Genomic DNA, 44,141 nt, shown 5'->3' with positions numbered 1-44,141 from the left:
TATAAAAACACATAGAGAAGAGCTTGTCTAACGCTTAACCGATGACGCATGAAACCCTTATTACCTCTCCCTAAACCAAAAAAGAAGCCTGGAAGACCTCGAAAAGATGATAAGAGAATACTGAGTGGTATTTTTTATCTCCTTCGTACTGGTTGCTAATGGAAATCTCTGCCACGATTTTATGGAGCTCCAAGCACCGTTCATGATCGATTTCAGGAATGGCAAAGATCAGGCCTATTTGAAAAAATGTGGCAAGCTGGTCTACTGGATTATGATACTATAAAAGGGTTAGAGTGGGAGTGGCAAGCAATTGATGGCGCAATGACAAAAGCACCATTAGGTGGAGCTGGGACTGGAGCTAATCCAACTGATCGTGGCAAAAAAGGTACAAAAAGGAGCATTTTAACAGATGGTAAAGGTATACCACTTTCAGTAACAGTTGATGGAGCAAATCGTCACGACAAAAAGCTTGTAAAAAAGACTTTTGATGCCATTATTTTTGAAAGACCGTCTACAGATGCTGTTATTCAGAACATATGTATGGATACAGGATACGATTTTCCTGATATCAGACAATTGGTTAAACCGGAGTTTATAATATATCAAAAAAGAATGGCTGACGCTTGCGATAATCTGAAGTCCAACAAAAAACTAATTAAGTTCTAAACCTGTTTAGTTCAATTTTGACGCCGCCACATCTTGAGTTCGCCCACCGATTGATACTTATATGATTCTCACCATCTCTATACTAAAGAAACCGTAATAGGGCGTCTTAGTATAGAGGTTTTGTGTTAGACCCTATAAAGTGGGAAATTAACTATTTTTGGCCACGCCAATTTGTTTAATTGGTTCTATATTTATCTGTTTTATATTAAAACGTTTGGAATCATTGCCAACAGAATTAATTTTTGGTTAGACCCTACAAAAGTCATGTCGCTTGACGTGGCTTTATACTATAAAGTATAAACTCCGGTTAAAGAATATGGTATACTTCCCATATCAAAGGTCGCGGAGAGGAAAACATAAGAATACAGATACCAGGTTTTAGGGCAAGAAGATGGATTGTAGAAAGGACAAATTCATGGCTAAACAGATTCAGAAGACTGCTTATAAGATGGGAAAATAAAATTGAGAATTACCTTGCTATGCTTCACTTAGCATGTTCATGGATAACATTCAGAGCATCAGGACTTTTCGGATAGGTTCTTAGTGGGCGCTGTCAAACATAAGCTAAAATGTAAAAAAAGTAATCATTATATATTTCATTTTAAAAGAAAAAGTTGCCTGAGAAACCGGCAACTTTATACATATTATTTCCATTTCTCATCAGATTGTTGCTTAGTTATAAGTAGTAAAACAGTCTAAGGAAAGTTGACTCGTAGGCTAGTTTGACATTCTTATAGATCAGCTCGAAGATCATATCAGTTTCCTCCGCTATTTCCTGTATTTTGTTCTTTTCCCATTATACACCTGCTTTTACAGCTTAATTATAAGCAGTAAAACAGTCTAAGGAAAGTTGACTCGTAGGCTAGTTTGACATTCTTATAGATTAGCTCGAAGATCATATCAGTTTTCTCCATTATTTCCCTGTATTTTGTTCGTTTCCCGTTATACACCTGCTTTTACAGCTTAATTATAAGCAGTAAAGCAGTCTAAGGAAAGTTGATTCGTAGGCGATCTTGACATTCTTATAGATCAGCTCGAAGATCATACCAATCCCCTCCACTCTTTATAAGTTTGAAATTCTCTCTAATAGTGGCTATAATTAGCTATACATATCAGATTATATAAATTGAAGATAATTACATATCCTTACGAATAATAGTTCTCAAAGATTTAACTGAAGTCCCTTTTATAACTTCGCACATGTTTTATATAGCATTATATGTTTGAATGTTCCATTATAGCTTTAGATTCCGTCTAAATTTTTCAATCGCCCCCAGTTTGAAGAATAACTTTTTGAAACTGAATAGTCCAAAGACTGTGTTTTTCTGTCGTGTCTATACAACCTATCTGTAAGAGGCTGTCTTAAAATAACAAAGATAGGTTTCAGGCCTGGAGCATAAATTTTATGAAAATGCCATGCGCTTTCAGAAATAAATTCTGACGGCTTATATTTACTGCTCACGATTATTCCTTTTTTATTCCTGGCAATTTTAAGCAAAAGTAGTATTTGAAGCTCAGCACTCTGTCCAAAAGTCCAAAACAGTGTACGTAGTGCCAGTTTTCAAAGTTCGATTTTAAGTGTCGAGAATGATCTCCATTAATCGATAATCCTTAAGTTTAAAATCTCCTCTTATTCTATAAATTTATAGAGCATAGATTAAAATGGATTTTCTTACATAGAGTAAAAGCACTTAAGATCATTCAATGTAATTTCTTTCTGATCATATCTCAGTAAAATTGGGGAGGGGGATGTGAACATTAATGGGAATAGTTTACCTGATGATAGGTTACCTATTGTCGAGGTTTCCAATGTCAGGAAAAGTTATATGCTTGGGGATATGGAAGTTCCTGTACTTTCAAATATTTCCCTTAAAATCGAAAAAGGAGAATTCCTTGCGATTGTAGGTCCTTCAGGCTCCGGAAAAAGTACTCTTATGAACCTGATAGGTTGCCTGGATAGGCCCACTGAAGGGCAGGTCTTTATAAATGGACGCGACTTGCATGGAATGTCAGATGAAGAGCTTGCTCGTCTCCGGGGACTTGAAATAGGTTTTGTTTTTCAGACTTTCAATTTAGTCCCTCGTCTGACAGCTCTTGAGAATGTTTTGCTTCCAACTTTTGCCAATTCAAGAGGCATAGATCCACAAAAGCGTGCAAAGGAACTACTTAGTCTTATGGGTTTACAGGATCGTATGCATCACAGGCCTGGAGAGCTTTCGGGAGGTCAATCCCAGAGGGTCTCAATTGCAAGGGCACTCATCAATGATCCTTCAATTCTTCTTGCTGATGAACCGACTGGAAACCTGGACTCGAAAACTGGTTTTGAAATCCTTCGCATATTTATGGATTTGAATAAGGAGGGAAGGACGGTCGTAATAGTTACACACGACCCTGAGATCGCAAAATTTGCTGATAGGGTTGTCCTGGTAAAAGATGGAGTAATTCGGTATAATTAATAAGTGAGTATATAAGGTGAGTATATAAGGTGAGTATATAAGGTGGGAATATAAGGTGGGAATATATGGGGTTAATTAAAGAGCGTATTATTGCAACTTTCTTTTCTTTACTTCTAATCGCCTCCGTTTTTGCATTTCCGGCTTCTGCAGCTGTAGGGAGTGCAAACCTTAAAGTAACGATAGTCGAAACAGATCCTTATCCTGCAAAAATAGGAGAATATCTGACCCTAAACATACAGGTGGAAAATGTAGGAGGAGCTCAAGCAGATGACGTTGATATTGAAATAGTTCCTAAATATCCTTTTTCTCTTGACTCAAAGGAAAACGCTATTCAGAACATAGGAGCTCTTAATCCTGGCAGAACCGCTACAAAAGAGTTCTCTCTATATGTTGATAAAAATGCCCAGAAAGGAACTCGTTCCATAGATATTCGCACGAGAACCAGTAAAAGCGGTCCGTGGAGTACGCAATCTTTTGATATCAGGGTGGGCACTGAGACTTTCAACAGCAAAGGAACTGTCGAGCTTGCAGAGATCGTTACTTCTCCTGAAGTCTTTATGCCAGGAGATGAAGGTACCGTCACAGTAACTCTTAAGAACACCGCAACGTCGCCTACAGTTACTATCGGTGGAGAAGACTTTGATACCAATGCGAGAATTCAGGCTGCAGTTTTGAGACCGCTGTCTGATGGAATTACTGTCCAGTATGCTCCTTATTATGAAATGGGGCTTTTGGGTCCTGGAGAAAGTATTAAATTAACTTTTAATGTTGAAGTCGAAGAAGACGCCAAAGAAGGAGTTCACAACCTTGAACTTGAAATCGAAGGAAATTCTTATGACTACAACAGCCGGAAGAACATTCCTCTTAAAGTTGATTCTTCGAATATAAAGGTAATTACCTCAAAACCGCTCGAGCTGGTAGATGGGAAAGCTACTGTAGAGTTTGATGTAGCAAATACCCACCCTAACGAGCTAAACTCTGTCAGCATAAGACCCGAAGCTGAAGGTGTGAAATTTTATCCTGCAGAGTACTTCATAGGACCTATGGATCCTGATGAACTTTTCACAATAAAGTTTGATGCAATAAGGGATAACTCTCAGGATTTCGACAAAGGAGACTCAGAAAGCATGAACATGTCTGTTACTGCGAGCTATAATAACGGGATTAACAGGCACGAAAATGTTGTAAGTAATCTAAAACTTGCAACTGACTTATTGCCTTCTGAAACAAACTCTTCAGTTGCAATTGCGGGTCTCATTGCAGTTGTTTTTATCCCTGCAGCCGTTCTCCTGTACAGAAGAAAAAAGCAATGAACTACCAGAAGTCTTTAAAATGTCATATTTGTGGGGGTAAAATATGATACAATTTGTACAGGCGGCCCATATTGCTTCTGGAAGCATATGCAGCTCCAAGCTTCGGTCTGCACTCACAACACTCGGGATTGTTATAGGTGTCGCAGCAGTAATTATAAATGCATCCCTCGGTGCCAGCTTTAATCAGTTCTTCACTGACGAAGTTAGCTCTGTGGGCTCAAACTTTATAATTGCATATAGCGATCAGCCCAACCTCTTCTATGATAGTGAGCTTGAAATCATTGAAAATACTCCCGGGATTTTAGGAGTTTCTCCCAGAAAAATAGTGTCCGGAGAGATTAGTTACCTTTCGGATACTAAAAGTGTGAGCGTTGTTGGCGTAAACGGAGACTTTCAGGAAATCCAGGGGATCAAAATGGCGGAGGGAAGTTTCCTTACTGATAAGGACATTTACTCTGCCGTACTCGGGTATGACCTTGCAAAAGAGGAATTTGGCAGGAGTATCTCACATAGGAGCAGTGTAGATATTTCATTCAGACAGGAGAACGGTACGCTTGTGACAAAAAAATTCAAAGTAAAAGGAGTTCTGGAGGATTCAAAAGAAACTATTGTGGGTGGAGACAGCAGTACAGACATGATTGTCTATATTCCTATTTCAACCATGAATGAGATGACCGGAGAACAGGACTATGGAGCCTTTTTTGCGATGGCAGAATCTTCTGAAAACATCGGCAATATTTCGGAGGATGTAGATAAAAAACTTGCCAGGAACTTCGGAATTGCTGAAAGGGACATCGATGACGAAGATTCGAAGCCTTATACGGTATTTGATCAGGCAGATATTCTCAAGGAGACTGGCGCACTGGGAGATGCTTTAAGCTCTTTCCTGCTCGTCCTTGCTTTGATTTCACTGTTCGTGGGCTCAATAGGAATAATGAACATCATGCTCGTGACAGTCACGGAACGCACAAGGGAGATCGGTATCATGAAGTCCGTAGGTTACAGCAGTTCCAATATTTTATCCCTTTTTTTACTTGAATCGATAATGGTCAGCTCTCTTGGGGGATTATTGGGTACTGCCATAGGGGGCTTTGGAGCATATATCCTTGAAAGTGCTCTCAAACTTCCTCCGGTGTTTCCTTTCATGTTAATTGAAATCGGAATTCTTATTTCGGTTCTTGTAGGTGTAGGCGCAGGCCTGTATCCTGCAAGAAAGGCTGCGAATATGAATCCTGTGGATGCCCTAAGGTATGAGTGAGGGTTTTTTAGTTTGAAGAAATGACCCTTATTTTTAACATTTTTTACCATTCTTCTTTTTTTCTTTGCTTTTGGCAGTGTTGCAAATTTGCTGTAAATTCAAAGTCAATTTTTTGATCACCGGATGTAAAACCAATCTATTGATTTCGAATTTTTGACTCAACACTCTCTTAAAATTCGTAGTTTTACAGAAAAATTGGCACGCTGCCCAGCTTTTTAGTAATTTCGATTAAAAAGGTAAACTTAGAAAACTGAGCTGATAACGCTTATTTTTTGTAGATCTAATCTTGAAAGTAGACGGATAACAACACTTAAGAGCAAAAAACGTTGATATCGTAAAGCAATTCCATAAATAATTTCTTCAAAGTTTAAACAGCACCGGAGCAGATATGAAGTCTAAAATACTTGATTATGAAGTTTCTTCTCACGGAGTTTCGAAGCTGGAAGCGGGCACAATAAATGAAAATAAAGAAAATATGCTTCCTGCAGAAAGTCTTTTTTTCTCTGATGAAACTTCATATACAGACTCCCTTAAGTGTGAGTTGCCACATTCTGACCTGTCTGGAGGCCGGAAAGTAAAAAATCTATCTGGATCTCCGGTAATAGAAGTTATTAATGTTAAAAAGAGTTATGTCCTGGGGGATATGGAAGTTCCTATTCTCCGCGATATCAATCTGACAGTACATGAAGGGGAATTTCTTGCTATAATGGGCCCTTCAGGTTCAGGAAAAAGCACACTCATGAACCTTATAGGTTTTCTTGACCGACCCACAGAAGGAAAAATCATTATTAAAGGCCTTGATGTCAGCGAATTGTCTGATAAGGAGATTGCCAGGCTCAGGGGACTTGAGATCGGCTTTGTTTTTCAGACCTTTAATCTTATTCCAAGGCTTACAGCTCTTGAGAATGTTGAGTTGCCCACTTATGCTAATTCAAGAGAGGGTGTGGATGCGCATAAAAGGGCAAAAGAACTTCTTAATATGGTAGGGCTTGCGGACCGCATGCATCATAAGCCCGGAGAACTCTCCGGGGGGCAGTCGCAAAGAGTAGCCATTGCCAGAGCTCTTATCAATGATCCGGCAATCATTCTTGCCGACGAGCCCACAGGAAATCTGGACTCCAGAACAGGCTGTGAAATTCTTGGCATGTTTACTAAACTTAACGAAGATGGAAGAACTATTGTAATGATAACCCACGATCCTGAAATTGCGAAGTATGCCGACAGGGTAGTACTTGTAAGAGACGGAATAATACAGCAGTAAGATAAATTAGAATATCTTGAATCTCCGGTTACTCAGAACATCTCTCCTCAACACTAATAATTCTGAGATTCTAAATACCAGAATACACCTGAATAATCCAGATACCCCCGATAATTAATCTCTAAACTCCTCAGTAAATCAGGATGATTTAAAATGAAAGGAATGAAGCCCCCAGTTACCTCTATTATTGTATTTCTTCTTTTAGTTTCATCTATTTTTTCAGCACCTGTATCTGCGTCGACTGCCAGTGCTAACCTGAAAGTTACAATAGTTGAAACAAATCCCTATCCTGCTAAAATAGGAGAATACCTGGACCTGACGGTGCAGGTAGAAAACATAGGAAGAGACAGGGCAGAAAATGTTGATATCGAAATAGTTCCTGAATATCCCTTTTCCCTTGACTCAGAGGAAAATGCCGTGCAGAACATTGGATCACTTGCTCCTGGCAAATTTGCGTCAAGAGAGTTCCACCTTTTTGTGGACAAAAATGCTCAGAAGGGGGTCAGGTCAATTGACGTTCGCGTGAGAACTGACGAGGGCGACCCATGGAGTGAAGAATCTTTTGATATAAGGATAGGTACCGAGACTTTTGACAGCAAAGGCACTGTTGAGCTTGCAGAAATTGTTTCATCCCCTGAAGTTTTTATGCCCGGTGATAGAGGGACTATCACAGTAACCCTGAACAATACCGCAACAGCTCCTACTGTTACTATCGGTGAAGAAGATTATGATACCAATGCGAGGATTCAGTCTGCAGTTTTAAGATCGCTTTCTGATGGAATAATTGTTCTTGATGCCCCCTACGGAGAAATGGGGCTCATTGGTCCAGGGGATAGTATCAAACTGACATTTAATGTTATGGCTTCTGAGGGCGCAAATGAGGGGACACACAATCTTGAACTTGCAATCGAAGGCAATTCTTTTGATTACAATAGCCGGAAAAATATTCCCCTTGAAGTTGACTCCTCGAATGTAAAGGTAATTCCCTCGAAACCTCTCACACTGGTAAATGGTGAAGCTACTTTAGAATTTGATGTAGCTAATACTCATCCAAACAGTTTCAGCTCTGTCAGTATAAGACCCGAAGCTGAAGGTGTAAATTTTTATCCTGTCGAATATTTCATTGGACCCATGGATCCTGATGAACTTTTCACAATAAAGTTTGATGCTATAGCAGATTCGTCTCTGGAAAACAAAAGAAAAACCTCTGAACCAGTAAATCTTAGTCTTTCTGCAAGTTACAGCAACGGCATTAACGAACACGAAAGTTTAGTAAGCAATCTTCATATCAAGCAGATTGAGGAAAATCAAAGAAGTAACTCAGGCCTGATTACAGCCAGCATCCTGCTTGTCGCCCTTGCTGCCGCAGGTGTATTTCTCTACAGAAAAAAACAGCGGAAAAACAAATGATCAAAGCCTGTAGCTATCTCCTGAAATGACTTTTAATAGGATGTAAAGATACAGAAGTTTGCAAACAGGCTTTCCCTGGATTTATTGAATTATAGTAGTATCAACGGCTTGCCGCCTTTACAAATACTGGCTTGATATAGGAATCGCTCCAGTATCCGCAGCTTATTCCTGTAACCAGTTTTGATTATTTTTCACTTTTTTCCTTTCGAAGATGATCTCGTTTTTTTAACTTCGCCCTCCCTGAGGGAGGTATTTTCTAATTTTTCCGGAATGGTAAAGGTAAATGTACTTCCTTTTCCTACTTCGGAGTCCACCCAGATATTCCCTCCGTGAAGGTCTACAAAGTTCTTTACAATAAATAACCCAAGACCTGCTCCTCCATATCCCCTTGCTGCAGTTGAATCCGCCTGTGTAAAAGGCATGAATATCTTTTCGTAGCTCTCTTTAGAAATCCCTATTCCATTATCTGAGACTTTAACCTCGAGAACTCCTTCCTTTTTGCAGGCGCTGATAACGACCTTCCCTTTCGCAGAAGTAAACTTTATGGCATTGCTTACCAGGTTATACAGGATCTGCCTGAGTTTTGTAGTATCAGCCTGAACATTTCCTGCAGAGGGATCGATCTTCAGTTCAATAGTAATCTTCTTGACAGAAGCAGGAGAAAGAAGGCTCATTCTTACCTCTCCGATGAGGCTTGCAACATCTACATCTTCATATTTAAGAGTCTTTTCCCCGGCTTCAAGCCTGGATATATCAAGCAGGTTGTTAATGATTTCGAGCAGACTTTTCCCGCTTATCAGTATATTATTTACGTACTTTGATTGTTTTGTGTTCAGGGGACCAAAAGCCCCTTCCAGCAGCAGATCCGAAAAACCTATAACTGAGTTGAGTGGAGTCCGAAGCTCATGGCTCATATTCATTATGAAACTGTTCTTTGCCCTGTTTGTGGCCTCAGCGTCTTTTTTTGCTTTGAGAAGGGTTGTTTCAAGCTCTCTTTGCCCGTTTACATTGCATGTGTGTACTAGATATTCCCATTTCTCTCCTCTTTTAACGAGAACGCCCTTTTCTTCTACCAGCTCAAGAAGTTCACTGCCTGATAATTCTTTCAGAGGATAATTGCAGAGATATGTAAGTTTTCTTCTGTTATCCGGGTTAATTTCTTTAAGGCTTTCTTCTAAAACTTCAGGGTCGGGCTTGAAGAAGCCTTCTGTTCTGGTAATATCCACATTCATTCTGAAACCAGGAAATCCTTCAGAAAAGGCTTTTTCACTCTTTCCTTCCACAAGTTCTTTTACTGCTGATTCAGGCAGCGGGAGTTCTTTAGAAAGCGATTCGGCTGTAATAATTTCTAATTGGGATGAAGTTAAACACTTCTCTACATCCATTCCTGCTTTCTCAAGTTCTTTTTTTGCCTTTTCTACTTCCAGTTCATCATTGACGGTCCAGAGACAGTACTCTCCCCTCTCAATTCCCTGTTTAAAATAGGCAATAAGTAGTTCAGTAAGTTCTTCAATATCGCTATATACAGCAGAGAGCTGTGAGCTCTGTGGGATGCTTGAAAAAAGTTCGGGGCATTTGTCAGTATTTTTTATCAGAATCTTTCCCCCTCCATGTGTTTACAATAAGTGCATCTTCATTGCACAATCAGGGTTTGAGCGGGGCATGAAACAGAGGCGGTGGAGATATTATATCAACTTTCCGCGCTCTAAATCTGGTTTAAGTTTTTAAGGGAATAGCTCTAAAATTTACAGGATAATATCTGATTTCAAACATTTATTTCTTCTTAACTTTGAATATTTAATACATATGCTTATATTTTTCTATCATATAACATCAGCATATATAAGAAATGTGCGGATTCTCAATGTTGTAAAGTTCTCTCAGTTTTCAATGCCCTCATTACAGCAGAATTTCTAAAGGGACCTTCTCATTTTTTTCATATCCCCCTATATTATATATTTGTAGATTAATATCTACTGGAGGTTTCTGAATAGTTAACCCGGACTAAGAGTCTATCCGAAAAGTAGAATAACTACATTTTCAGGTAATATTGGAAAGTAATTTTTTTCTCAAATTCTTTTTGTTCTCATCCTGTGAGCGTTTATAAGGATCAACTGCTTGCCCGGTCATATCCTGTTCTGTTGAATCTTATTCTGCTCCGTACGAAAACCGGAATGCTAATTACATATCTGGAGAATACATATACAAAAATACATTTTTAGGTATTACTCTTCAGGTTCGTGGAAAGTATATTCGAGAACCTGGATTTTTGTTTGTGCAGCTTTGTGGAGGATGAAAGGGTGGAAATCGGAGAGAAGAAAGCTATTGGAGCCAGAAATTTCCTTTATCCTATGCCCACTATCCTTGTGGGTGCTGATGTTAACGGAAAGCCAAACTACCTTACTGTTGTTTTTTGCGGAATAGTTCAGGCAGGTCCCCCGATGATTGCGGTTACTCTGGGAAAAATGCACTATACAAATGAAGGGATCAGGGAAAACAGGTGCTTCAGCGTGAATATTCCTTCCAGGTACATGCTTGAAGCTACGGATTACTGCGGCATCGTTTCCGGGAAAAAGATCGATAAATCCGGTATTTTCGAAACTTTTTACGGAAAGCTCGAAAAAGCTCCGATGATCCGCGAATGCCCTGTAAACCTTGAATGCAGGCTGGTGGATACACTGGATTTCGGCGGGTCCAATGAGGTTTTTATTGGTGAAATTGTGGAAAGCTATGCAGAAGAAAAATACCTCTGCAATGGGATTCCAGATATCGAAAAGATAGAACCCATCGTTTTTTCCATGTATGATAACAATTACTGGGGAATCGGCGAGCGTCTCGGTAAAGCCTGGAATGCTGGAAAAAAGTTCAGTCAGAATATTAATGAGGACAGAAATGAAAGTAATATGTAGAGAGAAAGTTCTCTTTGAAGATGGCTCTTTTTGCAGGTGCAAATAAAGAGTTTTGAGAACGATTTTGGGAATTACGTGCCGAGAAAACGGCTCGCACCAGTTTCGGTTTTTATGGGAAAGCAGGGGGTTATTATATGAAAATAACTGTATTCAGCGGGAGCCATAAGGGCAGAGAAGGAAATACTCTTATTATGGTTGAAGAGTTCCTGAAAGGGGCAGAAGAAGCCGGGGCAGAAACTGAGAATATTATTCTTGCAGAAAAAAAGATCAGGTACTGCAGGGGAAAATTTGAGTGCTGGCTTAAGACGCCGGGCAGCTGTACAATTCGCGATGACATGGATGATTTGCTTCCACGGTTCATGGATTCGGATATTGTGGTCTTTGCATGCCCTGTATACTTCGATAACGTTCCTTCCATAATGAAAAATTTCATAGATAGGCTTTCTCCTGTGCTTTTACCTCATTTTGAGGAGGATGAGAAGGGTGAGTACAGGCATGCCAAGCGTTACGAAAAGTATCCGAAATTCGTCGTAATCTCGAACGCAGGGCTGCCAGAACAAACCAATTTTGAAGTCGAGAGCCTTTTCTTCAGGAGGCTGGCAAGAACTTTTCATACCGAACTGATTGCAGAAATCTATAGGGGAGAAGGAGAAATTTTCAGAGGACAGAAAAATCTCATGCTGAAACCTCTAATAGGAAAATACAAAAAACTTCTCAGGTCTGCCGGAAAAGAAATTGTTGCAACTCAGTCTCTTTCGGAAAAAACAATTAAAGACCTTGAGAAACCAATCGTACCCCAGAACCTGTACATAACATTCGGAAACGAGGAATGGGATCGGCTTATAAAAGAATCTCTGAATGATGAAAAATAATCTCTAATTATTTTCGTTTTCTATCCGCTGCTGTTTTTCAAAATAATCTGCAAAAACTTTATTTAACTGGTAATATTGAAATAAAAACGGAAAAAAGAGTCTGGAGCAGACTCTCAGATTGTTAATTTTCAGGTTAATTACTGTTTTTCCATCTAGCCTTCAATAAGATCTTCCAGGCTGTGCTCCATGTAAGGAGCATTACTCCTGTTGATCAGCTCCTGGCAGACTTCAATCGGCGTTCCGTCCATTACAAGAGCTCCGTTTTCTATTAATACAGCCCTGTGGGCAACTTCCCTGACAAAGTCCATATGGTGGCTTACGAGTACGATGGTCGTGCCGAAGCGCTTGTTAATCCTTTTTAATGAATTTGTTACATCTCTCAGGGTTACCGGGTCAAGGTCTCCGAAAGGCTCGTCAAGCATAAGGTACTCGGGAGAGGTTGCAAGGCTCAGGGCAATAAAAGCTCTGACGTGTTCTCCTCCGCTTATCTGGTAAGGAGTTTTGTCAAGGACTTCCATTGACAGGTCAAGGGCTTCAAAGACTGGCTTTGAATATGTATCAACATCTGTTACTGGAATGGTTGGGAAGAGTTCGGAGTAAATCGTGTCATTGAGGTTCAGTTCCCTTAGCACGTCGGTCTTTTCCTCTTCAGGCATATCAGGCAGGCGGTAAATAGTATCCAGGGTCTCATCCGAAAGTCCCATTTCTCTGGCTTTATTTCTTGCGTATTCGATTGCACCCTGTTTTTTCATGCTCAGTCTGAAGCGGATCTGGTCTCTTACAGTTGAGTTTACGGACATTGAGAACTCCTGGTTCATAATGCTCATTATCCGCCTGAGTTCCATGCGCTTCTTGCTGTATTCAGTGACATCCACCCATTCACCCTTGCAGAGATACTCAACTGACCCGCTTTTCGGTTTGATCAGTCCTTCCATCAGCTTCATTATGGTTGTTTTTCCGGCTCCAGAAGGTCCTATAAATGCCAGAATTTCTCCTCTATGAACATCCAGAGAGAAGTTTATGATATTGAGGACTTCTCCCATCCGGATAAGAGAATAACGTTTTGAGATATCTCTTACTTTAATGCAGACCTCATTATTCCTGGGTTCTGAGAGTTCTTCCCTTGGTTTCATATCTCTCAGGAAATTTTTAAGTACCCAGGCAGGTTCTCCGTCGGCTGCTATTTTACCGTTTTCCAGGAAAATAAGCCTGTCTGCGAGATACGCGTGAATCTCAGGAAGATGAGAGACTACTATTATAGGGATATTCAGTTTCTCTTTCAGGCTCTTTATCACATCAAGAATTTCCTGCTTTGTATCCGGGCCTGTCATTGTTACGGGTTCGTCCAGGAGAAGCACTCTAGGGTTTGCGGCAAGCTGTCTTGCCATTACAACTCTTTGCTTTTCCCCACCGCTCAGGAGATTGGTGGAATGAAGGGCTTTACTTTCCAGACCCACGAGTTTCATGTACGGCATAGCTTTTTCTAAGAGCTCCTCATACTCTTCACTTCCAGTGCTCGGAATGGCTTCATGCCCTATTTTGAGATAATTCAGTTTTCTCATTATATTTTCTATTGCAGGCCCGTTCCAGAGCCCAAAATTCCGCTGGAGGTGTATTGCGGTGACACTTTTCAGGAATTTTTCTCCTTCAAATCCTGAACTCGGGGTTACAGTTTCTCCATCAACTTCCACAGTCCCTTCATCAAAGGGTTCAACTCCACGGATTATCCGCAGAAGGGTAGATTTTCCGCTTCCGCTTCGACCTGTAATTCCGAGGATCTCTCCATCCTCCACCGTGAGGTCGATATGGTCCAATACTCTTATTTTTTCGGAGCGTACCTCATAATCTTTTACCAGGTTGGAAATTCTGATCATAATCATACCTCTTAGTGTTGATTGCAAGTTAGGGTCCCATAGGGGGATTGCATACTTTACTGCAAGAGCTTATTTGCTCTTGCCTGTTTTTTTGGATCATATAATGATAGCAAAGATCTTATTTTAATAAAACATATTAATAAAATAAATATATGTGTTACTTCTATGTCTATTTATTGTAATAGGTTACTTGTAGCTATCTATACATGGTGACATTACATGTTTCGGAACGTTAAGCATCAGGATAGTTTCCAAGTATAAAAAAGGTTTAAGAAATAAAATGTTTCGGTATAAGTAAGGTTATAATAAATCAAACTCTGCAATTCAGCATTTTTTCCTGATTTAGAGCTCTGCTCTTTCAACCAGGAGATCTGCCACTTTTTTTGCATCTTTAAGGATTTCGATGATTTGTTCGTAAACGTCCTCTCTGACGTTCATCTTTCCTACCTATTCTACATTTTTTACTGGTTCTGAGCTTTTTTGAGGGTCCATGTCCTTAATATTTATTGACAGGCGGCTGTTTTATATTTAATCTACAAAAATATTTAATCTACAAAACGACAGAAACCATATGTCACTTCTTTATCAGACCTGAAGGCAGGAAATCGAAATAACTAAAGCTCTATAAAAACCGAAACTCAAAAAAATAGTATTTAAAATTGGTTAAGTGTAGCAAATCTTTTTTGACTGTCAAAAAGCAGGTAGCACACCTTGAATTTATCCTTAAAAAGAAACTCATCTTTTTATGGCTGACACAATCTCAGCCACCTTTGCAGCGACGTCTTTTACTTCTTCGACAATTGTGCCGGTAACGATCATGTCCGCACCTGCAGAGGTACAGAGCTTTGCCGTATTTGCATCTCTGATTCCACCGCCAACAATAAGTTTGTTTTCTCCAAGTACCTGTTTGACAGCCCCTATCATTTCGGGGGCGACTGGTGCATCAGCTCCAGATCCAGCTTCAAGGTAGGTATAATGCATCCCAAGGTATTTGCCTGCAAGGGCATAGACTGCAGCAATTTCAGGCTTTTTCCGGGGAATCAGTTTCGCGTCCCCTACCCAGCCAACAGTGCCTCCGGGTTCAATTATAAGATATGCCATGGAGATTGGCTCAATCTGACTCCTGTATACAAGCGGAGCTCCAAGCACCTGGTTTGTAATTACATACCCCAGATCCCTTGAGTTCAAAAGGCTCATGAAAAATACCGCATCTGCGTACTTGCTGAGCCCGGCTGAACTTCCCGGGAAAAGGATGGTAGGGACATTTACGTTCTCTTTGATTTTTATTACCGTTTCATCTAACAGGGTTCCCGACGCTCCGGTTGAACCCCCTATCATGATGGCATCAGTGCCTCCTTCAACTGCTGCGCGAGCAATTTCGGCGGCTCGCTCAGGCGTCTGGGACGCCGGATCGATAAGGGTAAGATGAACTTTTCCGTCCTTTTCAATAATCTTCTGGAGGTGTGCTTCCACCTGCAAAAAAGATCATGCTCCCTTGGATTCCTTGGATTTAACACGAAGAGCACTGGAACCGCATTTTCTGCAGCGGGTTGCCCTTGTGGCGTTTCTTGCATTACACTTCATGCAAATTTTTTTGTTTAATATTCTTTCTTCTGCTTCTGGAAAACGACCCATTTTTTGTCACCTGCTATTATTTTTTATTCTCAATACGGTATATAGCCCGCTTAATGGATGTTAATACATATAATGTTTTTCATCAAAAATTTCCACCGCTAACTGGGATTTTAACTCTTTTTTTCTGTTTTTTCCAATTTCAGTTTTTCTTTCTAACATTCGGACTCGAAGCTTATTTATCTGTCCTGTTGTTTATCCCGTAGCCTGCAGGCTGAAGTTTTAAGGCTGAGTAAAAAACCTTATTTGGCACAATAATATTACGACTAATACGGTTAATTCTGGCAGTAAGCGGGCTATTAAATATAATTTCACTGATTATTTCACTGCCAGTTGCAAGCAATATCTAAAATTAAAAAGTTACTCTCAAACCCCCAGGGTCATTCAGGCTAAGGGTAATTTAGTCTAAGGACTATCTTAGGCTAGGAATAATTTACGTAAATTTAATTCAGACTATTATAACCAGGATTGATTTAAGGTTTAATCTAGACCCGGGATGATATTTAATTCCCGATTCCAGTAAGGTGATTGATGTGGCTATCCATCCTATAGAATACCGATACGGTACAGCGGAAATGAAATTTGTGTGGAGTCAGGAAAACCGACTTGCTAAGATCTTACAGACCGAGGCAGCCCTTGCCCGGGCAGAAGCAGATATGGGGCTTATCCCCGCAGAAGCGGCAGAAATTATATCCGAATGCATTACTTCTGTAAAAGCCGAGAGGGTCGATGAAATCGAAGCTGAGATTCACCATGACATGATGGCTGTTGTTGTTGCGATTTCTGAAAAGTGCAGGGATGACGCAGGAAAGTGGGTTCACTTTGGAGCCACTTCAAATGATATTCTTGATACTGCAACGGCTCTCCAGATTAAGGACGCAATTGATATTCTGGAAGACAAACTCAAAACTCTTCTCAGGGTTCTGGTAAACCAGGCTGAAACCCATAAGAATACGGTTTGCTGCGGAAGAACGCACGGGCAGATTGGTGTCCCAACAACTTACGGCCTCCGTTTTGCAATCTGGGCTTCTGAGATTTCAAGGCATCTTGACCGCCTTTATGAATTAACCCCAAGAGTTACCGTTGGGCAGATGACCGGGGCTGTCGGAACCCAGGCGGCTTTTGGAAAATCCGGGATCCTGATTCAGAAACTTACAATGCAACACCTTGGAATTGGATCTGTGGATGTCTCAAACCAGATTATTCAGAGGGACAGGCATGCAGAGTTCGTTATGTGGATGGCAAACGTGGTAACAACTCTGGATAAGATAGGGATTGAAATCCGGACGCTTCAGCGCAGTGAGATTGCCGAGATAGAGGAAAGCTTCGGGAAAAAACAGGTAGGTTCATCTACCATGCCTCACAAGCGCAACCCTATAAAGTCCGAACAGATCTGCGGGCTTGCCCGGATTGTCAGGGCAATGGTTGAACCTGAGCTCCTCAACAACACTCTCTGGGATGAGCGAGACCTTACTAATTCTTCATGTGAGAGGGTTGTCTTCCCTGAAGCCTGTGTGCTTACGGACCACATCATCAAGCTCGGAATCAGTGTACTTGAAAACCTCAGGTTCTATCCCGAAAACATTCGCCGTAACCTTGATCTTCTGAGGGGTCTGAATATGGGCGAGGCTGTAATGATAGAACTTGCAAAAAGAGGGGTGGGCAGGCAGGAAGCTCATGAACTCGTACGGACTGCAGCGATGAAAGCCCATGATACAGGGCAGCATTTCAGACAGGTTCTTCTGGATACTCCTTCTGTTTCAAGGTACCTGAGTGCCGGAGATATTGAGAACCTTGTGAACCCTGATAAATATATAGGAACGGCAGTGGAACAGGTAGAAGGGCTTGTGATTAAGCTTCGTGAAGCCTACTCCCTCTGAACTTTTCTTTGGCATGAAAGTACATGAGGATATCTTCCTCACGTACTCTCTCTGTCCTCTTTTCCCATAATTGCGAATATTCCGCTAATTATTGATATCCGTTCATCAACCGAGAATATCTCGGTTTCCACAATCTTCCTCTTTTGAACTTCTCCTTTTTCATATCCTGTTTCATCTTCGTACATCTCATCCTTTGTAATAAGATGCCATATTATCGTTGCAATCTTCCTTGCCAGAGCAATAATCGCCTTTGCATGTCCAATTGACTTCTTTTTCCTGTTAAAAAACTCTTTTAACTTGCTCCCATTTTTTTCTTGCTGCAGCCTGAGCAACCTGAATTAAAATCCATCTTGCAACTTTTGACCCTCTCCTTGTGATCCTCCCATTGTGGTATTTATCGGCAGATTGGTACACATTAGGTACCAGTCCAAGCCATGAAGCAAGTTTATCACCAGATGAAAAGTCATTGAAATCACCTATTTCGGCGAATATAGTTGCGGCACTGATCTCAACGACACCTGGAGATGATATTAAAAGTTTCATTTCACGGTTATTCTAAAGGTTCTGTTGCAAAAATTCATAAGCAGCATGCAGTAGAATAAAGAGGAAATCAAAAGAATGGTAATATGCTATCTAATTCCTTTAATTTAAGTGGAAAAATTACGAAGAGCCAATTATCCTGCTTAATAATAGAGCAAATCACAAAACTCAAAAACTACTTACTTAGTTCTCAATTTTGAAGTAATCAATCGAACTACTAACCAGGAGTGGTAATGAAACCAATGATAAATGCATAAAAAAATAGCTCTTTTGGGATAGGCTCATACAGTGGGGTTAAGAACACTAAAACTTAAAAAATAAACTGCAAATATTCATTTTTACAGAAACATCTAAAAAAGGTGGAAAATGTATAAAAAAGTATAATATGGGATAGCGCGGATTTGAACCGCGGTCCAAGCGTCCCAAACGCTCGAGGATGGACCAAGCTACCCTACTATCCCATAAGGATATGCCATAAGGGCGTCCCTTCAAAAGGATATTATCCTTTATATAGCTTTCGTTAGAACATACGGCTGTACTCTGACCTCGCACATCAAAATGAGAATTTTTTCATTCCCAGCGCTGATAAATGTCATTTTCTATTCCCAGAAGGTCAAGAGCCCTGCCAGCCATGGTGTCTATAAGGTCTTCAATGGTTTTCGGTCTGGAATAAAAGCCCGGGCATGCCGGAAGGATGCTTGCTCCTGCCCGTTTAGCTTTCAGCATATTCTCGAGCTGTATCAGGTTCAGGGGAGTTTCTCTTGTCATAAGGATAAGTTTTCTCTCCTCTTTCAGGCAGACATCTGCAGCCCTTGTTATCAGGGTATCGGATATGCCATTTGCAACAGCTCCCAGGGTTTTCATGCTGCATGGGGCAATAATCATTCCTGAAGTTTTATAAGAGCCGCTGGCAATGGGCGCTGAAAAATCTTTCTGGGAATAAGTCCAGGTAGCCAGCTTTTCAACTTCCACAGGTAAGTAATCAGTCTCGATTTCGATTATCTGTTTTGCAGCTTCGGTCAGTACAAGATGGGTTTTAATCCCTTTTTTTGCCAGCACTTCAAGAAGGCGGATTCCATACTGAACCCCTGAAGCCCCGCTGATACCTACAATTATTTCCATTATTCGCTTCTCCTTGCTGTTTAGTCACTTTTTTCGCAGGAAGCAATGAAGTTTCCAAGCATTTCCTCTGCGGCTGAGACTATTTCTTTTATTTCTTCCAGGCTGATATTATCAACGTGAATTCCGGCAACAACGACCGCCGTTTTTCCTGTTGCTTTGCTTACCCGCTTTGCACTGTCAAGGGCAAGCTGCTCTTCCCTGTGCCCGGGCAGTGAGATCACGGAGGAACTGGCCCTTCCACTTTTTTCATCAAACAGCCCTACTGCAACCGCACCAGCATGTTCTTTTCCACCAGTAAGGGTCAGCAGGTAGTCCTCTCCCAGTTTTTTTGCTTCAAGAGTGATTTCTATCCTGCTGACTTTCCTTGTGATTTTAAACAAAGATTTTACTCCTTTACTTCAGTTCCTTTCAGGTCGCTCAGCTTGAATTGTTTTGTAACTTTCTTTACGTTAAAGTATTCCTTTGCAGCTTTTCCCACAGCTTCACAGTGTTCTTTCGGGCAGTATACCCCCATTCTCCAGTTATCCATGTGAGCTTCCTGGAGGATCGATACGAAGTGTGAAGCTTCATTCAGGGGAACCAGCTTGTGGTCTGTTTTTATCATTGCTTTCATTTCAAGCATTTCAGGAGTCTTCGGGATGTCTACGAGCACGCACTGCTGGTCCACTCCGGCAAGTTCTGCAATCTCCTTCTCAGCCCTTTCAATTTTATCCCGGTGCTTGAGCACGCCTTTTCCTGCATCCTCAAGACCTATATAAAGCGCCCTCTTATAGAGTTTGCGTGCATCAAGTTTTCTTGCAAGTTCTCCTCCATGCCCCTTTGAATTTCTCATGGCTGAAACAAGGTCTGTATCATCCATCTGCCTTAGCCGGAACGGGTCAAGCTCTCCGTCTTCTATCATGTGCTCAACAGCTTTTGAGCACATAGCTTCCGAGATTCTGGTCACATGGTGGTAATAAACCGAGCTGTTCATCCAGAAGCGGGAGACCAGAAGAGATTCTGCTGCTTTAAGCCCTCCGTGATCGATCACAAGCCTGTCTTCATGAAAACGCATCTGGTTAATCAGGCGGTTGTAGTCCACGACCCCGAAAGCGACACCTGTATAATGAGCATCCCGGACAAGGTAGTCCATCCTGTCCACATCGATTTCACTGCTGAGGATCTGCCCTAAAGAGGTCTCCCCCTCAACATGTTTTGCAAGTTCTCCGGGGTAAATCCCGTGCTTGCTCAGGACTTCTTTTACTTCTCCTTTTCCTACAATTTCCTTTATCTCGTCATGCCTGCGCCTGGTGTATTTGTAAATCACGTTCTCTGTTACGTGGGAAAAAGGACCATGTCCTATATCATGCAAAAGGGAAGCTACCCTGATCTCCAGCTTTTTGTCTTCATCAATCGAGTCGAGGTTTTTCATAAGCATGGAGGCAAGGTGCATGGTTCCGAGGGAGTGTTCAAAACGGGTATGGTTTGCTCCTGGATATACAAGGTTTGAAAATCCAAGCTGTCTTACTCTTCTGAGGCGCTGCATCTGGGGGGTAGCCAGAAGTTCCTGGACAACTTCATCCAGTTCAATGTAACCGTGTACAGGATCAAGGACTACTTTCATTAATCTTTAGACAGATGTCATTATATATTGCTGTATCTATTACTTTGATTATTACTTTGATACGCAAATTAAAGGATACCTGCTGCCCGAATGTTGAAATAAATTCGGAAACAGGTATTAGAAACAGGTAATATCATGATTATATTTTCAGGCGGCACCGGAACTCCAAAACTCCTTGACGGGCTCAAAGAAATTCTCCCGCCGGAGGAACTGACTGTTGTTGTAAACACTGCCGAAGACCTCTGGGTTTCTGGGAACCTGATCTCTCCAGACCTTGATACTGTGCTCTATCTTTTCTCAGACCAGATTGACCGGAAGAAGTGGTGGGGCATAGAAAATGATACCTTCAGGACTTATGAGCGTATGAAGGAACTCGGGGTCGAAGAAGGAATGAAGCTCGGGGACAGGGACAGGGCAACCCATATTATCCGTTCTAACTTCATCCGGGAGGGGGCATCTCTTACGGATGCAACAGTGAAACTTGCGTCTCTTTTCGGGATCAAGGCAAATATCCTGCCCATGTCCGATGACCCTGTTTCCACTTACATAGAAACTCTTCACGGAGTCATGCATTTTCAGGACTTCTGGGTTGGAAAACATGGAGAACCAGATGTGCTTGGGGTTGATATTAAAGGAGTTTCCGAAGCTTCGATTTCTCCAAAAGTGCTCGAAGCCCTTGAAAATGACGATAATGTTCTCATTGGCCCAAGCAACCCTATCACGAGTATAGGTCCGATTATTTCCCTTCCAGGAATGAAGGAGATACTGAAAAAGAAAAAAGTCGTGGCAGTCAGCCCGATTATCGGGAATTCCCCTGTCAGCGGGCCTGCTGGAAAACTGATGCCTGCCTGCGGGCTTGAAGTCTCTTCCATGGGTGTTGCTGAATACTATCAGGATTTCCTTGATGTCTTCGTTTTCGATGAAAGGGACCGTGCAGATGAGTTCGCATTTGAGAAGCTCGGATGCCGTGCTTCCAGGGTAGACACCCTTATGACTTCTACCGAGAAGAGCAAAGAACTGGCAGAATTTGTAGTCGGACTATTTGACACTATTGTCTGCCGTTGATTTTTGATTTTTACTTCTTTTTCTCTTTTCTTTTCATATTTGTTACTTTTTCTCTACGTTTTTTGTTTCCCTGTCTCTTTCTTTTCCGTAAATTTTCGTTATCTTCCTTTCTGCCTGCTTGAGTCTTCAACGTCAACAAAATTCGAAAGTTTTATGTATCATTTTTTCAATAATTTGTAACACTAAAAAACATAAAATTATTTTTTTCTCCTACTTGTTATTCCATGGTTGTTGAATAATGCTACGTTTGAGAATACTACCTGCATGCAGGGTAAAAAAAGTGACTTATGGGCAGTAGAGGTAAGAGTATGATTAGAAGAAGTGTGTTCACGAACAGGAAAATAAAAGCAAAAATCACAGACTTTATTTTCCTGACAATACTTGTTTTTTCCCTTGTATCAATTCCAGGAATGGCATCTGAGGCTGATAATCCCGAACTGATGAATCAGGTTTTTGCCGCAGCCGAAAGTAATCTTGGGAACGTCGGACCTGAAGACAGTCTTGTTATTACAGATCTCGGTTCTCCTGCAGAATCTTATATTTTTCTGGATAGTTTTTACTCGGAGTTTTATGGAAGGGACCTGAAATATACGGGAAATCTCCTTGTTGTCCAGAATGCAAGGAATGCTCCTCTCTGGTTTGCTTTTTTTGACAAATCAAGCGGGAACTGTACTTATATTGAGGTTTCATACGGAGACGAGGATAAGATCAGCTATCAGGTAACAGAAAATATAAACTTTGATGAGCTTTCTAAAAATAAGAAGTCTATAGCAGCCTGGAATGAAAAAGTTAACTCAACGGTTTTTAATGGGCATGAATTTGCCATCCTTACAATTGCCAATGGCTGGGCTACAGGAAATCTTGATTATGAACTTATGCAGTGCCTGCAGTTGCACAACCACTTCTGCCCGGGAGTTTCTAGCGGCTTTGTGCTTGCAGACTGGATGGAAGAAAATTACCCGCTTAACAAAGGGGTAAGTTATACGGTTTTCTCCTGCCCCAACTGGTGCAAAGAAGATGTCTTTGTAACGCGCTGGGATGCCACCCTTGGAAAAGGAGGAATCTTTGTCTCTGCGCTTACAGATGAGGAAATAGAGGAGATTGGTAACTCTCCTGCCGGGATCTTCGTAGTTACAAACAAAACTGCCGGAACAATGCAGGCAGTGGTTCTCGGATTTGACTTTGATGTTTTGAATGCGAAGTGCGGGGCAAAAGAAGACGACCCTGCGTGGATTTCAAAATACCTGGCGGACCTCTGGCTTATGGACAGAGATAACTGGGACGAAGAAGGGCTTGTTACGGAAATCGCAGTCATCGATATCAATGAGGATATTCTGAGAGAAATGAAACAGGCAGGTAACAATCCCTATGAGGTCCTCGGGCTTCTCAATCAGGAGGGAAATGTCAGTTGCTCAAAATATGGAATTTCTGGAATTGGAAGTCTGATAGGTAACTCTAAAACTTGAATAGGATCTTATGAAGGCAACTGGAATCTTTAACGGGCTCCTTTTTGCCTTATTTTTCATCTTTTTTGTGTTTTGCTTTCTCATTCTTTACTTTTCATTTTCTTCCATTCTCACATCTTTTATATGAGTATCCTTAAACTTATTAACACTGAGATAACTATTTATTATAAATTTCCTGCATCCTGAACACAAACGGACTGGAACCGGAAAACCAAAGCTATATCAAGTACTTTGATGTTTTCCTGAAATCGACCTATCTTTCCCGTCAGCTTGTTTGCTTATCTCCATAAACAGCTTCGGGAAACAATATACTTGAGGGAGCAGGCTTAATTTCAGGTTTTTACTTCCCGGAATATCAAGACAGCCAGAAAAAGGTTAAAACCATGCTTGAAAGACTGAAAGATTCACTGATCAGGTCCCCTGTGATCAAGCGAGGGGAGTATAACTATTTCATCCATCCCATTTCTGATGGCGTGCCTTCTATCGATCCCCACCTGGTTGAGGAGATCGCTGAATATATTCTGCAGATTACCGATATTAAAAAAATTGATACCATTCTTACGATTGAGGCTATGGGCATTCCGGTAGCAAATGCTCTTTCCCTGAAAACAGGAATACCTCTTACCATTGTACGGAAGCGGCCTTACTTCCTTGAAGGGGAAGTTGAACTCTCGCAGAGCACAGGGTATTCTAAGGGTGCCCTCTACATAAACGGGCTCAAAAAAGGGGACAGAGTAATTATTGTAGACGACGTAATCAGTACAGGGGGCACGCTCCTTGCCCTTGTGAATGCGTTGCAAAAAATGGGCGTCGTGATTATGGATGTAATTTCCGTTATAGGGCGTGGAGATGGTTACCTGAAGCTGAAGGAGCTCGGAGTTGACCCAAAGATTCTCGTTACAATTGATGTGAGCGAGAAAGGTGTGGCGATCAAGGATGTCTTTAGGAATCAGTGAAGCATTCGATTTGAGGCCTGACTACATAATCAGCGTTATAAAGGATACGAAAGCAAGGCTTGTAGGTTTTCAGTTTCCTGAAGGGTTAAAGCGCAAAGGTCCAGAGCTTGCAAAAAAGGTCGAAGAAGCTACAGGGGCTGAAATCATTATCTCAGGGGATCCGTGTTTCGGAGCCTGCGACCTGGACAGGACTCTCCTTGACCACGTTGATATTCTTTTCCATTTCGGGCATGCGGAACTGGAAGATATAAAACTTTCAGATAAAGTATATTTCATCGAAACACGCTCCTCAGTTGATGTCCGTCCTGTAGTTGAAAAGGCTGTCTCTGAGCTTAAAGGGCAGAAAATAGGGCTGATTACCACTGTACAGCACGTCCACAAACTCCCTGATGTATGCAGTGTGCTCGAGAGCAAGGGAAAAACCTGCGTTATCGGGCATGGTGACTCCCGAATAGCTTACGCTGGACAGGTTCTAGGATGCAATTTTTCGGCAGCCCGCGATGAAGACTGTGACGAATATCTTTACATCGGAAGCGGGGATTTTCATCCCCTTGGTGTCTCTCTTTCCACAAAGAAACGCGTCCATGCAGCCGATCCTTTTTCTGGAGAAGTCCGTGAGGTTGACCCTTCGAGGATCCTGCGCCAGAGGAGTGCTGTGATTGCAAAATCTCTGGATGCACAGACTTTCGGGATCATTGTCTCAAGCAAAAACGGGCAGAAGAGGATGGAACTTGCTTCTTCCTTGAAAAAACTCGCAAAAAAGCATGGAAAAGAAGCACATCTGATCCTTATCGATCTGGTTACTCCGGATCAGCTGCTTCAGTTCAAGGTGGACGCTTTCGTAAATACCGCATGTCCCAGGCTTGCTGTTGATGAAGTGGGGCGTTTTCCTGCCCCTATGCTGACGCCTCAGGAATTTGAGATTGTGCTTGGAGAGCGTGAATGGGAAAAGCTTGTGCTGGATGAGATTACCGAAGAACCAGTATAACCTTCTATCCGGCATTCTATAATCATTACCTGAATATGACTGCACAATCTTTTATCAGATATATATGGTTGATGTAATCAGATAATTAAGAAAAATCAAAGGATATGAAACAGAGAAAACTTGAAATGCTGCTTGAAGAGATTGAAGGTTTTTCCAGTCCCGAACTTGAACTGGAACAGTACCAGACGCCTTCTCTTCTTGCTGCGGAAATACTCCATTTCGCTTACATGCAGGGAGATCTTGATGACTCAGTCCAGGACCTGGGCTGCGGTACAGGCATTCTTGCAATAGGGGCAAAACTTCTGGGAGCAAAGAGAGTTGTAGGATATGATACTGACCCAAAAGCTCTTGAGGTCGCAAGAAAAAATGCTGAAAAGCTTGGGGTTGAGGTTGAATTCATCTGTTCCGACATCTCGGAAGTCTCGGAAAGGGTAAAAACCACAATCATGAACCCTCCTTTCGGGGCAAGAGTCAAAGGCAGGGACAGGCCCTTTCTTTCGTCAGCATTAAGAACAAGTGAAGTGATATATTCCATCCACAACCGCGGAAGCCTTGCTTTTATCCAAAAGTTCATTAAGCCTGCGGTCATTACTCACTCGTACGTTGCGAAGTTCCCTCTAAAGAGGACTTTCGATTTTCATCAAAAAGAAAGAGAAGTGATTGAGGTAGAGATTTACAGAATTGCTGTTCACGAATAAAACCTGGTTCTGGAGCCATTTCAGGCATCATGTTTTACAGCTTATGTCTTCATTCTCCATTCTTAAAGGCGGAATTAATAAGCTATTGAACAAGGAAAAGATCATAAGATAGAGAATAAATCCATATTGCAGAAGATTTTCCGCCAGAATTTCCATGATGGTTAGAAAAATTGTTACAACGATTACCTATATCACTAATAGCGATAATTCGAATGAGGGATCATGATTAGAATTCGAAAAAATAAGACTACTAGGAAAAAATTAACGGGTCCTGGTGATGCAAAGCCTGGAATTGAAAAACCGGTTCCAGTGAGTGAAGAAAGCAGGGACCAATTTAAGAGTCAGCAGAGGGATCAGCCCAGGTCTCAGTTTAAAGGCCAGTCAAGAGACCAGCCTAAAGGCCAGCACAGGTCTCAGTTTAAATCTCAACCCAGAGACCAGTCAAGAGATCAGTCCCGAGGACAACCCAGAGGCCAGTCAAAAGACCAGTTCAGAGGAGACTCTGACAAAAAGAGAAAATTCTCCTATCCCAAGAAAGGCGGCGGCCCCAGAGATCGGAGGGAAGCCCCGGGTTTCAGACCGCCTGCAGAAGCCGTAACAGCCGAAGAAGACCTTGAAAAAGGAGGCTTTGTTCTTCCTGGGGAGCTTGTCGGTACTACAGAGGAGTTCAAACCAGGAGATGGAACTGCAGTAATTGCAGGAGATATCTATTCTACTGCTACGGGTAATGTACTCATTGACAGAAAAGCCAGAATAGTCTCGGTAAAGCCAAACACTGTTACTCCAAATGTCCTGAAAGCAGGAGATATTGTATACGGCAGGATCACCGATGTACGTGAATCCGGGGCAATGGTGGAAATTGCAGGAATTGAAGGAAAAGAAAACAGGGAAATCGTCAATGTAAGACCCGGAGATATTCATGTCTCAAGTGTAAGGGATTCCTACGTTAAGTGGCTTGGAGATGAGTTCAGGTCTTCTGATATCGTAAGAGCCAGGGTTGTTGATGTTGAGAGAATGCGACTTACTACAGCTGAAGATTCTCTTGGAGTTGTAAAAGCTTACTGCTCAAAATGCAGAGGAGATCTTGAGCTGGAAGGGAAAAAGCTTAAATGTCCGGTCTGCAATATGACTGAAACCCGTAAGATCTCAACTGAGTATGGGAAAGGAATCAGGTAATTTCTCTTCCCCACTTTACTTATGGCGTACCATGCACTTCAAGGCAGCTATTCATAACCGGTTATATTATTCACCATTTACAGGTGGTCACCAGTGGAACTGAACATTCTTAATAAAACAAATAATGAGCTTGAAGTCGAGCTCAGAGGCGAAACCCATACCCTTCTTAATCTTCTTAAGGACCTCCTGATTAAAGATGAAAGGGTTGAAACAGCTTTTTACGATATGAAATATGTGAGCATCAGTGAACCTGTCCTTTATATCAAGACCAATGGTGCGGATCCGATTCAGGTTTTAAAGGAAACGGCAGCAATCATTGTTTCTCAATGCGACGAATTCATCGATGTCTTCAGCAGGGCAGCAAACGCCTGAAGCTGGGAAGCGCAGGACGTCTTTTTAAGGCGTTTTGCTCATTTTCTCTTTTCATCGGCGGCTTTAGAGAATAAAGAGAAAGCGCTGATCTTCTGCCTTACTCTGATTCTTTTATGATTGTTTCAATTGTTCTGGAATACTTTTTTATGAGTTCTCGGCATATCAGTGGTTGTTCAGAGCCTTAAGCAGTTTTAGTTTACGTAAAAAAATATCGAACCTATCGGTAAATAATTTTTATAATAAGGTAAAATTCACACTTTAAATCAGGAATTTACAGTTCTTATGAGGTATAAAGAAAATGAAACTTGATGACTCATCCTTACAGAAGTTTTGTTTCATAAAGAGAGAGACCCTTGGCAGCATAAATATCGACCCTCTTCAGACAGGAGGGCTTTTGACCGAGGCTGCCAAACAGGCACTTGTCGAATGGGGAGACGGCTACTCTGTCTGTGACTTCTGTGGCGGAGTTCTCGATCTGATCAAAAAGCCTCCGATCCATGATTTCGTACACCAGGCCCTTCCTGAGTTTCTGGGCTGTGATGAAGCAAGGGTTACAAACGGGGCAAGAGAATCAAAGTTTGCTGTTATGCATTCCATTGGAAAGCCCGGAGACTGGATCGTACTTGACGGGCTTGCTCACTATTCTTCTTACGTTGCAGCCGAGAGAGCAGGATTGAATATCAAAGTGGTGCCGCATGCGGGCAGCCCTGAATATTACCTTGACCCGGAAGGGTATGGCAGGGCAATCGAAGAAGTCATCAGGGAAAGCGGAAAACCTCCAGCTCTGGCACTTGTTACTTATCCTGACGGAAGCTACGGAAACATTCCTGACGCTAAAAAGATTGCATCCGTCTGCCACGAGTATGATGTACCCCTTCTTCTGAACGGTGCATACTGCGTGGGAAGAATGCCGGTTTCTGCAAAAGAGATCGGGGCTGACTTTATCGTGGGCAGCGGTCATAAGTCCATGGCAGCTTCAGGCCCTGTCGGAGTACTGGGTGTAAGCAAGGAATATGCTCCGGTTGTCTTCAGGAAATCCACACACAACAAGGTAAAAGAAGTCGAACTTCTCGGGTGCACTGCTCGTGGAGCGACGGTTATGACCCTTATGGCTTCTTTCCCCGAAGTTGTAAAGCGAACACGTAACTGGGACCAGGAGGTTGAAAATGCCCGCTGGTTCTCTTCAAAGCTTGAAGGCCTGGGCTTTATCCAGCGCGGGCAGAAACCCCATTCTCACGACCTTATGTTCTTCGAAGCTCCGGGATTCTACGAAATCTCGGAAAAAGTTAAGAACGGAAGGTACTTCCTTTACAAGGAGCTCAAAGAGCGCAATATTCACGGCATCAAGTCCGGGCTTACCAAATATTTCAAGCTCAGCACCTTCGGGCTCGGAAAGGAAAAGCTCGGTATTGTTGCGGATTCCTTTGAGGACATTCTGAAAAAGTACGAAGGCGTTTAAGCCTTCCAAAATTCTCTTTTTTGATGTCCGGGTCTATTTTTTCCTTTTGTCTCTTTTTCAGTTGAAGTTTTAAGTTCCGGGCTATTAAGTTCCGGGCTATTCCATTTCTTGACTTCAGGTTACTTTACTTTTCATTCTTTATCTGCTTCCTGTTGTTTTCGCCAAGCTTTTCCTTCCAGTTTCTGTTCTCTCAGAGATGATGGAAAGTTATTTCATTCAGGATGAGCTTATATATACCAAAAGTCTCATTCTAAATGAGACTTTATAAGGATAGATCTTCATTTTAATTGAGGATATTATGGATCTACAGGTATTGAAAGAAATCATACGCGAGCAAAAGGCAGTTTTTGAGGCAGAAGGACCTGAAGGGCTTATTGAAAGGGAAGCCCTTAAAAAAGTTTCTGAATTCTTGAAACTCCCTCACGTGCTTGTGATTTCTGGTTTGAGGCGTTCTGGAAAGAGTACTCTCCTGAAGCAGATCCATAAAAATTTCTACGGGGAAGAGCTGGTTTACTACCTGAATTTCGAGGATGAACGCCTGATTGGTTTTGAAGCAGGGGACTTTAATCTCCTGTATGAGACGTTTATTGAGCTGTTCGGAAAAAGCCAGGTTTTTTTCTTTGATGAAATCCAGAACGTTGAAGGCTGGGAGCTCTTCGTCCGGAGGATGTATGAAAGAGGGTTCAAGTTCATCATTACAGGTTCCAATTCCTCTTTTCTTAGCCGGGAACTCGGAACCAGATTAACCGGGCGTTATGTGGGGCTGGAGCTTTATCCCTTTTCTTTCCTGGAGTTCCTTAAATTCAAAGGCATACCTTCTCCAAAAGAACCTTTAACTGAAGAGCGGGGTCTTATCAAGGGTGCTTTCAATGAATATCTGGAAAAAGGGGGTATCCCAGAGTACCTGCGTTTTGAGAACGCCGAACTCCTGAAGACCCTTTATGAAAATATCCTTTACAAAGACATTCTGGTCCGTTATGGGCTCGGCGATGAAAAAGCCCTGAGGGAGCTTGCTCTTTACCTTTTTTCAAATTACTCAAGCGAGATCAATTACAGCAAACTGCAGAAAATGCTGGGTCTGGGAAGTGCAAATACAGTCAAGAATTACATAGGTTATCTGGAAAACTCCTATATGGTATTCACTATCCCGAAATATGACTTTTCCCTCAAAAAACAGATTTATGCCCCTAAAAAGGTTTATGCAATTGATTCAGCCTTCATAAACCTCATATCCTTCAAGTTTTCCCGGGACCGGGGGAGAATGCTGGAAAACCTTGTTTTCCTTGAACTTAAAAGGAGGAATATGGAGCTTTACTACCACAGAGCTCGTAAGGAATGTGATTTCATTGTTACTGAAAACGAAAAGCCTGTGGAAGCTATACAGGTAACTATGGCTTTGACCGGCAACAGGGAGCGTGAATACGGCGTGCTTCTTGAAGCCCTGGAAGCTTATGGGCTCGAAAAAGGGCTGATCCTTACAGAAACCGAAGAGTTCGAAGAGACTATTCGGGGTAAAAAAATTATAGTTAAACCCATCTGGAAATGGCTTCTGGAATAAATATAAAGGCAGAGTAATAAAGGCAGAGCACTATTACTCTTACTTCTTCAGCTCCACGTTTTCCACATACCCTTCTCCTCTCGGGGTCAGGATGTAATACTGAACCCCCTCGTGGTTCTCTTTTTCGATACAGAGAGTACTTTCCAGAGTACTCAGATTATAGTTTGCCTGGGAATCAGTGAGCTTGAACTCAGCTTTAATTTCTTCAAAGGTCATCCTGCGCCCGTCAAGGGCTTTAAGGATTTTTCTTCTGGTGGGGTTCTGGAGGGCATTCAGACAGGCTTTGTGGTCTTCGGTCATATCTTCTTTCATCCTGCCTTCGCGTTTCATCCTTGAGACCCATTCTTCTTTCCTTTTTGCAGCTTCTTCGGGAGTCATATCTGATCATTAATATATTGGCATAAGTCTCCATATAGGTTTGTGAGTAAAGCTAAAATTACAGCATATTTCTCAGCTCCGCGGCATAAATAAGATCAAATAAGATTATTCCCAATTTCTTCTCATGAAACTGAACCCCGAACTCGAATCTATTGAAACGCTTGCAAAAATTATCCTTACTGCAGCCCGTACAGCTCCGAAGGGCAAAGGTATTGACGATATCATAACCTGTCTACTTTCTCCTGAAGAAAAAACCGAACTTGCCGGCAGGATGGAAGAACTCAGTGAGATTAAGGACCTTAAGTTTCTCATCAGGGATGCAAAGAACGTAAGGGACGCGGATGCAATTGTCCTTATCGGTCTCAAAGCCTCCGGAGCAGCTGGTCTTGACTGCGGAGCCTGCGGTTTTGATACCTGCAAAAAGATGCTTGAAAAGGAGAAGGTTCAGAAAGAATTCTTCGGTCCCCAGTGCATGATCAAATACGTCGACCTCGGAATTGCTGTCGGCTCTGCTACTGCAAAAGCAAAGGATCTCTGTATTGACAACAGGGTCATGTATTCTGCCGGAGCGGCTGCCTGCTATTTTGAAATGATCGATGCAGACGTTGCAATGGGAATTCCGCTCAGCATCAAAGGGAAAAATATCTTTTTTGACAGGGAATCGACAAGAAAGCCCTGAATAAAAAATCAAGTAAAGATCAGAAATTAAGTAAAGATTAGATTTTGGATATTTGTTAAATAACAATTTGAATAATAAATCCAATAAAGCGCAAAAAATTAAGAATAATTCAACCTTCAAAAGGAAAAGGCGGATTTAGAAAACCCGGATTTTTTCCGCCCGTTACTTTTTAACTCTAATTCTTCTGAAAAATCGTTTACCTGAAACTTTTCAACTGCTCGAAATCGAGGGTTGCAAAGTAATCTTCAATGGTTTCTGCCCTGCGGATCTGTACTACACTTCTGTCTTCTCTAAGCAGGAGTTCTGCAGAGCGGAGTTTCCCATTATAATTGAAACCCATCGCATGCCCGTGCGCACCCGTATCGTGAATTGCCAGAATGTCTCCTATTTCTATTTCAGGAAGCATTCTGTCGATTGCAAACTTATCATTGTTTTCACAGAGCGAGCCGGTTACATCATATTTGTGGGTTGGCGCCTTCTTTTCTTTCCCGAGCACGGTAATGTGGTGGTAGGCTCCATACATCCCGGGCCGCATCAGGTTTGCCATGCAGGAGTCCAGGCCCACATAGTCTTTGTATGTGCTTTTCAAGTGCCTGACCTGTGAGATTAGATATCCGTAGGGACCTGTGATAACTCTGCCGCACTCGAGATATACTTTGAGAGGAGCAAGCCCGTTAGCTGTAATCGTGGCATCATAGGCTTCTTTTACACCTTTAGCCACAGCTTCAAGGGAGACAGGCTCCTGTTCCGGCCTGTAGGGGATACCTATTCCTCCTCCGAGGTTCACGAACTCGAAATGGATTCCCAGTTCCTTTGAGATCTCAACTATGAGTTCGAAGAGAATCCTTGCGGTTTCGACGAAGTAATCGGGATTAAGCTCGTTAGAGGCAACCATTGTGTGCATTCCAAAACGCTTTACGCCTTTGTCCCTGAGGATTCTGTACCCTTCAAACATCTGCTCCCGTGTAAAGCCATATTTTGCCTCTTCCGGTTTTCCTATAATCGCATTTCCTTCTTTCAGGGGTCCAGGGTTGTACCTGAAGCAAACAATCTCAGGGAGCCCTGCGTACTTTTCCAGGTAGGGAATGTGGCTGATGTCGTCAAGGTTGATAAAGCCGCCAAGCTCCTTTGCTTTTACAAACTCTTCAGCTGGCGTATCATTGGAACTGAACATAATGTCATCACCGGTCATCCCTGCTTTTTCCGCAAGGATCAGTTCCGGCAGGGAACTGCAGTCTGCCCCAAAACCTTCTTCTTTCAGGATTTTAAGGATAAAGGGGTTGGGGAGAGCTTTTACTGCAAAAAACTCCTTAAAGCCCGGGACATCTTTAAAGGCGGATTTCATTCTTCTGGCATTTTCCCGAATGGCTTTCTCATCGTAAATATGAAACGGAGTGGGGTATTTTTCCATTATTTTCAGGATATCTTCTTTTGTGAAAGGTAGGTCCTTTGAAACCATTATCTTAACCTTTTGCCTGATTTTAGTTTAATCGATTTTATATCAATTTGAACTTTTATTCCTTTATTAGTTTTTCCACTATCTCAATCGGTATCTGAGAAAGTAACTTTGCTTTCTGCGACGTGATCTTTTCAAGCTCCTCAAAAGCTCTGCAAACTCTTTAAACCGCGCCAATTCCCTTCTCCTAAAAGCAGTTTGAAATTTTCTACAATAACTGTTCGCTTCCCTGTCTTATCGCTTTGCGCCCTCAAGTTTCCAAAAAAGATATTTTCTTCCTTCAAGATGTAAATCAGTGTTCTCCTGCATCTTATTCCTCTTACCGAAAACTTTAATATCTAACAGATGCATGAGAAGAATACACAGCAGTTACTTAAAGCAGTTTGCGACTGTGGTTTAGTGGCTATGACCTGAGCTTCCCAAGCTTAGAACCCGGGTTCGAATCCCGGCAGTCGCATCGAAAAATAATTAAATTAACTCTTTTTTAACTCCTATTTTGTATTAAATTGCTGTATTTTTATCTTTATTATTATCACTTATCATATAAAAATAAAAAAGCTTTAGTAGAAATCCTTCTGGAGATTCCTTTTCTTCAGCCAGATTTCTACTGTGGTTCATTTTCTATCTACCAGCAAGAGTAGATCAATGCCTGACTTACTGCTGCAGGGATGATTCCGAAGAGTTTACAAGAGGCAGGTAATCCGAATAGTTGCTGCCTGCTATCTGATATGCGGAGTCAGCAATGCCATCCCCGTCTTTATCCACTGCGGTTTGGGAAAATCCAGTGCCGTCGGGTCTTCCCCAGAAGTTACCTGCTATATACGATCCGCCTAAAATGTTAGTGCCTGCGGTTTTCGTAGTGCTATAGGAGTTTCCTTCTCCGTTTTTAATGGTCATATTGGTGTTGTTGAAGTAGTTGTTGTAAATAAGGTTCCTGTCGCTTCGAGGGCAGATATAAAAACCGTATACGCTATTGTTTTGAACAATGTTGCCTGAGAATGTGTTGCCATCAGAGTTGCCAAAATGGATTCCTCTGGTATTGTCAGAAGCCGTATTTCCTGAGAGGGTATTGTTTTCAGAACTTTGAATAGCAATCCCATACTCTTCATTATTCGTAACTGTATTGTTTGAAACTATGTTTTCTCTGGAATACAGGGTATAGATTCCAAGCCCGTTATTCAAAAATTTGTTGTTATCAATAGTACAGTTCCTGCATGAAGACAGATATATTCCTGAGTGGGCGGGGTCTGTAGCTCCAAGAATCTTAAGCCCGCTAATTGTTATATTATTTGCTTTCAGGAGGAGCACGTTAGCATCTGGATTTCCGGCTTGAATTATTGTATCATCAGGGTTTCCTGATTCTGACCTGATTGTGATATTATCCCTGGTTATTTTGATATTTTCGGTATAGGTCCCGGGGCTTACGGTAATTACATCGCCTGAGGTTGAATTGTTCACAGCGCTTTGAATTGAATTTCCTGGCTGGACTGAAATCTCAGACGCGGCTCCGATCCCAGATATCATTGTCAAAATAAGAAGAACTGCTAATAAAGTAGTTAATTTGCTTATTTTTGATGCCTCCGTTTATTTAGGAAAGTTCCGGTGGAACTTTTAATAAGTGAATACCTACGCCCCAACACCATGCCAATTCACATATGTAAACCTGTTGTCTGAATTAAAAAAATAGAACTTTTATATAAATTCTTTAACTCAGTTTTTAAAACGAAGTGTCATGACAAAAAAGAGTTACAGGCTACGTGCCCATGTCTGGACCTGAATTCCCTAACTTTTCTCATGTTATTATGGCATCCTTACGTGAGTTCGAGTTCTCAAAACTATAATTCTTTCCTGAGTATACATTTACTTTAAATTCGTGTTACTTTTCTCCCTGCTGATTTGTTGGGATACGCCCTTCTTATTAAATGCAGGAAAGTTCATCAAGTGAAATCTTTTAATGGCTTAAAAATAATCCTTTCTTGGGTAGGTATGGTAGAAAATAATGCAGTATTCTGGAAGGTATTTTTCAGGCGAGCATTACAGGTTCTCGTGGGTTTATTATTGTTTATGGTAGTGTTTTTTCTTTCAGCCGGCAGGGTTGACCTGCCCAGGGCATGGTTTTTCTTTGGCCTTTATGTAATCTCGCTGCTCTTCAATATGGTTATTTTACTCAGGTTCAATCCTGAGATCATAAGATCACGGAGCGAAATGAAATGGGGAGAAATGAAGTGGTGGGATAAACTGTTTGCAGTGCTTTATTTCGTATTTCTTTTCCTGATTTTTATTGTTTGCGGGCTCGATGCAGGGAGATTACATCTTTCCAGCACCGGAATGGGATTTTTAGCAGTCGGCGTGATGATGTTCTTTGTAGGCTGGGTGTTTGTAGTGTGGGCAATGGTTGAAAACAGGTTTTTTGAAACCGCAGCCAGGGTCCAGATGGAAAGGGATCACAGGGTTGTTTCAACGGGACCGTATGCGATTATCCGGCATCCGGGTTATGCTGGAATGATTCTGTTTTACGGTTGTGCTCCGTTTATTATCGGTTCTCTTTATGGGCTGATCCCTGCAGTATTGCTTGCTTTTGCCTTTGTTTTTCGCACATACTTTGAAGACAGGATGCTCTACGAGGAACTTTCAGGATATAAGGAATATACAAAAAAGGTAAGGTACCGCCTTGTGCCATTTGTCTGGTGAGGGCGTTGCAGGAAAAAAGCTCTGTTCTGGATTTTGAGGGGGTCTGTATTTGAAGAGTGTCAGATTCGGGCTGAAAGTAAGAAATTTCCCACGGTACTTATTTCCAGCAGAATCCTGAGATTTATGGATTTAAACATCCGAAAAATCAATTGTAAATTTTTTCCTGTAAACCATTCCCATAAATATTGCTACAAGGTCTCCTTCATCATCGGTGATATTCACGGTGTATGTAGCAATTTTGGGGTTTATTGAAGTTTCCTTTGCTTCGGCTGTGAGGGTTCCTTTTGTTGCAGCTTTTACAAAAGAGATGTTTGAATTGATCCCGACTGCAGCAATTCCGTATGCGTTTGAGGCTGCGGCAAAAGCAAGGTCTGCAAGGGTAAATATCGCGCCTCCCTGCACTGCTTTTAATGCATTGAGGTGATTTTCTTCTATCTTCATCCTGGCTTTTGCATATCCCGGGGCAGCTTCCAGCAGTTCTATTCCTGAATGTACAGCGAACTTATCTTTTTTAAAAAAACGTATTAGATCTTCCATTATAATAACTCCTGTAATTGCCAGTAAAGTTACGTCAGTAAAACCACTTTCCATTTGCCATATTTTTAATTAAAGTTATGCCTTTCGGATTGAACCTGAGAACGTATTTTGTCCTTTGCTTTTGAAGCCCACTTAAAGCCTGTTTAACGATTTGTTTCCAAAAACCTGTTTTTCATCTAATTTCTTTACATCGTTTTCACGGTTTGTTTTTCCATATCAGTTGCCTGGGGATACAATATGGGTTTTTGCGTGAGTTTCGGTATTGATTTCTATCCTTTGAAAATTTATGGTGTCTTTTAAAATAACTGTGTCGAAATACTTATATTGTTTAATCGTCATTGTCTAAATTACTTTTAAATGTCAGGGCGTTATTTCTATGGCTACTTTGGCGCTATGATCAGGCAGATATGAGTTTGTGAAAAACTTACATTTGTGTACCCATTTCCAGGCCTTTTTAACTGATTTCTTGGTGTTTCGTGGTTAACCCAGTAAGCCCTGAATTTTATTTTTATGTTGGAGGATTTAAATGAAGAGATTAATAACCACTATGCTAATCGCTTTAACCATATTCACCTTATGTTCTGGAATCGGAGCAGCGGCTGAGATAACTGTCGAGCAGGGGAATTCGATACAGGACGCTGTGAACAGGGCAGACTCAGGTGATATAATCATCGTAAAACCGGGGACCTATTCAGGCATTATTGAGATTAATACAGAGAATCTCACAATCAGGTCAGAGTCCGGAAATCCTGAAGATACAATAATTCAGGCGAATAGTGACAATCAATATCTATTTTGGGTGAGAGCAAACAACACAACAATCAGCGGGTTTAAAGTTACAGCAGATAGATATACTGGTGTGACAGGGATCCGTCTATCTACATGCAGTAACTGCACTATTACTGATAACAGGGCAGATTCAAACAGACATGGTATTGTTCTTGAGAATAAATGCTGCAATAATAACCTGACCAGTAACCATGTAAACTCAAACACAGAGAATGGTTTTTACCTGACATCCTTTAGCAGCAACAACTCTTTAATTAATAACACGGCGCAGTACAACCGTTTTGGTTTTTACCTGATAAACTCAAGCATGAATATAATATCAGGCAACGATGTTTCGAATAATACTGAGCACGGGATGTGGATATCGCTTTCAAACAATAACACAATTTCAGGAAACACAGCTAACGAAACCATTCACGGTATCAGTCTGGATTCCTCAGATGGAAATATAGTCTTCGGGAATATTGTTTCTTTGAATAACGTTTCAGGCTTATACATGTGTAAAGGCAGCGACAACAACACTGTTTTTAATAACTATCTAAATAACACCTTTAATACAGATATCCAGAATTACAATAATACATGGAATACTACGAAAACCGAAGGTAAAAATATTATAGGCGGTCCCTATATTGCGGGTAATTTCTGGGCAAAACCAGATGGATCAGGTTTTTCGGAAAATGCTAAAGATTCAGATCTGGATGGAATTGCTGATACAAAGTATGAAGGGACTAATTTTACAGACTACCTGCCTCTTGTATTGACGTCCACACCTGAACCCGTTCTTCCTGTTGCAAAATTCAACAGCAATGTAAGCAGTGGTTATGCTCCTCTTGATGTTGAGTTTACCGACAGTTCGGAAAATGCAGATGAATGGTTCTGGGACTTTGAAAACGACGGTTCTGTGGATTCAACTGACCGGAACACTACTCACACTTACTCTTCTGCAGGAACTTATACAGTTAACCTGACAGTAAGGAATGGAAACGGTACCAATTCGACTTTTGGTACAATAACTGCTTTATCCACACCTGAACCAGTACTTCCTGTTGCAAAATTCAACAGCAATGTAAGCAGTGGTTATGCACCTCTTGATGTTGAGTTTACCGACAGTTCGGAAAATGCAGATGAATGGTACTGGGACTTTGAAAACGACGGAACTGTGGATTCAACTGACCGGAACACTACTCACACTTACTCTTCTGCAGGAACTTATACAGTTAACCTGACAGTAAGGAATGGAAACGGTACCAATTCGACTTTTGGTACAATAACTGCTTTATCCACACCTGAACCAGTACTTCCTGTTGCAAACTTCAGTAGCAATGTAAGCAGTGGTTATGCACCTCTCTCGGTTCAGTTTACCGACAGTTCGAAAAACGCAACCTCATGGAATTGGGACTTTAACGATGGTTCCAGTTCAACTAAGAAGAATCCATTGCATACTTTCTATAAATCTGGAACTTATACGGTTAACCTGACAGTAAGAAATGTAAATGGTACAGATTACAAGTTAGCTACAATATATGTTTTAGTCAAACCTCAACCCGTTCTTCCTACCGCAAACTTCAGCAGTAACGTTAGCAGTGGTTATGCTCCTCTGGACGTTCAGTTTAACGACAGTTCGAAAAATGCAACCAGATGGAACTGGGACTTTGAAAACGACGGAAAAATTGACTCTACAGACAGAAATCCAATGCATACTTACTCTTCTGCAGGAACTTATACCGTTAATCTGACAGCAATAAATTCAAATGGTACAGATTCAACCTTCGGTACAATAACTGTTTTAGTTAAACCTGAACTCGTTCTTCCTGTAGCGGATTTCAGCAGTAATGTTTCTGAAGGTTATGCTCCTCTGTCCGTTCAGTTTAATGACAGTTCTAAAAATGCAACTAGGTGGAACTGGGACTTTGGCGATGGTTCTAATTCAACTGAACAGAATCCGATGCATACTTACTCTTCTGCAGGAACTTATACAGTTAACCTGACAGCAGGTAATGAAAACGGTACAAATTCAAAGTTAGCTGCGATAACTGTTTTAGTTAAACCTGAACTTGTTCTTCCTGTAGCTGATTTCAGTACCAGTGTAACAGGCGGTTATGCCCCGCTTTCAGTGACATTTACTGACCGTTCGCAAAATGCAACATCCAGAAGCTGGGATGTTAATGGTGATGGAATCGAAGATTCAAACGATTCAAGCTTTATTTACGAGTATGTTTCTCCAGGAACTTACACCGCTAAACTGACTGCCATCAATGCAAAAGGCAAGAATGAAAAAACTGCTGCAATAATTGTAGATAGGAAGAGCATTGGAGGAAGCAGCGGCGGAAGCAGTGGAGGAGGCGGTGGAGGCGGATCTCCTGAACCTGCAAAGAATGTTGAAGTTAAGGAGCTTTCCCAGGTTTTCATTACAAGCGGAAACCATGTAAAGTTTAATTTCCCGAAGAATGTCACTGCTGTTGTTTATTTAAGCTTTGACCCCAGGAAGACCGCTGGAAAAACAACAGCCATTGTTGAAATGCTGAAAAATCAGTCCACTCTTACCCCGGATGCACCCCAGGGAGAGGTTTACAGTTACCTGAATATCTGGGTTGGAAACGGAGGATATGCAAATGAAAAGAATATAGAAAATGCAACTGTATGCTTCAGGGTAAAAAAATCCTGGCTAGAAGATAAAGATATTAATTGGTCTTCGATTCTCCTGAACAGGTACAGTGACAAAAAATGGAATGAACTCCCGACCACTCTGCTCAGAGAAGATAACAGATATCTGTATTTTGTATCGGAAACTCCTGGATTCTCGCCTTTTGCAATTACGGCTGAAAAGACTGTGATTGAGATGTTGCCTGATACTGAAAGTTCCGATCAAAACGAAAATATTGAATTAGATATTGAAATGGAGTCTGAGCAGGCAGAAGACACTGGTGTATCCCAGGAAGATAACTTAAGCAAACATAGTTCCGGAATGATTTACTTCATTATCGGGCTGCTTGTAGTACTCCTTCTTGGGGGTTTTCTGTATAGGAGAGACAAACTAAACTAAACTACAGTTGGATGGCAGGGATAACTGCCCCTGCTATCTAATTTATTAGATCTTTTTTGTTCTTATTTCAGGCTTGCTCCTGGACTTTAAACAGCCTGACCAGACCTATAAAAGCTACGAGCGCCCATGTTCCTTCAAGAATCACGAAAGGCATGTAGTCAATAAGTATGGAAGCATAGCATGAAAGCCCTGCACCGACTACATTTAGCATTGCATAGGTCTTTGTGTCCTGCATCAGGATTTTGAAGAGATTCAGAAGAAAAGCCAGCAGTAACAGGAGTACCCCTGTTGAGCCTACTATAACTGAAAATTCCACCATGGGCGGAAATATATTTTATCCATATATCTTTTTTTCGACTCCTGTCAGGAAAATACACTTTTTATAAAAATCCATTATTTATGAATACACTGTTTTGTATTTTGTAATTTGACCATTTCTATTTTGCCTGTTTATTCACTTACAGGTATCAGGAACGAAAAAAATAAATTTTTAAATTCCGGTCTCTCACCATTCTGCAGATTTTCTAAAATCCATTCTTACTGCTTTTACAGCAGTTTTTGCATCCATACCGTATCGAAGAATTTTCCTTTCTTTTTCCCTGCTTCCCTGAATCTCCCACACTCTGAGAACCCGTGCTGGCTGTGGAAACGAATGCTTCCTTCATTGAGGGAAGAAATGCTTGCCAGGACGCAGTGCAGCCCCTTTTCCCCGGCGCCAGAAATGAGATATTCGAGCATCAGGGAGCCAATTCCTTTTCCCGTGTACTCGGGCCTGATAAAATACGAAATCTCAGCTGTTCCTGAAAAAGTGGGCACTGGCGAATGGGGGCGGAGCATGCAAAAGCCCACGAAGTTTTTATTTTTATCTCTTACAACAGCATTCGGATACCCTGAAATAGCCTGAAGAAAGAAGTTGAAGAACTCGTAAGGAACTCTGGTTTCAGGATAAGCGGCGAAACTGTTCTCAATATAATAGTTGAAAGTATCAATTACAGCTTCCCTATCTTCGGGAGATATTGGAGTGAATTCATATTCCACTTTACTCACCTGTTTTTGTCTAATATTGTATAGTAGCTATACTATCTATCTGCAGATTTACTATTTTAATTTAGCTGCTAAACAAAAATTATCTTTCAGGCTGGGGTTTGAAATTCTGCATCTGATTATTTCGGGATTTGATGCATACTTTTTTTATCTGTACCTCTCCATGCACAGGTCAAGCATCCCTTCAAGATGCCCGTAGACCCTGAGAACTGTCTCTATTTCAGCATCGCTCATTTTCTCAAGTTCTTTCCTTATTCCGGTCTCCATTGATTCGTGGAGGGATTTATGCCACTCAAAGGCTTCCTTCCCGAAATCTGTTAGTTCGAGCAGGATATCTTTTTTATTCCCTGGAACGCGGACCTTTTTTATGACTCCTTTTTTCTCAAGCTTTTTGACCATCTGGGAGATTGCCCCTTTTGTCACTCCGAGACGGGAAGCTATGGAAGTCAGGTTTTCCGCCGGGTTTTTACCAGCAGTTTCAATCAGGTGGAATTCGGATGGGTACAGGAGAACACCGTGCCCTATATCTACAGGTTTTTTTTCAAGCGCATACGCTTTATTCAGGATTCTGATTCCGCTCCCTATAAGGGAATCTACTTTTTCGTCCAGGCTCAGTTTATCCACTTGCTGCATCCTCAGGAGTTTTTTAGTCTGCACATTTATTACTCTGAAATTGGAAGCGAGTTCTTTATATTCTTTTTGTGCGATAAAATCTTCCGAACACTCTGGAATTGTTTTATATTCAGGTAAGCCTGTTATTATTTAGAAACAGTTTATGAGATCCTCGCCTATAAATGGTTCTCTTATCGTTTCTCATATCTTTACCTTTTATCAATATATGGAGGAGCTTTTGTTGAATAAACAAAATTTAGTATACTTTGCCTCTTTTTTGGTGCTTTTGATTGCAGTAATGATCTTTGCTTCGCGGAGTGGAGACAGTCCTGCAGGGATTCAGAATGTGACTATTGAAGAAGCAAAGAAAATGGTCGGAAAAGAAGACGTATTTGTGCTTGACGTCCGTACGCCTTCCGAGTTTAATTCTTCACATATCGAAGGTGCGACCCTGATTCCTGTTAAGAATTCCGGCGGGTCAAATTTGAGTCCTGATCAGTTGCTGGAAGCCCGGATAAACGAAATCCCTGAAGACAAAAAAATACTGGTTTATTGCAGATCAGGTAGCAGAAGCGCTTCAGCAAGCCAAATCCTTGTAAACGCCGGATACTCGCAGGTCTACGATATGCAGGGAGGGATTACCGCCTGGACAGGTGCGGGATATCCTGTTGTAAGTTCGGAAAGCCAGTAACTGAAAATTTATAATGCCGGCATTCTTTCTGCAGGAATACACTGGTTATTTACATTTCTTTTACATTTTTATTACTATGTTTTATCCCGAAAATATTTTTGAAAAAAATACTCAAAAAATTGAAAAATTAAAAAAGGTCCGAAAAATTAAGTTTGTGAAAGGTATTTTTCTGCAGTCATAACATTTGCAAACATACCGTCCAGGGCAGCCATGAAAGCCGCATGAACTGTATGTGCAGGCACCTTCTCATTTTCAAATTTAAGGTCGCGGGTGGCACAGGCATCGGCAATCAGTATGGATGTAAAACCGAGTTCTTTTGCAGCTCTGACGGTTGTGTCTATACACATGTGGCTCATTGCCCCGCAAATCACCAGATTTGTCACATTTTCTTCTTTCAGACACGGAAGAAGTTCGGTCTTAAAAAAGCTGTTCGGGAAATTCTTTTCAATTACTGTTTCTTCAGGAAGGGGATGGATACTGGCGTGGATATCTGCTCCAGAGGTTCCGGGTATGAAAAAGGCAGCTCCGGGTCTGGTAGATAGGTGCTTGATAAAGAAAACCGGCTTGCCTGATGTACGGAATGCTTTAAGGAGACAGGCTGCTTTTTTTGCTGCATCTTCCATGCCTGAAAGTTCCATGCTGCCGCCTGGAAAATAGTCGTTCTGGATATCAATAAGAAGAAGGGCTTCTTTCATACTGCCAGATGAGGATGTCAACAATGATATTTTTGACGGTTTTTTCACGACTTTTTATTATGTGTCTAAATTTTTTTAAGCGCGGTATGTTTTTGCGTCCCCTTATGAGTTTACTGAGGGGTGGAAATGTAGAAAAACAATTACTTCCATTAAAATACTAAATGGTTAAGCTCAAAAATAAAAATGAAGATCCTGCAAGCTGGATCATAAGCATATTTATGCTTTTACTGGCAGCTGCAGCCTGGATAAATCTGGAAGGGAACTGGAACTCTTTCAATCATCTTCCTGTTTATGTTTATGCAGGAATTCTCATATTCTATCTGCAGACAGAAAAATACGCATACAGAGGATCAGATATTTCAGGGATACAGTCAGGCAAATGGACTCGCTATCTGCTTTTATTCTTCTGGTGGCTTCTTTTAATAGTGCCGGTTGTCGAATACAGCCTTTTTCCACGGTATTCCTCTGCAGTTACAGCCGCAGGAGCAGTACTGGCAGTACCCGGAACGGTCCTCAGGGCATGGGGCATATGGACTCTTGGCAAATACTTCTCTGTCCATATCGAGATCAAAGACAACCATGAGCTTATAGAAAGCGGACCTTACAGATTCATAAGGCATCCGGCTTATGCGGGAAATCTCTTACAGGCTGTCGGTATTCCCCTTATACTCAATGCGTACTATTCTCTCTCCATCTCGGCAGTGCTGATTTTCCTGTTTCTGTACAGGTTGAAGCTGGAGGAAGAGGTCTTAATCAGGGAAGTGAAAGGGTACGGAGAATATACAAAGAGAACTTACAGGCTTATCCCAAAAGTGTGGTAGTCCTCAGCTAAATACTTAAAATCTCACCTCAATTTCTAAATAAGATATGACCTGAAGAATCAAGGAAATATTCAGAGAAACCGAATGTGTACCTAATTTAGTCTGTTTATTTCTCAACCAAAAATATTATATCTTTTGATAAATATTTGCTTACTTACATTAGACAAT

36 protein-coding genes, 2 tRNA genes and 4 pseudogenes are annotated in these 44,141 nt (G+C 41.5%); 25 read left to right on the top strand and 17 right to left on the bottom strand.

Annotated elements, in window-relative coordinates; translation table 11 throughout:
* Window positions 1-48: 48 nt before the first annotated feature.
* From PLL47_RS06570 to PLL47_RS06540, 7 genes and pseudogenes are all read left to right on the top strand, one after another.
* Window positions 49-585: pseudogene (locus PLL47_RS06570) on the top strand (IS5 family transposase); the annotation flags it as partial.
* 401 nt (window positions 586-986) lie between these two features.
* Window positions 987-1,202 (top strand): annotated as a pseudogene (locus PLL47_RS06565) (transposase); the annotation flags it as partial.
* A gap of 1,215 nt (window positions 1,203-2,417) precedes the next feature.
* Window positions 2,418-3,122, top strand: coding sequence for an ABC transporter ATP-binding protein (locus tag PLL47_RS06560; protein WP_324445395.1), 705 nt, complete (start codon window positions 2,418-2,420; stop codon window positions 3,120-3,122).
* A gap of 65 nt (window positions 3,123-3,187) precedes the next feature.
* Window positions 3,188-4,435, top strand: coding sequence for a COG1361 S-layer family protein (locus PLL47_RS06555; protein ID WP_324445394.1), 1,248 nt, complete (start codon window positions 3,188-3,190; stop codon window positions 4,433-4,435).
* A 43-nt stretch (window positions 4,436-4,478) separates the two neighbouring features.
* Window positions 4,479-5,693 carry an ABC transporter permease gene (locus tag PLL47_RS06550; protein WP_324445393.1) on the top strand — a complete coding sequence of 405 codons (1,215 nt, stop codon included), beginning with the start codon at window positions 4,479-4,481 and terminating at the stop codon, window positions 5,691-5,693.
* A gap of 388 nt (window positions 5,694-6,081) precedes the next feature.
* Window positions 6,082-6,954: an ABC transporter ATP-binding protein gene (locus tag PLL47_RS06545; RefSeq protein WP_324445392.1), complete on the top strand. Its 873-nt coding sequence runs from the start codon at window positions 6,082-6,084 to the stop codon at window positions 6,952-6,954.
* 153 nt (window positions 6,955-7,107) lie between these two features.
* Complete coding sequence (locus PLL47_RS06540) at window positions 7,108-8,364, top strand: COG1361 S-layer family protein (RefSeq protein ID WP_324445391.1); 1,257 nt, start codon at window positions 7,108-7,110, stop codon at window positions 8,362-8,364.
* Between the two features lie 191 nt (window positions 8,365-8,555).
* Here PLL47_RS06540 and PLL47_RS06535 read toward each other — a convergent pair whose 3' ends face one another.
* Window positions 8,556-9,917, bottom strand: coding sequence for an ATP-binding protein (locus tag PLL47_RS06535; RefSeq protein ID WP_324445397.1), 1,362 nt, complete (start codon window positions 9,915-9,917; stop codon window positions 8,556-8,558).
* A 747-nt stretch (window positions 9,918-10,664) separates the two neighbouring features.
* Here PLL47_RS06535 and PLL47_RS06530 point away from each other — a divergent pair.
* Complete coding sequence (locus tag PLL47_RS06530) at window positions 10,665-11,273, top strand: flavin reductase family protein (protein ID WP_324445390.1); 609 nt, start codon at window positions 10,665-10,667, stop codon at window positions 11,271-11,273.
* 134 nt (window positions 11,274-11,407) lie between these two features.
* Window positions 11,408-12,145: a flavodoxin family protein gene (locus tag PLL47_RS06525; protein ID WP_324445389.1), complete on the top strand. Its 738-nt coding sequence runs from the start codon at window positions 11,408-11,410 to the stop codon at window positions 12,143-12,145.
* A 152-nt stretch (window positions 12,146-12,297) separates the two neighbouring features.
* Here the strand turns inward: PLL47_RS06525 and PLL47_RS06520 are convergent, their stop codons facing one another.
* The 3 genes from PLL47_RS06520 to PLL47_RS06510 all read right to left on the bottom strand — a co-directional run bounded on the left by PLL47_RS06520 (window position 12,298) and on the right by PLL47_RS06510 (window position 15,654).
* The gene (locus PLL47_RS06520; protein WP_324445388.1) at window positions 12,298-14,019 is read right to left on the bottom strand and encodes an ATP-binding cassette domain-containing protein; all 1,722 of its coding nucleotides are present in this window, start codon (window positions 14,017-14,019) and stop codon (window positions 12,298-12,300) included.
* Window positions 14,020-14,754: 735 nt separating this feature from the next.
* A complete protein-coding gene (locus PLL47_RS06515; RefSeq protein ID WP_324445387.1) occupies window positions 14,755-15,498 on the bottom strand; it encodes a phosphoglycerol geranylgeranyltransferase in 744 nt (247 codons plus the stop codon).
* 6 nt (window positions 15,499-15,504) lie between these two features.
* On the bottom strand, window positions 15,505-15,654 hold the full coding sequence (locus PLL47_RS06510) for a 50S ribosomal protein L40e (RefSeq protein ID WP_324445386.1): 150 nt from the start codon (window positions 15,652-15,654) through the stop codon (window positions 15,505-15,507).
* Window positions 15,655-16,184: 530 nt separating this feature from the next.
* On the opposite strand from PLL47_RS06510, the gene purB reads away from it, so the two are divergent.
* Window positions 16,185-17,531 carry an adenylosuccinate lyase gene (gene purB, locus PLL47_RS06505; RefSeq protein ID WP_324445385.1) on the top strand — a complete coding sequence of 449 codons (1,347 nt, stop codon included), beginning with the start codon at window positions 16,185-16,187 and terminating at the stop codon, window positions 17,529-17,531.
* Between the two features lie 38 nt (window positions 17,532-17,569).
* Here the strand turns inward: purB and PLL47_RS06500 are convergent.
* The 5 genes and pseudogenes from PLL47_RS06500 to PLL47_RS06480 all read right to left on the bottom strand — a co-directional run.
* Window positions 17,570-18,086, bottom strand: a pseudogene (locus tag PLL47_RS06500) (transposase); the annotation flags it as partial.
* A 371-nt stretch (window positions 18,087-18,457) separates the two neighbouring features.
* A tRNA-Pro gene (locus PLL47_RS06495) sits at window positions 18,458-18,532 on the bottom strand.
* Between the two features lie 109 nt (window positions 18,533-18,641).
* A pseudogene (locus PLL47_RS06490) lies at window positions 18,642-19,199 on the bottom strand (UbiX family flavin prenyltransferase); the annotation flags it as partial.
* 14 nt (window positions 19,200-19,213) lie between these two features.
* Window positions 19,214-19,573 carry a prenylated flavin chaperone LpdD gene (lpdD, locus tag PLL47_RS06485; RefSeq protein WP_324445383.1) on the bottom strand — a complete coding sequence of 120 codons (360 nt, stop codon included), beginning with the start codon at window positions 19,571-19,573 and terminating at the stop codon, window positions 19,214-19,216.
* A gap of 5 nt (window positions 19,574-19,578) precedes the next feature.
* Entirely contained in the window at window positions 19,579-20,796 is a 1,218-nt protein-coding gene (locus PLL47_RS06480; protein ID WP_324445382.1) for an HD domain-containing protein, read from the bottom strand.
* Between the two features lie 135 nt (window positions 20,797-20,931).
* Here PLL47_RS06480 and cofD point away from each other — a divergent pair, with 135 nt between their 5' ends.
* The 9 genes from cofD to PLL47_RS06435 all read left to right on the top strand — a co-directional run bounded on the left by cofD (window position 20,932) and on the right by PLL47_RS06435 (window position 30,534).
* Window positions 20,932-21,861 carry a 2-phospho-L-lactate transferase gene (gene cofD, locus PLL47_RS06475; protein ID WP_324445381.1) on the top strand — a complete coding sequence of 310 codons (930 nt, stop codon included), beginning with the start codon at window positions 20,932-20,934 and terminating at the stop codon, window positions 21,859-21,861.
* Between the two features lie 308 nt (window positions 21,862-22,169).
* On the top strand, window positions 22,170-23,327 hold the full coding sequence (locus tag PLL47_RS06470) for an FmdE family protein (RefSeq protein WP_324445380.1): 1,158 nt from the start codon (window positions 22,170-22,172) through the stop codon (window positions 23,325-23,327).
* Between the two features lie 383 nt (window positions 23,328-23,710).
* Complete coding sequence (gene hpt / locus PLL47_RS06465; protein WP_324445379.1) at window positions 23,711-24,283, top strand: hypoxanthine/guanine phosphoribosyltransferase; 573 nt, start codon at window positions 23,711-23,713, stop codon at window positions 24,281-24,283.
* Complete coding sequence (gene dph2, locus PLL47_RS06460; RefSeq protein ID WP_324445378.1) at window positions 24,264-25,271, top strand: diphthamide biosynthesis enzyme Dph2; 1,008 nt, start codon at window positions 24,264-24,266, stop codon at window positions 25,269-25,271. The genes hpt and dph2 overlap by 20 nt, the downstream gene beginning before the upstream one ends.
* Window positions 25,272-25,375: 104 nt before the next feature.
* Window positions 25,376-25,969, top strand: a complete 594-nt coding sequence (locus PLL47_RS06455) for an METTL5 family protein (RefSeq protein WP_324445377.1) — start codon at window positions 25,376-25,378, stop codon at window positions 25,967-25,969.
* A 309-nt stretch (window positions 25,970-26,278) separates the two neighbouring features.
* Window positions 26,279-27,145 (top strand): exosome complex RNA-binding protein Csl4, encoded by an 867-nt coding sequence (locus PLL47_RS06450; RefSeq protein WP_324445376.1) that lies wholly within the window; start codon window positions 26,279-26,281, stop codon window positions 27,143-27,145.
* 93 nt (window positions 27,146-27,238) lie between these two features.
* Window positions 27,239-27,517 carry a DNA-directed RNA polymerase subunit L gene (locus PLL47_RS06445; protein WP_324445375.1) on the top strand — a complete coding sequence of 93 codons (279 nt, stop codon included), beginning with the start codon at window positions 27,239-27,241 and terminating at the stop codon, window positions 27,515-27,517.
* A gap of 298 nt (window positions 27,518-27,815) precedes the next feature.
* Window positions 27,816-28,976 (top strand): O-phospho-L-seryl-tRNA:Cys-tRNA synthase, encoded by a 1,161-nt coding sequence (pscS, locus tag PLL47_RS06440; RefSeq protein ID WP_324445374.1) that lies wholly within the window; start codon window positions 27,816-27,818, stop codon window positions 28,974-28,976.
* A 298-nt stretch (window positions 28,977-29,274) separates the two neighbouring features.
* Window positions 29,275-30,534, top strand: coding sequence for an ATP-binding protein (locus tag PLL47_RS06435; RefSeq protein WP_324445373.1), 1,260 nt, complete (start codon window positions 29,275-29,277; stop codon window positions 30,532-30,534).
* A 39-nt stretch (window positions 30,535-30,573) separates the two neighbouring features.
* On the opposite strand, the gene PLL47_RS06430 is transcribed toward PLL47_RS06435, so the two are convergent.
* Window positions 30,574-30,912: a winged helix-turn-helix domain-containing protein gene (locus tag PLL47_RS06430; protein WP_324445372.1), complete on the bottom strand. Its 339-nt coding sequence runs from the start codon at window positions 30,910-30,912 to the stop codon at window positions 30,574-30,576.
* A gap of 124 nt (window positions 30,913-31,036) precedes the next feature.
* Between PLL47_RS06430 and PLL47_RS06425 the strand changes: the two genes are divergently transcribed.
* A complete protein-coding gene (locus PLL47_RS06425) occupies window positions 31,037-31,591 on the top strand; it encodes a ferredoxin domain-containing protein (protein WP_324445371.1) in 555 nt (184 codons plus the stop codon).
* A 196-nt stretch (window positions 31,592-31,787) separates the two neighbouring features.
* On the opposite strand, the gene lysA is transcribed toward PLL47_RS06425, so the two are convergent.
* Window positions 31,788-33,050 (bottom strand): diaminopimelate decarboxylase, encoded by a 1,263-nt coding sequence (gene lysA, locus PLL47_RS06420; protein WP_324445370.1) that lies wholly within the window; start codon window positions 33,048-33,050, stop codon window positions 31,788-31,790.
* 382 nt (window positions 33,051-33,432) lie between these two features.
* Between lysA and PLL47_RS06415 the strand changes: the two genes are divergently transcribed.
* Window positions 33,433-33,504: transfer RNA gene (locus PLL47_RS06415), tRNA-Gly, on the top strand.
* A 197-nt stretch (window positions 33,505-33,701) separates the two neighbouring features.
* Here the strand turns inward: PLL47_RS06415 and PLL47_RS06410 are convergent.
* Window positions 33,702-34,571, bottom strand: a complete 870-nt coding sequence (locus PLL47_RS06410; RefSeq protein WP_324445396.1) for a right-handed parallel beta-helix repeat-containing protein — start codon at window positions 34,569-34,571, stop codon at window positions 33,702-33,704.
* 462 nt (window positions 34,572-35,033) lie between these two features.
* Here PLL47_RS06410 and PLL47_RS06405 point away from each other — a divergent pair, with 462 nt between their 5' ends.
* Window positions 35,034-35,738, top strand: a complete 705-nt coding sequence (locus PLL47_RS06405) for a methyltransferase family protein (RefSeq protein WP_324445369.1) — start codon at window positions 35,034-35,036, stop codon at window positions 35,736-35,738.
* A gap of 129 nt (window positions 35,739-35,867) precedes the next feature.
* Here the strand turns inward: PLL47_RS06405 and PLL47_RS06400 are convergent, their stop codons facing one another.
* A complete protein-coding gene (locus PLL47_RS06400) occupies window positions 35,868-36,275 on the bottom strand; it encodes a PaaI family thioesterase (protein WP_324445368.1) in 408 nt (135 codons plus the stop codon).
* Between the two features lie 526 nt (window positions 36,276-36,801).
* On the opposite strand from PLL47_RS06400, the gene PLL47_RS06395 reads away from it, so the two are divergent.
* The gene (locus PLL47_RS06395) at window positions 36,802-40,110 is read left to right on the top strand and encodes a PKD domain-containing protein (protein ID WP_324445367.1); all 3,309 of its coding nucleotides are present in this window, start codon (window positions 36,802-36,804) and stop codon (window positions 40,108-40,110) included.
* 67 nt (window positions 40,111-40,177) lie between these two features.
* On the opposite strand, the gene PLL47_RS06390 is transcribed toward PLL47_RS06395, so the two are convergent.
* The 3 genes from PLL47_RS06390 to PLL47_RS06380 all read right to left on the bottom strand — a co-directional run bounded on the left by PLL47_RS06390 (window position 40,178) and on the right by PLL47_RS06380 (window position 41,811).
* A complete protein-coding gene (locus PLL47_RS06390) occupies window positions 40,178-40,429 on the bottom strand; it encodes a CBU_0592 family membrane protein (RefSeq protein WP_324445366.1) in 252 nt (83 codons plus the stop codon).
* A gap of 227 nt (window positions 40,430-40,656) precedes the next feature.
* Window positions 40,657-41,148: a GNAT family N-acetyltransferase gene (locus PLL47_RS06385; protein ID WP_324445365.1), complete on the bottom strand. Its 492-nt coding sequence runs from the start codon at window positions 41,146-41,148 to the stop codon at window positions 40,657-40,659.
* Between the two features lie 153 nt (window positions 41,149-41,301).
* Complete coding sequence (locus PLL47_RS06380) at window positions 41,302-41,811, bottom strand: MarR family transcriptional regulator (RefSeq protein ID WP_324445364.1); 510 nt, start codon at window positions 41,809-41,811, stop codon at window positions 41,302-41,304.
* Window positions 41,812-42,007: 196 nt separating this feature from the next.
* Between PLL47_RS06380 and PLL47_RS06375 the strand changes: the two genes are divergently transcribed.
* On the top strand, window positions 42,008-42,457 hold the full coding sequence (locus tag PLL47_RS06375) for a rhodanese-like domain-containing protein (protein ID WP_324445363.1): 450 nt from the start codon (window positions 42,008-42,010) through the stop codon (window positions 42,455-42,457).
* Window positions 42,458-42,603: 146 nt separating this feature from the next.
* Here PLL47_RS06375 and PLL47_RS06370 read toward each other — a convergent pair whose 3' ends face one another.
* Window positions 42,604-43,173, bottom strand: coding sequence for a cysteine hydrolase family protein (locus PLL47_RS06370; RefSeq protein WP_324445362.1), 570 nt, complete (start codon window positions 43,171-43,173; stop codon window positions 42,604-42,606).
* A gap of 140 nt (window positions 43,174-43,313) precedes the next feature.
* Between PLL47_RS06370 and PLL47_RS06365 the strand changes: the two genes are divergently transcribed.
* The gene (locus PLL47_RS06365) at window positions 43,314-43,973 is read left to right on the top strand and encodes a methyltransferase family protein (RefSeq protein WP_324445361.1); all 660 of its coding nucleotides are present in this window, start codon (window positions 43,314-43,316) and stop codon (window positions 43,971-43,973) included.
* Window positions 43,974-44,141: the final 168 nt, after the last annotated feature.

Origin of the sequence: Methanosarcina sp., from assembly GCF_035390745.1 — an archaeon.
GTDB lineage: Archaea > Halobacteriota > Methanosarcinia > Methanosarcinales > Methanosarcinaceae > Methanosarcina.
This window is presented reverse-complemented; position numbering and strand designations above follow the sequence as displayed.

Excerpts from the sequence above, each read along its gene's own strand:
- PLL47_RS06555 (WP_324445394.1), top strand. The coding sequence starts at position 3,188 with ATGGGGTTAATTAAAGAGCGTATTATTGCAACTTTCTTTTCTTTACTT.
- PLL47_RS06550 (WP_324445393.1), top strand. The coding sequence starts at position 4,479 with ATGATACAATTTGTACAGGCGGCCCATATTGCTTCTGGAAGCATATGC.
- PLL47_RS06545 (WP_324445392.1), top strand. The coding sequence starts at position 6,082 with ATGAAGTCTAAAATACTTGATTATGAAGTTTCTTCTCACGGAGTTTCG.
- PLL47_RS06540 (WP_324445391.1), top strand. The coding sequence starts at position 7,108 with ATGAAAGGAATGAAGCCCCCAGTTACCTCTATTATTGTATTTCTTCTT.
- PLL47_RS06525 (WP_324445389.1), top strand. The coding sequence starts at position 11,408 with ATGAAAATAACTGTATTCAGCGGGAGCCATAAGGGCAGAGAAGGAAAT.
- PLL47_RS06520 (WP_324445388.1), bottom strand. The coding sequence starts at position 14,019 with ATGATCAGAATTTCCAACCTGGTAAAAGATTATGAGGTACGCTCCGAA.
- PLL47_RS06510 (WP_324445386.1), bottom strand. The coding sequence starts at position 15,654 with ATGGGTCGTTTTCCAGAAGCAGAAGAAAGAATATTAAACAAAAAAATT.
- PLL47_RS06480 (WP_324445382.1), bottom strand. The coding sequence starts at position 20,796 with ATGAAAGTAGTCCTTGATCCTGTACACGGTTACATTGAACTGGATGAA.
- cofD (WP_324445381.1), top strand. The coding sequence starts at position 20,932 with ATGATTATATTTTCAGGCGGCACCGGAACTCCAAAACTCCTTGACGGG.
- PLL47_RS06470 (WP_324445380.1), top strand. The coding sequence starts at position 22,170 with ATGATTAGAAGAAGTGTGTTCACGAACAGGAAAATAAAAGCAAAAATC.
- hpt (WP_324445379.1), top strand. The coding sequence starts at position 23,711 with ATGCTTGAAAGACTGAAAGATTCACTGATCAGGTCCCCTGTGATCAAG.
- dph2 (WP_324445378.1), top strand. The coding sequence starts at position 24,264 with ATGTCTTTAGGAATCAGTGAAGCATTCGATTTGAGGCCTGACTACATA.
- PLL47_RS06455 (WP_324445377.1), top strand. The coding sequence starts at position 25,376 with ATGAAACAGAGAAAACTTGAAATGCTGCTTGAAGAGATTGAAGGTTTT.
- pscS (WP_324445374.1), top strand. The coding sequence starts at position 27,816 with ATGAAACTTGATGACTCATCCTTACAGAAGTTTTGTTTCATAAAGAGA.
- PLL47_RS06435 (WP_324445373.1), top strand. The coding sequence starts at position 29,275 with ATGGATCTACAGGTATTGAAAGAAATCATACGCGAGCAAAAGGCAGTT.
- PLL47_RS06430 (WP_324445372.1), bottom strand. The coding sequence starts at position 30,912 with ATGACTCCCGAAGAAGCTGCAAAAAGGAAAGAAGAATGGGTCTCAAGG.
- PLL47_RS06425 (WP_324445371.1), top strand. The coding sequence starts at position 31,037 with ATGAAACTGAACCCCGAACTCGAATCTATTGAAACGCTTGCAAAAATT.
- lysA (WP_324445370.1), bottom strand. The coding sequence starts at position 33,050 with ATGGTTTCAAAGGACCTACCTTTCACAAAAGAAGATATCCTGAAAATA.
- PLL47_RS06410 (WP_324445396.1), bottom strand. The coding sequence starts at position 34,571 with ATGATATCTGGGATCGGAGCCGCGTCTGAGATTTCAGTCCAGCCAGGA.
- PLL47_RS06405 (WP_324445369.1), top strand. The coding sequence starts at position 35,034 with ATGGTAGAAAATAATGCAGTATTCTGGAAGGTATTTTTCAGGCGAGCA.
- PLL47_RS06400 (WP_324445368.1), bottom strand. The coding sequence starts at position 36,275 with ATGGAAGATCTAATACGTTTTTTTAAAAAAGATAAGTTCGCTGTACAT.
- PLL47_RS06395 (WP_324445367.1), top strand. The coding sequence starts at position 36,802 with ATGAAGAGATTAATAACCACTATGCTAATCGCTTTAACCATATTCACC.
- PLL47_RS06390 (WP_324445366.1), bottom strand. The coding sequence starts at position 40,429 with ATGGTGGAATTTTCAGTTATAGTAGGCTCAACAGGGGTACTCCTGTTA.
- PLL47_RS06365 (WP_324445361.1), top strand. The coding sequence starts at position 43,314 with ATGGTTAAGCTCAAAAATAAAAATGAAGATCCTGCAAGCTGGATCATA.